Origin of the sequence: Phyllobacterium sp. 1468, from assembly GCF_031455525.1 — a bacterium.
In the GTDB taxonomy this organism is placed as follows: Bacteria; Pseudomonadota; Alphaproteobacteria; order Rhizobiales; family Rhizobiaceae; genus Phyllobacterium.
Genome location: NZ_JAVDSX010000001.1, coordinates 112,123 through 169,363 on the forward strand (window position 1 = coordinate 112,123; position 57,241 = coordinate 169,363).

At 55.8% G+C, this 57,241-nt stretch carries 56 protein-coding genes and 1 other RNA gene (2 of these 57 running past the window's edge); 22 read left to right on the forward strand and 35 right to left on the reverse strand.

The genetic code is table 11. The features are described 5' to 3' along the window. From J2X72_RS00585 to ybgC, 12 genes are all read right to left on the reverse strand, one after another. On the reverse strand, window positions 1-193 hold the start of the coding sequence (locus J2X72_RS00585; protein WP_310067329.1) for a phosphoserine transaminase. It extends 983 nt beyond the left edge of the window; 193 of the gene's 1,176 nt are visible here — the first part of the coding sequence; it begins with the start codon at window positions 191-193; the stop codon falls past the left edge of the window. A gap of 205 nt (window positions 194-398) precedes the next feature. Further along, window positions 399-1,181 carry a porin family protein gene (locus J2X72_RS00590; protein ID WP_310067332.1) on the reverse strand — a complete coding sequence of 261 codons (783 nt, stop codon included), beginning with the start codon at window positions 1,179-1,181 and terminating at the stop codon, window positions 399-401. Window positions 1,182-1,392: 211 nt separating this feature from the next. Next, window positions 1,393-2,736 carry a phosphoglucosamine mutase gene (glmM, locus tag J2X72_RS00595; RefSeq protein WP_209999331.1) on the reverse strand — a complete coding sequence of 448 codons (1,344 nt, stop codon included), beginning with the start codon at window positions 2,734-2,736 and terminating at the stop codon, window positions 1,393-1,395. 207 nt (window positions 2,737-2,943) lie between these two features. Continuing rightward, window positions 2,944-4,875, reverse strand: a complete 1,932-nt coding sequence (ftsH, locus tag J2X72_RS00600; protein WP_209999329.1) for an ATP-dependent zinc metalloprotease FtsH — start codon at window positions 4,873-4,875, stop codon at window positions 2,944-2,946. 96 nt (window positions 4,876-4,971) lie between these two features. Beyond that, a complete protein-coding gene (gene tilS / locus J2X72_RS00605) occupies window positions 4,972-6,351 on the reverse strand; it encodes a tRNA lysidine(34) synthetase TilS (protein ID WP_310067336.1) in 1,380 nt (459 codons plus the stop codon). Continuing rightward, window positions 6,326-7,333, reverse strand: a complete 1,008-nt coding sequence (gene ybgF / locus J2X72_RS00610; protein WP_310067339.1) for a tol-pal system protein YbgF — start codon at window positions 7,331-7,333, stop codon at window positions 6,326-6,328. The genes tilS and ybgF overlap by 26 nt, the downstream gene beginning before the upstream one ends. A gap of 159 nt (window positions 7,334-7,492) precedes the next feature. Then, window positions 7,493-7,996: a peptidoglycan-associated lipoprotein Pal gene (pal, locus tag J2X72_RS00615; protein ID WP_310067342.1), complete on the reverse strand. Its 504-nt coding sequence runs from the start codon at window positions 7,994-7,996 to the stop codon at window positions 7,493-7,495. Between the two features lie 229 nt (window positions 7,997-8,225). Then, complete coding sequence (gene tolB, locus J2X72_RS00620) at window positions 8,226-9,542, reverse strand: Tol-Pal system beta propeller repeat protein TolB (protein WP_209999324.1); 1,317 nt, start codon at window positions 9,540-9,542, stop codon at window positions 8,226-8,228. Window positions 9,543-9,580: 38 nt separating this feature from the next. After that, on the reverse strand, window positions 9,581-10,690 hold the full coding sequence (locus J2X72_RS00625) for a hypothetical protein (protein ID WP_310067345.1): 1,110 nt from the start codon (window positions 10,688-10,690) through the stop codon (window positions 9,581-9,583). 6 nt (window positions 10,691-10,696) lie between these two features. Next, the gene (tolR, locus tag J2X72_RS00630; RefSeq protein ID WP_112523739.1) at window positions 10,697-11,146 is read right to left on the reverse strand and encodes a protein TolR; all 450 of its coding nucleotides are present in this window, start codon (window positions 11,144-11,146) and stop codon (window positions 10,697-10,699) included. Between the two features lie 45 nt (window positions 11,147-11,191). After that, a complete protein-coding gene (gene tolQ, locus J2X72_RS00635; protein ID WP_106719136.1) occupies window positions 11,192-11,899 on the reverse strand; it encodes a protein TolQ in 708 nt (235 codons plus the stop codon). Between the two features lie 234 nt (window positions 11,900-12,133). Continuing rightward, window positions 12,134-12,607, reverse strand: a complete 474-nt coding sequence (gene ybgC / locus J2X72_RS00640) for a tol-pal system-associated acyl-CoA thioesterase (protein WP_310067350.1) — start codon at window positions 12,605-12,607, stop codon at window positions 12,134-12,136. A gap of 67 nt (window positions 12,608-12,674) precedes the next feature. Here ybgC and J2X72_RS00645 point away from each other — a divergent pair, with 67 nt between their 5' ends. Beyond that, entirely contained in the window at window positions 12,675-13,913 is a 1,239-nt protein-coding gene (locus J2X72_RS00645; RefSeq protein WP_310067353.1) for a cellulase family glycosylhydrolase, read from the forward strand. Here J2X72_RS00645 and ruvB read toward each other — a convergent pair whose 3' ends face one another. The 6 genes from ruvB to J2X72_RS00675 form a co-directional block, all read right to left on the reverse strand. Beyond that, window positions 13,914-14,954, reverse strand: coding sequence for a Holliday junction branch migration DNA helicase RuvB (gene ruvB / locus J2X72_RS00650; protein WP_209999320.1), 1,041 nt, complete (start codon window positions 14,952-14,954; stop codon window positions 13,914-13,916). A 40-nt stretch (window positions 14,955-14,994) separates the two neighbouring features. Further along, on the reverse strand, window positions 14,995-15,612 hold the full coding sequence (gene ruvA, locus J2X72_RS00655) for a Holliday junction branch migration protein RuvA (RefSeq protein WP_209999319.1): 618 nt from the start codon (window positions 15,610-15,612) through the stop codon (window positions 14,995-14,997). Next, window positions 15,609-16,136 carry a crossover junction endodeoxyribonuclease RuvC gene (gene ruvC / locus J2X72_RS00660; protein WP_310067357.1) on the reverse strand — a complete coding sequence of 176 codons (528 nt, stop codon included), beginning with the start codon at window positions 16,134-16,136 and terminating at the stop codon, window positions 15,609-15,611. Before ruvC ends, ruvA begins: the two co-directional genes overlap by 4 nt. Window positions 16,137-16,210: 74 nt before the next feature. After that, the gene (locus J2X72_RS00665; protein WP_310067359.1) at window positions 16,211-16,744 is read right to left on the reverse strand and encodes a DUF1465 family protein; all 534 of its coding nucleotides are present in this window, start codon (window positions 16,742-16,744) and stop codon (window positions 16,211-16,213) included. A gap of 350 nt (window positions 16,745-17,094) precedes the next feature. Next, complete coding sequence (locus J2X72_RS00670; protein WP_310067361.1) at window positions 17,095-18,291, reverse strand: OpgC domain-containing protein; 1,197 nt, start codon at window positions 18,289-18,291, stop codon at window positions 17,095-17,097. A gap of 130 nt (window positions 18,292-18,421) precedes the next feature. Next, window positions 18,422-19,195, reverse strand: coding sequence for a sulfite exporter TauE/SafE family protein (locus tag J2X72_RS00675; RefSeq protein ID WP_310067364.1), 774 nt, complete (start codon window positions 19,193-19,195; stop codon window positions 18,422-18,424). 219 nt (window positions 19,196-19,414) lie between these two features. On the opposite strand from J2X72_RS00675, the gene J2X72_RS00680 reads away from it, so the two are divergent. From J2X72_RS00680 to J2X72_RS00710, 7 genes are all read left to right on the forward strand, one after another. Further along, complete coding sequence (locus J2X72_RS00680; RefSeq protein WP_310067366.1) at window positions 19,415-20,071, forward strand: thiamine phosphate synthase; 657 nt, start codon at window positions 19,415-19,417, stop codon at window positions 20,069-20,071. A 4-nt stretch (window positions 20,072-20,075) separates the two neighbouring features. After that, window positions 20,076-21,134, forward strand: a complete 1,059-nt coding sequence (locus J2X72_RS00685) for a tetratricopeptide repeat protein (protein WP_310067369.1) — start codon at window positions 20,076-20,078, stop codon at window positions 21,132-21,134. Window positions 21,135-21,227: 93 nt separating this feature from the next. Continuing rightward, the gene (locus J2X72_RS00690; RefSeq protein ID WP_310067372.1) at window positions 21,228-22,391 is read left to right on the forward strand and encodes a M20 aminoacylase family protein; all 1,164 of its coding nucleotides are present in this window, start codon (window positions 21,228-21,230) and stop codon (window positions 22,389-22,391) included. A gap of 144 nt (window positions 22,392-22,535) precedes the next feature. Next, window positions 22,536-23,099, forward strand: coding sequence for an elongation factor P (efp, locus tag J2X72_RS00695; protein ID WP_106719145.1), 564 nt, complete (start codon window positions 22,536-22,538; stop codon window positions 23,097-23,099). 34 nt (window positions 23,100-23,133) lie between these two features. Next, a complete protein-coding gene (locus J2X72_RS00700; protein ID WP_209999311.1) occupies window positions 23,134-23,925 on the forward strand; it encodes an inositol monophosphatase family protein in 792 nt (263 codons plus the stop codon). Window positions 23,926-24,134: 209 nt separating this feature from the next. Next, complete coding sequence (locus J2X72_RS00705) at window positions 24,135-25,157, forward strand: MotA/TolQ/ExbB proton channel family protein (RefSeq protein WP_310067379.1); 1,023 nt, start codon at window positions 24,135-24,137, stop codon at window positions 25,155-25,157. Further along, window positions 25,157-26,188, forward strand: coding sequence for a peptidoglycan -binding protein (locus J2X72_RS00710; protein ID WP_310067382.1), 1,032 nt, complete (start codon window positions 25,157-25,159; stop codon window positions 26,186-26,188). The genes J2X72_RS00705 and J2X72_RS00710 overlap by 1 nt, the downstream gene beginning before the upstream one ends. A gap of 578 nt (window positions 26,189-26,766) precedes the next feature. On the opposite strand, the gene J2X72_RS00715 is transcribed toward J2X72_RS00710, so the two are convergent. After that, window positions 26,767-28,581, reverse strand: coding sequence for an ABC transporter transmembrane domain-containing protein (locus tag J2X72_RS00715; protein WP_310067387.1), 1,815 nt, complete (start codon window positions 28,579-28,581; stop codon window positions 26,767-26,769). A gap of 203 nt (window positions 28,582-28,784) precedes the next feature. On the opposite strand from J2X72_RS00715, the gene rpmE reads away from it, so the two are divergent. Both rpmE and J2X72_RS00725 read left to right on the forward strand, forming a co-directional pair. Then, a complete protein-coding gene (rpmE, locus tag J2X72_RS00720; RefSeq protein ID WP_112523777.1) occupies window positions 28,785-29,006 on the forward strand; it encodes a 50S ribosomal protein L31 in 222 nt (73 codons plus the stop codon). Between the two features lie 144 nt (window positions 29,007-29,150). Further along, window positions 29,151-30,575 (forward strand): APC family permease, encoded by a 1,425-nt coding sequence (locus tag J2X72_RS00725; protein WP_310067390.1) that lies wholly within the window; start codon window positions 29,151-29,153, stop codon window positions 30,573-30,575. 55 nt (window positions 30,576-30,630) lie between these two features. Here the strand turns inward: J2X72_RS00725 and J2X72_RS00730 are convergent, their stop codons facing one another. The 7 genes from J2X72_RS00730 to ssrS form a co-directional block, all read right to left on the reverse strand. Continuing rightward, complete coding sequence (locus tag J2X72_RS00730; protein ID WP_209999302.1) at window positions 30,631-31,380, reverse strand: YebC/PmpR family DNA-binding transcriptional regulator; 750 nt, start codon at window positions 31,378-31,380, stop codon at window positions 30,631-30,633. Between the two features lie 152 nt (window positions 31,381-31,532). Beyond that, window positions 31,533-31,958, reverse strand: a complete 426-nt coding sequence (locus tag J2X72_RS00735) for a DUF1284 domain-containing protein (RefSeq protein WP_310067393.1) — start codon at window positions 31,956-31,958, stop codon at window positions 31,533-31,535. Beyond that, the gene (locus J2X72_RS00740; protein ID WP_310067395.1) at window positions 31,955-32,530 is read right to left on the reverse strand and encodes a biotin transporter BioY; all 576 of its coding nucleotides are present in this window, start codon (window positions 32,528-32,530) and stop codon (window positions 31,955-31,957) included. Before J2X72_RS00740 ends, J2X72_RS00735 begins: the two co-directional genes overlap by 4 nt. A 44-nt stretch (window positions 32,531-32,574) precedes the next feature. Beyond that, the gene (locus J2X72_RS00745) at window positions 32,575-33,318 is read right to left on the reverse strand and encodes a TerC family protein (protein ID WP_209999297.1); all 744 of its coding nucleotides are present in this window, start codon (window positions 33,316-33,318) and stop codon (window positions 32,575-32,577) included. 350 nt (window positions 33,319-33,668) lie between these two features. Further along, the gene (locus J2X72_RS00750) at window positions 33,669-34,493 is read right to left on the reverse strand and encodes a TIGR00282 family metallophosphoesterase (RefSeq protein WP_209999296.1); all 825 of its coding nucleotides are present in this window, start codon (window positions 34,491-34,493) and stop codon (window positions 33,669-33,671) included. A 62-nt stretch (window positions 34,494-34,555) separates the two neighbouring features. Beyond that, on the reverse strand, window positions 34,556-35,143 hold the full coding sequence (locus tag J2X72_RS00755; RefSeq protein ID WP_310067401.1) for a 5-formyltetrahydrofolate cyclo-ligase: 588 nt from the start codon (window positions 35,141-35,143) through the stop codon (window positions 34,556-34,558). A gap of 63 nt (window positions 35,144-35,206) precedes the next feature. After that, window positions 35,207-35,363, reverse strand: a non-coding RNA gene (ssrS, locus tag J2X72_RS00760) — 6S RNA. Between the two features lie 149 nt (window positions 35,364-35,512). Here ssrS and J2X72_RS00765 point away from each other — a divergent pair. The 3 genes from J2X72_RS00765 (at window position 35,513) to ligD (ending at window position 39,562) form a co-directional block, all read left to right on the forward strand. Beyond that, window positions 35,513-35,959: a GNAT family N-acetyltransferase gene (locus J2X72_RS00765; RefSeq protein ID WP_310067402.1), complete on the forward strand. Its 447-nt coding sequence runs from the start codon at window positions 35,513-35,515 to the stop codon at window positions 35,957-35,959. Between the two features lie 192 nt (window positions 35,960-36,151). Next, a complete protein-coding gene (locus tag J2X72_RS00770; protein WP_209999293.1) occupies window positions 36,152-37,000 on the forward strand; it encodes a Ku protein in 849 nt (282 codons plus the stop codon). 3 nt (window positions 37,001-37,003) lie between these two features. Next, window positions 37,004-39,562, forward strand: coding sequence for a DNA ligase D (gene ligD / locus J2X72_RS00775; protein ID WP_310067405.1), 2,559 nt, complete (start codon window positions 37,004-37,006; stop codon window positions 39,560-39,562). Here the strand turns inward: ligD and J2X72_RS00780 are convergent. Continuing rightward, window positions 39,559-40,365 (reverse strand): Ku protein, encoded by an 807-nt coding sequence (locus J2X72_RS00780; protein ID WP_310067407.1) that lies wholly within the window; start codon window positions 40,363-40,365, stop codon window positions 39,559-39,561. The genes ligD and J2X72_RS00780 overlap by 4 nt on opposite strands. A 75-nt stretch (window positions 40,366-40,440) precedes the next feature. Then, a complete protein-coding gene (locus tag J2X72_RS00785; protein ID WP_310067410.1) occupies window positions 40,441-40,740 on the reverse strand; it encodes an antibiotic biosynthesis monooxygenase in 300 nt (99 codons plus the stop codon). A gap of 117 nt (window positions 40,741-40,857) precedes the next feature. Here J2X72_RS00785 and J2X72_RS00790 point away from each other — a divergent pair, with 117 nt between their 5' ends. Then, window positions 40,858-41,868: a DNA topoisomerase IB gene (locus J2X72_RS00790; protein WP_310067412.1), complete on the forward strand. Its 1,011-nt coding sequence runs from the start codon at window positions 40,858-40,860 to the stop codon at window positions 41,866-41,868. Window positions 41,869-42,137: 269 nt separating this feature from the next. After that, a complete protein-coding gene (locus J2X72_RS00795) occupies window positions 42,138-42,434 on the forward strand; it encodes a hypothetical protein (RefSeq protein ID WP_209999288.1) in 297 nt (98 codons plus the stop codon). Between the two features lie 65 nt (window positions 42,435-42,499). Here the strand turns inward: J2X72_RS00795 and J2X72_RS00800 are convergent, their stop codons facing one another. Together J2X72_RS00800 and J2X72_RS00805 are read right to left on the reverse strand one after the other, a co-directional pair. Beyond that, a complete protein-coding gene (locus J2X72_RS00800) occupies window positions 42,500-44,764 on the reverse strand; it encodes a molybdopterin cofactor-binding domain-containing protein (protein WP_310067415.1) in 2,265 nt (754 codons plus the stop codon). A 10-nt stretch (window positions 44,765-44,774) separates the two neighbouring features. Beyond that, window positions 44,775-45,269, reverse strand: a complete 495-nt coding sequence (locus tag J2X72_RS00805) for a (2Fe-2S)-binding protein (RefSeq protein ID WP_405044643.1) — start codon at window positions 45,267-45,269, stop codon at window positions 44,775-44,777. 256 nt (window positions 45,270-45,525) lie between these two features. Between J2X72_RS00805 and J2X72_RS00810 the strand changes: the two genes are divergently transcribed. Then, a complete protein-coding gene (locus J2X72_RS00810) occupies window positions 45,526-47,172 on the forward strand; it encodes a S10 family serine carboxypeptidase-like protein (protein ID WP_310067421.1) in 1,647 nt (548 codons plus the stop codon). Between the two features lie 40 nt (window positions 47,173-47,212). Here J2X72_RS00810 and J2X72_RS00815 read toward each other — a convergent pair whose 3' ends face one another. The 3 genes from J2X72_RS00815 to J2X72_RS00825 all read right to left on the reverse strand — a co-directional run bounded on the left by J2X72_RS00815 (window position 47,213) and on the right by J2X72_RS00825 (window position 49,221). Continuing rightward, window positions 47,213-47,641, reverse strand: coding sequence for a DUF2214 domain-containing protein (locus J2X72_RS00815; RefSeq protein ID WP_310067423.1), 429 nt, complete (start codon window positions 47,639-47,641; stop codon window positions 47,213-47,215). A gap of 53 nt (window positions 47,642-47,694) precedes the next feature. Continuing rightward, window positions 47,695-48,078, reverse strand: coding sequence for a DUF6152 family protein (locus J2X72_RS00820; RefSeq protein ID WP_310067425.1), 384 nt, complete (start codon window positions 48,076-48,078; stop codon window positions 47,695-47,697). Between the two features lie 78 nt (window positions 48,079-48,156). Beyond that, window positions 48,157-49,221: a glycosyltransferase gene (locus tag J2X72_RS00825; RefSeq protein ID WP_310069223.1), complete on the reverse strand. Its 1,065-nt coding sequence runs from the start codon at window positions 49,219-49,221 to the stop codon at window positions 48,157-48,159. Between the two features lie 429 nt (window positions 49,222-49,650). Between J2X72_RS00825 and J2X72_RS00830 the strand changes: the two genes are divergently transcribed. Then, window positions 49,651-50,574, forward strand: a complete 924-nt coding sequence (locus J2X72_RS00830) for a hypothetical protein (RefSeq protein WP_209999284.1) — start codon at window positions 49,651-49,653, stop codon at window positions 50,572-50,574. A 583-nt stretch (window positions 50,575-51,157) separates the two neighbouring features. Continuing rightward, the gene (locus J2X72_RS00835; protein ID WP_209999283.1) at window positions 51,158-52,258 is read left to right on the forward strand and encodes a porin; all 1,101 of its coding nucleotides are present in this window, start codon (window positions 51,158-51,160) and stop codon (window positions 52,256-52,258) included. Between the two features lie 134 nt (window positions 52,259-52,392). Here J2X72_RS00835 and J2X72_RS00840 read toward each other — a convergent pair whose 3' ends face one another. Beyond that, on the reverse strand, window positions 52,393-52,779 hold the full coding sequence (locus J2X72_RS00840; RefSeq protein WP_310067429.1) for a hypothetical protein: 387 nt from the start codon (window positions 52,777-52,779) through the stop codon (window positions 52,393-52,395). Between the two features lie 343 nt (window positions 52,780-53,122). Here J2X72_RS00840 and J2X72_RS00845 point away from each other — a divergent pair, with 343 nt between their 5' ends. From J2X72_RS00845 to J2X72_RS00860, 4 genes are all read left to right on the forward strand, one after another. Then, window positions 53,123-54,673, forward strand: a complete 1,551-nt coding sequence (locus J2X72_RS00845) for an EAL domain-containing protein (RefSeq protein ID WP_310067431.1) — start codon at window positions 53,123-53,125, stop codon at window positions 54,671-54,673. 94 nt (window positions 54,674-54,767) lie between these two features. After that, window positions 54,768-55,190 (forward strand): hypothetical protein, encoded by a 423-nt coding sequence (locus J2X72_RS00850; protein WP_310067433.1) that lies wholly within the window; start codon window positions 54,768-54,770, stop codon window positions 55,188-55,190. A 19-nt stretch (window positions 55,191-55,209) separates the two neighbouring features. Beyond that, on the forward strand, window positions 55,210-55,869 hold the full coding sequence (locus J2X72_RS00855; RefSeq protein ID WP_209999276.1) for a lysophospholipid acyltransferase family protein: 660 nt from the start codon (window positions 55,210-55,212) through the stop codon (window positions 55,867-55,869). Further along, window positions 55,862-56,800 carry a phosphatidate cytidylyltransferase gene (locus J2X72_RS00860; protein ID WP_209999274.1) on the forward strand — a complete coding sequence of 313 codons (939 nt, stop codon included), beginning with the start codon at window positions 55,862-55,864 and terminating at the stop codon, window positions 56,798-56,800. Before J2X72_RS00855 ends, J2X72_RS00860 begins: the two co-directional genes overlap by 8 nt. On the opposite strand, the gene J2X72_RS00865 is transcribed toward J2X72_RS00860, so the two are convergent. Next, a protein-coding gene (locus J2X72_RS00865) for a fumarylacetoacetate hydrolase family protein (protein WP_310067438.1) crosses the window boundary here: on the reverse strand, window positions 56,797-57,241 show its end. 710 nt of this gene lie beyond the right edge of the window; 445 of the gene's 1,155 nt are visible here — the last part of the coding sequence; the start codon falls outside the window, past its right edge; it ends in the stop codon at window positions 56,797-56,799. The two genes, J2X72_RS00860 and J2X72_RS00865, sit on opposite strands and share 4 nt — an antisense overlap.

The window sequence follows — 57,241 nt, forward strand, 5'->3', positions numbered from 1 at the left end:
CCGGGACCTGTAGAATTTCACGGGTAAGATCAATCGCCTGTTTCAACTTGGTCTTGCCAACCTTGGCGCGATGCGAGCGACCAAGCGGCGCGCCGGAAAGCGCGTCGAGCGACCATCCGGGACGTTTTGCACAGGGACCTGATGAAAAATTAGGGTTAGCCGGGCGTTGCGCCGGCTTTGATAGCGTCGTCATGTTTTCTCCTATCCTTACAGATAGCTCGCCTCTCGTTGGGGAGAGGTGGCCCACTCCGGGAACTAGGAGAAATGTCGCTGGCAGTCAAGAAATATGTTTGTGCGCGACATCAAAATTGTGCGGAGCCAGGATAGGAATTAGACGAAACACAAAACGGCAACGGCAGGAGAAGCCTCCTGCCGCTCGAATTTCCATTTGAAATCAATTAGAATGCGTAGCGCACACCGACCTTGAAATCATGCGACGTAATGTCCTTGAATTTGAACGGTTCCGGGTTTGGACGCGTTTGCGAGGGGATGAAGTTGGATGCATTGGCCGTCTGTCCGTCTCCAAGATCCAGGTAGCTGTAACCGAGATCGATTGTCATGCGGTCAGTTGCCTTGATGCCCACACCAGCGTGCAGCGCCCATGCAAATTCCCACTGGGAGTCCGAACCTGCAAACCCGCCGCCCCCGGTGATGGCGTTGTTATCCGTAAAATTCGATATTGTATTTCGCGATGCACCAATACCTGCACCGACGTACGGCGTGAGGCCGGCGTAAGTACCAAGATCTGTATAGGCGTTGGCCAAAAACAACCATTCTGACTTCTTCGCGTGGTATTCGTTTGTTGCCTCATCGCCATTGTCCGGAATGCCATCCGTGTCATAGAAGTCCAAGGCGCTAAATTCGGTCTTACCACGATACTGGCCCGTGACATCTGCGCGAAACCAATCGTTGAACTGATATCCAATACCTATCTGGCCGGTTATGCCGGCGTCGAAATCACCCTCATCATGCCAGCCGTGCACGGCGGGATCCGCGAAGCCCACATAATCCAGGCCGTCGAATTGCTGGTTGCTCATCCCGATATCGCCGCGCAGGTACCATCCGCCAAACTGCTGGACTTCCACTACCTGCGGATCCTGTATATCGGCCGAATATGCCGGGACAGCACCCAGGCACAGAAGTGCTGCGCTCACGGCAGCATGTTTGGTGAAAGTGCTCATATCGTTTCCCTCACGAAGCCCAATGATTGGAAGTGCAGCGAATGCTACTAAGGTGTTAGAAGCCAATATGAGGGGGAAAAGTTAAATCTCGCTTAACCGTGTTTGTTCACCATATCCATTAACGTTAACGGATTGGAAACAACGTGGGTTACTGTCTAAATAACAAATGGGCCCCAGAGGCCCATTTGCATTAACAAGTAGTCGTGTTGTTCTATGCAGCCGAAGAAATCACTGAAATGATGTCGTTGACGACGGTCTCGACAAGTTTGCGGTCGTCGCCTTCTGCCATAACGCGTATCAGGGGTTCAGTGCCAGATGGCCGGATTACGAGACGACCGGCCTGCCCCAGACGGTCTCGAGCCTCGTCGATGGCGCTCTTGACCTTCTTATTCTCCAACGGTTTTCCGCCAGTCGTTCGAACGTTTTTCAGTAACTGCGGCACAGCGTCGAACTTGCGGCACACTTCGCTAACCGGCCTGTTCTGTTCCTGGACCACTGCAAGAATCTGCAGCGCCGATACCAGGCCATCGCCAGTCGTGGAAAAATCGGACAGCACGATATGGCCCGACTGCTCACCGCCAATATTGAAACCATGGCTGCGCATATGCTCGACTACATATCGATCACCCACCTGCGTGCGTGCCAGCGTCAAACCACGATCGACCAGGAAGCGCTCAAAGCCGAGATTGGACATGATTGTCGCAACGACACCGCCGCCGACGAGGCGATTTGACTCCTGCCAGGATTGGGCAATGACGGCCATGAGCTGGTCCCCATCGATGATGGCGCCGTTCTCATCGACTATCAGCACACGGTCGGCATCACCATCAAGTGCAATGCCGATATCGGCCCTGACTTCATGCACTTTCTTGATCAAGCCTAGTGGATGAGTTGAGCCACAATCTTCGTTGATGTTCGTACCATTGGGCTCGTTGTTGATGGTAACGACGTCGGCCCCAAGCTCCCACAATGCTGCGGGCGCAACCTTGTAAGCCGCTCCGTTGGCGCAATCGACGACAATCCGCAACCCAGCCAGCGAGATGTTCTTGGGCATCGTCCGTTTGGCGAATTCGATATAGCGATAGATGTCGCCGTCAACACGCTTTGCCCGGCCAAGCGCATCGAAACTGGACAGCCGATCTGTCAAATTCTCTTCCATTAAACGTTCAATTTCGAGCTCAATCTCATCGGAGAGCTTGAAACCATCCGGGCCAAACAGCTTGATGCCATTATCATGGTAAGGATTGTGCGACGCTGAGATCATCACGCCAATGTCGGCGCGCAACGACCTGCAGAGCATGGCGACAGCCGGCGTCGGAATCGGGCCGAGAAGAAATACATCCATGCCTGTCGAGGTAAATCCGGCCACAAGCGCCGTCTCGATCATATAGCCGGAAAGCCGTGTGTCCTTTCCGATCACGACGCGGTTGCGATGTTGGCCGCGCTTGAACGCAAGGCCAACAGCCATACCAACCTTCATTGCGATATCGGGCGTCATCGGATAGGCGTTTGCCTGTCCGCGAATACCATCTGTCCCAAAATATTTGCGAACCATTTTTATTATCCAACGGTTGGGGACTTTGGCTCTATCGTATGGCCAAGAGTAGCCCTCGTTTGCTCGTGCTCGATCTCCGCTTATTGCAGAAGACCATCGATTTCGCATCTCACAATTTGTGTGGGGATTATACTTGACGCAAAGGAATGAACAATTCGTACAAACGGCCGGTTTTCACCGGCCGTTTGTATAAGTTGGATACGCCATTCAGGACTGTGGCTGAGGCTCTAAGCCCTTGTCCGGTTCATCGCCCTTGCGCGGTTTCTTGGCACCCGCCTTCGGGACAGCCGAGCCACGCGACGGCGGTGTGTCATCGCCGAGATCACGAGCAGGCTTTTTGCCAGCCATCAACGCTTTGATCTCTTCGCCAGTAAGCGTCTCGTATTCAAGCAGCCCTTCTGCAATCGCGATCCATTCCTTCTTCTTCTTGGTCAGGATCGTGCGGGCATGAGTGTAGGCATCATCGATCAGTTTGCGCACTTCTGCATCGATCAACTGTGCCGTCTCTTCCGAAACATTCTGCGTGCGTGCAACGGAGTGCCCGAGGAAGACTTCCTCCTGGTTCTCGCCATAGGCGACCTGGCCAAGCTTGTCCGAGAAGCCCCACCGCGTAACCATGGCGCGCGCAAGCTTAGTCGCCTGTTCGATGTCGGAGGAGGCACCGGACGTGATGTTTTCCTTACCGAACTTCAGCTCTTCAGCGATGCGGCCACCCATCATGATAGCCAACCGGGAAATCATCCACTTGTAGCTCATCGAGTACCTATCGCCTTCAGGCAATTGCATGACCATGCCGAGGGCACGGCCGCGCGGGATGATGGTCGCCTTGTGCAACGGATCGGCCACCTCGACATTGAGCGCGACAATGGCGTGGCCCGCTTCATGATAGGCAGTGAGTTCCTTTTCCGCCTGGGTCATTGCTGTCGAGCGACGCTCCGCACCCATCATGATCTTGTCTTTGGCGTCTTCGAACTCGAGCATGGTGACCAGGCGCTTGTTTCGGCGTGCCGCCATCAAGGCAGCCTCGTTGACAAGATTCATAAGGTCGGCACCGGAGAAGCCGGGGGTACCACGGGCCAGAACCTTCAGATCGACGTTCGGTGCCAGCGGCACATTGCGTGCATGCACCTTTAGGATTTTTTCGCGACCGGTAACATCCGGGTTCGGTACGACGACCTGACGGTCGAAGCGGCCCGGACGCAGTAACGCAGGATCAAGAACGTCAGGCCGGTTGGTAGCTGCAATGAGGATCACACCCTCGTTGGCTTCAAAACCATCCATCTCCACCAGCAACTGGTTGAGGGTTTGTTCGCGTTCGTCATTGCCGCCGCCAAGGCCGGCGCCGCGATGACGGCCAACCGCATCGATTTCATCGATGAAGATGATGCATGGCGCATTCTTCTTCGCCTGTTCGAACATGTCGCGAACACGCGACGCGCCTACGCCTACGAACATTTCGACGAAGTCCGAACCGGAGATGGTGAAGAAAGGCACATTTGCTTCGCCAGCGATAGCACGCGCGAGCAGCGTCTTGCCGGTACCGGGAGGGCCAACCAACAGCACTCCGCGTGGAATACGTCCGCCGAGCCGCTGGAATTTCTGTGCATCACGCAGGAACTCGACGATTTCCTCAAGATCTTCCTTGGCTTCATCGACGCCAGCAACGTCCTGAAACGTCACACGCCCATGCGCCTCGGTGAGAAGCTTGGCTTTGGACTTGCCGAAGCCCATTGCGCCGCGTGACCCCCCTTGCATCTGACGCATGAAGAATATCCATACACCGAGAATGAGGATCATCGGCAGCCAGGAAATCAGCATGCCAACGAGCGATGTCGACCCATCGGATTCAGGCCGCGCGGCAATCTGAACACCCTTGCTTTCGAGACGGCCGACAAGACCAGCATCGCCGGGTGAATAGGTTTGGAAGCTTGCGCCATTGTCGGAAAACGTACCCGTGATACGGTTGCCCGCGATCGTCACCGATTTTACTCGGCCGCTGTTCACGTCGCTGATGAACTGCGAATAGGGTACATCGCTCGACGCCGAGCGAGAGCTTGGACTTTGGAAAAGGTTGAACAACGCAATTAGAAGCAAGGCGATAATCGCCCACAGTGCGAAGTTCCTGTAGTTAGGATTCATATCGGGTCCCATCAAAACATAACCGCAAGGACGCGGAATTTATATGTAACATAGGTTCGAAGCATGTCCTTGCCAAGGCTGGCGTTCAAACTCACGTCAATTCTTATTAATCTGGTTTACAGGAGAACGCTTGTACCCCTCTAGTTGAAAGGCTTTTGCAACGGCTTGAGCAAGGGTTTCATCATAGCCCGAAAGAATATGGTCGAACAGGGCAAGGTGCCGCGTCACAGAAATTCCTTCAGCCAAATTCGCGTGATTGCCGAACGCCGGCGCGCCAACAATGTCGCCGTCGAGAAAGACAGCAAGGCCCGACAAAGCCGATGGCCGGTGAAAATTGGCTGGGTGGGTATCACCCAGGAACTTTAGCCCCAACATACCGGTGGCGCTGATCCTGATTAATCTGTTGGTACGATTGCCGATCCGGTAGCGACCATCCCAGATGGCAATGCCGTCTGGTTCAATAGCGATCTCCGGCATAGAGCGCATTTCACGATAGATGACAGCTTTGTTCTTGCAGAGTTGAATAACGCAACGGTTCATTGTGATGCGCCCCGATAACCGTTGCGAACAAATATGCTCGAGAGCTCGCTCGCAATTTTCAACCGGCGGTAGATAGGATTGCCCGCCCATCGTTGCCATTAGTGTGGCCACGACAAGTTGTCGGACGCCCTGCTCCTGCAAAACCAAGTCTGCGCGGCTGACCTCGGCGCGGATTCCATGGTGAATAGTCACACAATCCGATAGAAAACCAGCAACCTTATCGTTCAGCGCGCGTCTTTTGCTCGCTTTTTCAACGATCTCGCAGACCATTTCACGGGAATCCACGAGCCGCAGCGCCTTGCGAATTCTAACGCGCTCATACTTTGGATTGTCATTGGAAGGGTCGTCGCGCCAGGCAATCCCCCTGCTGCGGAGATAGTTGCGTAACGTTTCGCGCGACACATCAAGTAAAGGTCGCACGAGCCAAACCTCGCGATCGAGTAATGTCGCCGATGCCATGCCGGCCAATCCCCGTTCGCTCCCTCCTTCACTCGCTCGTGCCAGGCGCATGACAAAGGTCTCGATCTGATCGTCAAGCGTATGACCAGCAAGAATCATGTCGGTATCTGCATCGCGCGCTGCGCGACACAGGAGTTTATAGCGGACATCGCGCGCCTTGGCGGACAGTCCCGTATCCGGTTTGGGACCGTCCCAGTTCAAGATCCGGTGTTCGATTCCAGCCGTTTTGCACAGTCCTGCGACAAAATGCGCTTCATCAGCAGATTCCGGCCGAAGTCCATGGTTGACCGTAACGGCAATGATTTTTGGAAAGGTGGCTTGTGCCGCGCGATAGCTGATCAGAAGGTACAACAAGGCCAAGGAGTCGCTTCCACCTGACACGGCAACTATGACAGATACCAGCTCCTTGAAATCGATCGCATCGAAAACGCTGGCAGGATCGATATCCTGGTCAGCATTTGTTGGCGGCACGTTCATTTTTCACGCGCTCTTTGATCGCTGCAGAAATATTTGGATAACGGGAATTGACCGAGGCAAACGTTGCGCACGCGACCTCATGGTCCTGCATTTTTGCCAGAGTCATGCCGAGCTTCAGAAGATTTTCTGGGCTTTTCTTGGCGTCAGGAAATTGCTTGTGATTATCGAGGAAGACTGAGGCAGCCTCTTGGAAACGCCCTTGGCTGTATAGCGATTCACCGAGCCAATATCGCGCATCAGGATCCGCCGGATCTTTCGGGAAACGATCCACGTGGCTGCGAAACGCCGCTTCAGCGCTTTTGTAGTCTCCAGACAGGAATAGCTGATAGGCTTGGCTATAGAGTATCTTCGGATCATCGGTGTCCGGTAGCGCTGCTACCGTCGTGTTATCCGCAGACGGACCAGCCGGGGTATTATTTCTGGAACCACCAATTACGTTGCCATTGGCATCAAACTCGATCTGTCCAAGCGAACGTGGCGGCTCGCCAAGCTGTGGTGAGCCGGAAGCATCGGTTTGTGGGTCAATGGCAGCGGAATCAGTGGCCTCGGGCAACGAGTTTATTGTGGGCACCCTTGGGTTGGTGGAGGCATCGGTCGATGCCTCCCCGGTTTTTCGCGAGGGCGTTACGGAGGCAACACTGCGGTCGCCTTTGCCGCCGGCATCGGAACGCTTGCCCTTTTCCAGTTCCTGGAACCGGAACTCATTGTCTTCCTGTACCTTCCGCATTTGCTCCTGCATTTGCAGAATCTGGAAGTTCAGTTCCTCGATCTTGCCGGTAAGCTGCCTGATTTGCTCCTCCAGCTGGCTGACACGTGGGTCGCCTGCCTGAGCCATCAGCACGGGCGCATCGTTCGTCATAATGGTTGCCTTTGGCCTCAGCGAGGGGAAACCATCCTCAACGCTTGAAGCATGGCCCACGCCGGTCGCCAGAAATGGCAGCACCATCATTGCCAGCACCATTCTCTTCAGTCGCTTGTTCATTCCTTTTACCGCCCTGATGTGGGAAATAGAAACACCGCTAGGATTTGCGGCAGCTTATCTAACACGAGCAACGTGACTTCGGCCAAATTTTGTTTTGACCGGAGACCAAACAAAAAAAGCGGCCCGAAAGCCGCTTTCTCTGAAAGAGCCAACAGGTTATTAGCTACCAGCGCCGCCAAGTACTGTGATGGCGCGACGATTCTGCGACCAGCACGATTCGCTGTCGCAAACGGCGACCGGACGCTCATTACCGTAGGAAAGTGTCTTGATGCGTGCTGCGGGTACACCCTGCGACGCTAGGTAGTTGCGCGTCGCTGCTGCACGCCGTTGGCCAAGAGCCAGATTATATTCACGCGTGCCGCGCTCGTCCGCATGGCCTTCGACCGTGATCGCATAGCTTGGATAGCGCTGGAGCCACTGTGCCTGCTTGGCCAAAGTCTGCTGTGCATCGGCGCGAATGACCGAAGAGTCAACGTCAAAGAAGATGCGGTCGCCAACATTGACTGTGAAATCTTGAGTAGAACCAGGTTTTGCGCTGCCGGCAAGACCGAGATCACCGGCACTGTTGGGCATGTTTTTCTTCGAAGCACAACCCGCAATGGCGAGAGACAGGAAGAGTGCAACGAAAACTGGACTGCGGGCGATCATTTCGAAGCGGCGCATAGCCTGGACTCCTTAAGAATTGAATTGTTTCGGTGAACAAGCAGTAACCATATCGAGGTTAAGGCGCGGTTCAAAAACAGGGTTAATCCACTCTTAACACCAGGATTAACAGCGAATTTCAGAATGTGTTGTGCACCCTAAAGGCACAAATTGAGGCGGAAAGACGACATTCGCGGCAATGTCTTGAAACACGGCCGCGATTGTCAATTATTGCTGGTTTATCCACCGGTCATTCAAGCAGCGGAGACCAAGCAGGATCCGAAGCGAGGTTTGGCGTTTGAATCTGGCGCAGATTTCGACCAGTCAGATCGACCGTGGACAGCTTGGGGCTGTTGGAGCCGGGCGGCAGGCGGAAGAACATCAGCACACGGCCGTTCGGAGCCCAGGTCGGACCCTCGTCATGATAGCCGCTGGTCAGGATTCGCTCTCCCGATCCATCGGTCTTCATCACGCCGATGGAGAACTCGCCACCAGATTGTTTGGTGAAGGCGATCAGATCCCCGCGCGGAGACCATACCGGCGTCGAGTAAGAACCATCTCCAAAGGAAATACGTTGCGGGTTCGAGCCGTCGGCACCCATCTTGTAAATCTGCGGACGGCCGCCGCGATCCGACTCGAACACAACCTGGCTCCCATCGGGAGAATAGGATGCGCCTGTGTCGATAGCTGATGTGCTCGTGAGGCGCGTCGTGGTCCGGCTGCGCAAGTCCATCGTATAGACGTTCGCGCTCCCATCTTCCTGCAACAGGCTCATGACGACCTTCTGACCGTCTGGCGAAAAGCGCGGCGCAATGGTCATACCAGGGAAATTGCCGACAAGCTCGCGCTGACCGGTCTCAAGCTGTAAAAGGTAGATCTGCGGCTTGCCACCCTCGAAAGACATGTAAGTGATTTCCTGACGGCTCGGCGAAAACCGCGGTGTCAGGACAAGGTCCTTGCCATTGGTCAGATAGCGCACATTGGCACCATCCTGATCCATGATCGCGAGGCGTTTGATACGCTTTTCCTTGGTACCGGATTCGTCGACAAAGACGACGCGCGTATCGAAATAGCCTTTCTCGCCGGTGAGCTTCTCATAGATTGCATCTGCAATAATATGGGCGACACGGCGCCAGCTCTCGGGTGAAGTAAAAAACTGCTGGCCATCAAGCTGCTGTCCGGCGAATGTATCCCAAAGGCGGAATTCTGCCTTCAGACGGCCATCTCCCTGCTTGGTAACACGACCCGTTACAAGGGCCTGAGCGTTGATCACCTTCCAATCTTCAAAGCGCGGTGCTGCATCGGGATTCGAGATCTTCTCGATGAACGCGCCTTTATCGACAGGTGCAAACAACCCGGATCGCTCGAGATCCGCAGCAATCACATTAGAAATATTCGTACCCAATTGATCGCCGGAAAGAAAATCCGTGATTGCTATTGGCATAGGCTCGACAACACCCTTGGTGATATCGAGTTTCAACTGGGCTTTCGCAGGTAGCGTCGCCACGATCAAACTTGCCATGACCATCGCGAAAGCTGCACATAAAGTCCGGAATATTTTTAGCATTAGTTCAGGGCCCTCTTTTGGCTGGCCTATAATCGACATCAGGTAGCACCGGGATGGAACGTCAGTTCAACGCTCGACCAGGTGTCGTATTTATCTTGAGGCAGGTTAAACGGCGCTGATTTCATAACAGCCCGTAAGGCGCTGCTCTTTACGGCATCCAATAACCCGGAGTCGCCGCCACTGCCACTAACCTCGGGCCTGCCATCAATTTCGCCGTCTTTCGTCAGCCTGAACTTGACGACAATTGTCATTTCAGGTGTCTCCTCGGCGCCAACCGGTTTGTTCCAGTTTCCTTCGATGAGCCCTCGCAACGCATCCATTTCGCTCTGGCTCAGCTTGGATCCACCAGGAGCCTTGTTCGCCCCAAGCGATGCCTGATCACTTGATCGCTTGGCGCCTCCAGCTGAGGGCTTCTGTTTGTTCAAAAGCTCAGCCACTTGATCTGCGATGCCGTCTTTGTCCTTCGAAGGAGTGGACGCTGTCTGCGTCGGCTTCGGTTTCTCCTGAACCTCCTTGCGATCCGGCGTTTTCGCGGTCTGCGCCGGCGGTGTCGGTTTCGCTTCAGGCTTGGCAACCGTATCGGGAAGCTTGAAGGTTTCCTCCGCGGGCCGGTCTACCGGGGGTGTCGGCGTAGGCTTCGCTTCCTCTTTCGGCGCAGGTTCCGACTTGGTCTCGTTGATCGCTTCAGCCACGGGATCTGGCTTTACCTCTTCCTTCGGAACGGGCTCCGTCTTTACTTCCGTCGCAGGCACAGGGATCGGCTTCGGCTCGGGTTGGGCTACCGGCTTCGGTTCCGGCTGTGGATCGGGCTTGGCGACAGGCGTCTCCGAAGGCTTCGGCACTTCGGCAGCCTCGACCGGCTTCGGCTTGGTCTCGGGAGTAGGCTTGGTTTCCACATCCGTTTCGCTGTCACCAACATTTTGTGCGTCAGGTATCGTCTGGGGCTTCTGCGTAGGCTTGGGCGCCGGCTTCTCGGCCTTGGGTGCTTTTTTGTCGCCCTTCTGCAGCTGGCTTATATCTGAAACGATATCGATCGGCATCGACTCCGAATTTGCCATATCCATAGGCGTCGGCGAGGAGAACGACAGGAGCCCCCAGCCGATGACCACAGCGTGGATAATTGCGGAGGATGTGACGCTAGCCCGCATGGTTTATCAGTTAACCTCCGGCAGACTGACGAGACCGATATTTTTGAAACCTGAACCAGAAATCTGTGCCATGACCTTCATGATCGTGCCATAGTCGGCGGATTTATCGCCCTTCACGAAAATGCGCTCGTTATAGCCGGTCTTGGCAATTGCCTGAAGCTTGGGAACGATTTCCTCCAGCGGAATCTCGGTTTCCTGCAGGTAGATCTGCCCCTGCTGATTGATTGTGACGTAGATCGGGTCAGATTCGCTGTTCAAGGTCTGTGCCGATGTTTCCGGCATATCGATTGGAACTCCGACCGTCATCATTGGCGCAGTCACCATGAAGATGATCAGAAGCACGAGCATCACATCAACCAGAGGCGTGACATTGATCTCGCTCATCACGCCCTTGCTGGAGCGTCCGCGTCGTCGCCGGCCACCCGAAGAACCGTTGTTACCTATCGACATGCCCATGGCATTAAATCCTGCAATTAACGTATCGGTTTCTTAGATGCGTCCTCAAGCCCGCGGCAGCTTCTCATCGATTTGCCGCGAGAGTATGGCGGAGAACTCGTCGGCAAAGCCTTCCATGCGCGCGGTCAGTTTTCCCGCGTCGCTCGAAAGCTTGTTGTAGGCGATAACCGCCGGAATGGCGGCGACGAGGCCGATAGCGGTGGCCAGCAGTGCCTCGGCGATACCCGGCGCGACGACGGCGAGACTGGTTGACTTGGAACCGGCAATGCCCATGAATGAAGTCATGATACCGATGACAGTGCCGAACAGACCGATAAATGGTCCAGCCGAGCCGATCGTTGCAAGGAACGTCAGTCGCGCTGCGAGGTAGTCGCTTTCTCGGGCCAGTGCCACATCCATCGCCTTGTCGATGCGCATTTGCAGCGCGATTGGCGAACGCGCGCCCTTTTCGAACGATTTCTTCCATTCCCGCATCGCAGCAATGAAAATTGAGCCCATGCCGGTGGTGCGTTTATCACCAAGGTTGCGGTAGAGCTCTTCGAGGGATTGCCCTGACCAGAATATCTGCTCAAAACGGTCGAAGGCGCGCTTTGCCCGGCCAAACCCGAGAATCTTGTCGATGATGATCGCCCAGGTCCAGATCGATGCGCCGAGCAGACCCACCATCACAAGCTTGACGACAAATCCAGCTTGCCAGAACAGCCCCCACAAGGACATGTCCGATGTCTGAACGGCAACCGCTAAATTTTCCATATCTACAATCCTCGAATCCGAAAACCCGGCGTGTCGACCGGGGCGCAATCGTCTCAATCCAGATGAGCCACGCTTAAAACCGGAATTTTCCAGTAACCATAACGCGGCTTCTTTACGTTAATTTTGGTAAAACGAAGGCGTTAACGTGAAACCTGTCGTCTGCACGTCTTATTCATGATTTGTTATGGTTAAGGATGAGTTTATGTTTTGAGGGCAGCGGGCAATTATCAGCGCTTATTTTTTCGAAGCTGGCTGAAAAAGTTCGATCCACTCCGGTGGGAATCGTCGTGGCCGGCCGGCACCGTTTATCATCGCCGCCTCTACCGTCGCCGAAATAAGAAGATCGTCTCCCCGTTTTATGGCCTGCGCCATTCGCACCCTTGCGCCGGATATTTCCGCTGTTTGCGTCTCGATGGTCAGCACATCATCGATCCTTGCCGCAGATTTGAAGTCTATTTCCATGCGCCGGACCACCCAGACGATGCTTTCGCCGAGTTTCCCGTCAACAAGTTCTGAGTGGTGAACGCCAAGAAGGCGCAGGTAATCGGTACGGCCGCGTTCCAGAAATTCAAGGTAACGTGCGTGGTACACAACGCCGGAAAAATCCGTGTCAGCGTAGTAAACGCGCGCCAGCAAGCGGTGGCCGGTATCGGTAATTTCCCCGGCGAGTCCTGTGACTATTAATGATGAAGAATTGTTTTCGACCATGGCCCTTCCCTTTTGCAGGGTTGGTAGGCATTTTGTCCATAGCCCCCACGAAATAGGATGCGAAGAATTGATTTTCACATTGCGCGTCCTTCTCTGTCTCTTCTGTTTGGTTGCGAGTTCGCCGGCAGGGTCAGCCACCACCTTCACCATGGAACGCGGCCTCAATCTCGAGCTATGGACCACATGGCCCAAACCCGATCGCTGGGACGAACCGGCTGTCCTCGATAATTTCCCCGAATGGCGACAGGGTACCACCATCAGCGATCTGGAACATATTCGGACGGCGGGTTTTAATTTTGTCCGCATGCCAATCGATCCAGCGATTTTCCTGGAGGGCGCGTCGGAAACCCGCATTAAAAAACTGATCGCGGAAACGCTCGAGACAGTCGACATTCTGCACAAGGCAGGACTGAAGGTGATAGTCGACTTTCATTCGATTCCAAGCGACGATCGCAAGGTCGATACAAACTCGATCTTGGCCGACGAAACACTCTTCACGCGATATCTGCAGATGGTCGGCCTGCTCGGCAGAGCGCTGGCTGATACGGATGCGGCAACCACTGCGTTTGAACCATTCAACGAGCCGGTTATCGACTGCGACCCGACACTTTTCCCTAAATGGCCCGCGATGTTGATGCAATTGCATCGGGCCGCTCGTAGCGCAGCGCCAAACCACACGCTGATTTTGTCTGGCGGTTGCTGGTCGAGTGCTTACGGACTAGAAAAGATCGATCCCGCTCCCATCGGCGATGACAATGTCATCTGGACCTTTCATTCCTATGAACCTTATGTCCTGACGCATCAGGGTGCCGACTGGACAGGAGATTCCATGAGCTATGTGGAAGGTCTGCCTTATCCGCCGGATCTGATGGGCGAAAAAGCATTTGAAGACCGCCTTGCAGCGATTCGGAAAACAATAGAGACCAAAGCCCCCAAGGAGCGCCGGGAGGAACTGCTCGTCGGGTTCAATGAAATGGCGGGCGGCGTGACTACCTATAAAGAAGTTCTCGCCGCGTTGGATGAACCATTCGACAAGGCGGCAGCGTGGGGAAAGAACAACAACATCCCCCCCGAGCGCATTTTCCTGGGTGAGTTCGGCATGATACGCAGGGAGTATCAGAAAAAGTTTCGGATGCCGTCGGAATGGCGCGCTTCCTATATGAAAGATATGACCGAAGCTGCGCAGAAGCGCGGCTTCCCCTGGGCAGTGTGGTCATGGGGCGGTGCTTTCGGCATTACACTCGATGACAAGCAGCGAGTGCTCGATCCAGTGATTCTGAAAGGCCTCGGACTAAAGGCCCAGTAATCAGCTGTCTTCCTGGAAAAGGTTGATCTGCTGCTGGAGAATATCTGCCGGAGCGTTCAGGCCAAGGTGTTTCCAGGCATTGGCGGTCAAAACCCGTCCGCGTGGAGTACGCTGGATAAATCCCTGCTGGATCAGATACGGCTCGATGATGTCTTCGATCGCATCACGAGGTTCCGAAAGCCCCGCGGCAATCGTCTCGATGCCAACCGGACCGCCGCCAAAATTGTGCGCTATCATCGCAAGATAACGCCGGTCGAGCTGGTCCAGCCCAAGCGAATCGACCTCAAGGCGCAACAATGCGGAATCCGCCGTTTCCCGGTCGATCTTGTCCTTGCCGTCGACAATGGCGAAATCCCGTACCCGGCGTAGAAGACGTCCGGCGATACGGGGTGTGCCGCGTGCACGGCGAGCGACTTCCAGCGCTCCGTCATCGGTGACGCCAATACCCATGATCCGCGCCCCGCGCCGCACGATATGTTCCAATTCTTCGACCGTATAGAAATTGAGCCGGATAGGGATACCGAAGCGATCCCGCAATGGCGTGGTCAACAGCCCCAGCCTTGTTGTCGCGGCAACCAGTGTAAATTTGGCGAGGTCGATTTTTACCGAACGAGCCGCAGGTCCTTCACCGATGATCAGATCGAGCTGGTAGTCCTCCATCGCCGGATAGAGAATCTCTTCGATTGCCGGATTGAGACGGTGGATTTCATCGATAAACAGAACATCGTTCTCTTCGAGATTGGTCAAAAGCGCGGCGAGATCCCCAGCCTTTGCGATAACCGGTCCCGAGGTCGAGCGAAAGTTGACGCCTAGTTCCTTGGCCATGATTTGGGCCAAGGTGGTTTTGCCAAGTCCGGGCGGCCCGACGAACAAAACATGATCGAGTGCTTCACCACGCGACTTTGCTGCTTCAATGAAGACCTTCAAATTGGCGCGTGCCGCCGCCTGACCAACAAAATCGGCAAGGGTCTGCGGCCGCAGAGAGGTATCGAGATCCTCACCACGCTTGTCCGGCGAAATCAGGCGGCTGGCATCGCTCATTCGCGTGTCTTGGCATAAGACGCTTGTTCAAACAACCGCATCAGCGTGACAACTCCTTCAGGCCAAGTCGGATCAACTTGGTGGAATCGGCCCCCTCTCCGGCATCCTTCATCGCAGCGGCAATGGCATTGGCCGCCTGATCGCGCGAATAACCGAGATTGGTCAAAGCCGAGACTGCATCCGTCACTGGAGCCGGAGCAACGCCCTCGCCCAGTTCCTGCTTTAGCCCGATCGTTCCCATCGCCTCACCAGCAAAGGCTGGCGCCTTGTTTTTCAATTCCGTTACGATCCGTTCCGCGACACGCTTGCCAACCCCTGGTGCCCGGCTGACCATGGCGATATCGCGCAGCGCTATGGCATTGGCCAGATCAGAAGGTGTCAATGTTCCGAGAACGCTCAACGCGACCTTGGCGCCAATGCCCTGGACGCTTTGCAGCAAGCGGAACCACTCGCGCTCAAGCGCAGTGCCAAACCCGAACAGGCGTATCAAATCTTCGCGCACATAGGTTTCAATGAGCAAGACGACCGCCTCGCCTGGTCCAGGCATGTTGGAAAGTGTCCGAGCCGAGCAAAAGGCGACGTAACAGACTCCGTGCACATCGACGAGCACATGGTCCTCGCCGATTTCGTCGACAGTACCTTTGAGTTTTCCGATCATCCGAGTGCTGCCAGTTTCTGTTCGATGGCAATACGCCCGATTGCGCTTTGCCGGTGATGTGCGTGGCAAATCGCAACTGCCAGTGCATCTGCGGCATCGTCGGTGTCGAATATAGCCTTCGGCATCAGTACTTTCACCATCATATGAATCTGTTTTTTCTCCCCGTGCCCGACACCTATGACGGCTTTCTTGACGGCATTTGGGGCATACTCGGCAACGTGGAGCCCGGCCAGCGCGGGTACCAGCAATGCGATTCCGCGAGCTTGACCGAGTTTGAGCGTCGCTGTGGCATCCTTGTTGACGAAGGTATGTTCGACGGCCGATTCATGCGGCACCATCTCGTGAATAACACCGGCAAGTCCATCGTGTAGTTGACGAAGCCGCGAGGCAAGGTCGAGTTTGGCGTCTGAAAGAACGGTCCCTGCCGCGATAAACCGCAGTGAATTTCCCAGCGTCTCGATGATACCCCAGCCAGTCCGCCGAAGACCTGGGTCAATTCCTATAATACGAATCGCTTCTTTCATGCTCGAACCTTATCCACGTGTCGCCCATGTTGACAGCAGAAAGGTGAACAAAAGAGAAACAAATCTGTGCGTTGTTAGCGATGGCCAAACGCTGTCGCCAGCAAACTGATCTGATCGGATACGGGATTGATCGAGAGGACCCGCTTTTGCTCGGTACCCGCACCATCATTGTAAATTTCATTGTCCATTTGGCGAACGCGCGCCTGCAAGCGCAACGAGCGGTGCACGATATCGCAATAGGACAGCGGGATTTCATCCCAGCCGACAACCGTTTCAGGCGCCGAGTCCGTATCGAGCCGAACTTTGGCTTTTTCTGAAAGCACTTGTTCTAACGTCATCTCACCGCTACGCGATGCGCGTTGCAAAAGCAGCCACGATGCCACCTGCATCAGACGTGTCGTCAACCGCATTGATTCAGCGGCATAAAGCGTCGCCGCCGTGCGCGACAGGCGTTTCGCCTCCTCGCGACCCTCGCCATCAAGATAAAAAGCCGCTTCTTCCACAAGGCTCATGCCTTCATCGTAGAGATGATTGAAACTCCCCGAGCGGACCATGCGCTCCGCAAGTCTAATCGTGTTGTCTACGTGGAATTCCTGTTCGGTCATCATATGCCCTGTTACCTAAAATGCGCTGCCACGATCCGCCATTTTTCCAAAGCAGTGCTCCCTTACTGGAGCAGCAAGCGAGGTATCACAACGGTCAGCTAGCAGTAGTCCCCAGCAACCTGCCTGCATCCTCACAGGAGCGCAAGTTTATCCTTAATAAAGGGTTAACGGCAGGGTTAAACTTTGGATATGAACATAAAAAAAGAGCCGCAAAACGAGGCGGCTCTCAGGAGTCTAACAGGGAGGCGTCAAACAAAGTGGCCAAACCACTTGGTAAGAATCCAGAAAACTGGATGATCAATTTATAGATTGTAATGCTTAACGACTGGTTAACAGCAACACGAAAGTTGGGTTTATCGCGAGGCGACTGCTGTCGTCGCCGGCTTCATTGCCCCATCCCTCACTTTGCCGGCAACCGCAATTTGGGGCTTGACCGGCTTTTGCACCTGGCCGCCGCCCCAACCGATGCGCGGCAGCCATTCGAGATAATAGGCCAAGGCAAATTGCGCCATGATCCCGCTCGCGATCAGGAGTGTATCGTCGAGCAAACCGCCTGGATTCAGGACCTTGACGACCTGTGCCACCATAGCAAGGATCGTACCGGCAACAAAAACCGGCAGCGAATGTTTACCGAGAATAGCCAGCGGATGATCTGGGGCGCGGCGGGCCAGATTGGAGATAGCGGGCACGGAGACGATCACATAAGCGAGTGACAGGACGTGCGCCAATCGGGTCAGCGACAGGAATGTTTTGTCGAAGCCCGTCAGGACCGCCGGCAGGCCCAACGACGTATCGACACCCCATAATGGCCAACGCACCCAGACCAGTGCAATCAGGATATAAGCCATGCAAAGCCCGAACAAATATTTGTTGAACGCAATGCTACCGCCCCGGCGCACATGCATGATTCCCGCCATCCCGATAACGAACAGGAACTGCCACGACAGCGGATTGAGAAACCACACACCATCGGTTGGATAGTTTGGCGGGGCGATCTGGTACACCCCGGAAAGCAGCCATAGACCCCCCGAAAGCACAACCATGGCTGAAATGCTGATTCTTGCGATCATCAGGAATATTGGCAGCATCAGCAGCAGTACGCCGTACATTGACAGGATATTGTTGTAACCAATCTGATGGCCCATCGTCGCAATGCCGATGAGGGCCTTTGCCGGCTGATCCATCAGCGGCCCTATATTGATGAACGACATGAAGTCGGGGCGTTTCAGGTAAATGCCTGCGGCGCAGAAAATCGCCAGAGTAGCGATTGTGGTAAGAATGTGGGCGCAGTAGAGGGTTGTCGCCCGCCGCCAGGCTTTGAGCGTCGTCAGAAGACGACCGCCCGATTCGAACTTGGAACCATAGGCAAGACCGACCGCAATACCGGAGATCAACACAAAGGCCTCGGCTGAATCCGAAAACCCAAAATTTTTATGGGTCAGGTTCTCATAGACCGTTCCGGGAATATGATTGATGAAGATCGTCAGAAGAGCCAAAGCCCTGAAAACGTCAATACGGGTGTCCCGCTGTTTGAGCTGGTTCTGTGTCATAGCGTTCCACCAATTCCTGTCATGCACGGTCATTCCGCTTCCGGCCTCGATGGAAGCGACTCGCTTGGGCGGCTGTGATCAATAATGTTGACATACGGCAAAAGTTGCGATTGCGCCGATCAACTTTCGTTCAAAAATATGACAAGCTCACAACCCCGTCATAGGTGAGCTTCAGGCCCATCAGCAAAATCATTGCGTACATGAATGGATAAAATACCTCTGGGCGCATCCGTTTGACGATCCAGGCGCCGGCAAATGTCGCAAGGGGCGCAAGGGGCGCCAACACAGCGGAAGCTTTCAAATTCGTCGCGTCAAATTGTCCGAGAGCAAAGTAGGGTATGACCTTGATCGCATTGATAATGGCAAAGAAAATAACGCTGGTGCCATTATAAATCTTCGGATCCTGTCGCAGCGGAAGAGTATAGACTTGGTAGGGTGGGCCACCTGCATGGGCGACAAAACTTGTGAATCCGGCAATCGTCGACCAAAGCGTGGCCGCGGCGCCGTTATGGGATTGCGCTGTCGCACGCTTCGCCGCGCTTGCGAAGACGTAACGCGCAAAGAAAATGATCGCAACCAGACCAACGATCAGTTTCACCATGTCGTCAGTTACCGCAGAAGCGGTAAGCCAGCCAATGCCGACACCAAGCAGACCGCCGGGCAACATCAGTTTCAATGTCGTCATGTCACGATAGCCGCGCCACGACCAAAGGCTTGCAACATCCATGATGATCAGAATGGGTAGCATGATCGCCGCCGCCTGAACTGGCGGCATAACCAACGCCATGAGCGGGACACCGACCTGTCCCATAGCGCCACCAAGCCCGCCTTTGGAAAGCCCAATCAGAACCGTGGCCGGGACAGCGGCAGCATAGAACCATGGGTTCATCAGGAGATCGGGCATGGCGGGGAATCCGGCAGGAAGTGTTTCTCCCTTTAACGCTGCTCATCACGATTGAAAAATGCTTTTTTGGAAATATGCTCCGATTTGGTACATAAGATGTTGAATTTGCAACAAGCTAAATCGAAACCTGTGGGTCTGTTCAAACCGTCCGCCATCCTCTATGCCCGAATTCCATCACGATTGCCCGGTCTATGAAGAACGATTGTAAGGTAGCAACCCATGAACATCGAACCGACACCTCAACGCTGCCGTATCGTTTTGATCGCCCCTCCGGCTGCAAGCGGGGACGAACTTGCCACGGTACTTCATGCTGCACTTGCCGGCGGAGATGTTGCTTCGGTATTGTTGCCCCCTTATGATGCGGATGAGGCTCTGTTCCAGACCCTCGCTGAAATTGCCGTTCCGATCATCCAGAACGCCGGTGTAGCAGCAATTATCGTCGGCAACACCCAGATCGCTGGCCGGGTTAAGGCAGATGGTCTGCACATCGAGGGTTCGGCAGCTGACATTGCAGCCAATGTGACGCGCTTTTCACCCAAAATGATCGTTGGGACTGGCAATATCAAGAATCGTCACACCGCGCTGGAAATCGGTGAAGCGCAACCTGATTATGTTCTGTTCGGCAAAATTGGCGCTGACAACAAGCCGGAAGCGCACCCCCGCAACATGGATCTTGCCGACTGGTGGGCTTCCATGGTTGAGATTCCCTGTATTATTCAGGCGGGCAACACCCTCGACAGCATCCCCGAGGCCGTAGCAACAGGTGCGGAATTCATCGCTCTTGGTTCGGCGGTTTTTGATGGAGCGGATCCGGCAGGGGCTGTCCGGGAGGCCAACCGGCTTCTTGACGAGCATGCGCCTAGATTTGAGGAATAATTCCATGGGAGCAAGATCAGGAAAACTCGTCTGTTCTGTTATGGCCGCACTGATGGCCATGCCGGTGTTTTCAGCGAGAGGGCTTGCCCAAACCGCTCAAACACCTGCGGCGGAACCGACGACGACTCCTGCACCCGCCATGCCGGCCTCGCCGGAAACGACTCCCAAGCAAGCCAAGCCCAAATCACCCAATGATCCCGCTCTCGATACGATCAACCCGACGCGATTTGGCAAAGGTCCGGAGGATGACGCTTTCGGCGCCTACCAACGCGGCCTGTACAAAACGGCTTACAATCTGGCTTTGCCGCGGGCGGAGGCCGGCGATCCAAACGCCCAGGTCTTGCTTGCGGAAATTCTGGCTCGTGGTCTTGGTGTCCCGATTAACATGCAGGAATCCGCAGACTGGTATGGCAAAGCCGCAGATCAGGGATTGCCAGAAGCGCAATTCCGCTACGCGGTAATTCTGCTCCAGGGGAAATATGCCCCAAAGAACCCCAAAAGGGCCAAGGAGTTGATGAAGGCCGCTGCAGACGCAGGAAATGCTCCGGCGGAGTTCAATTTCGGTCAAATCCTGCTGCAAGAGCGACCGGGCGCCACAGGCGTCGAAAACGCTTATCCCTGGTTTCAGAAAGCTGCGGACAAGGGGCTGCCCGATGGGGAATATGCACTGAGCCAAATTCTCGCCAACGGCACACTGACTATTCCGCGCGATGACGCCAAGGCGCGGCAATATCTGGCGAAAGCCGCTGTGAAGGGATACGACACGGCTCAACTCGATCTGGGGAGTTGGCTCGTTACGGGCCGTGGCGGAGCAAAAAATTATAAAGCCGGGTTCGGCTGGATGTTGCGTGCGGCAACGGGCGGCAATGTCGCAGCGCAAGCGCGTCTTGCCAAACTTTACCGCGACGGTATCGGGGTCGAGGGCGATTTCATCAAGGCTGCTGCATGGTACATCGTGGCCAAACGTGCAGGGCTGAATGATCCCGAGCTTGAATCATTCATGGCCGGTCTTGATGATAGTCAGACCCAAGCCGCAATCACGGAAGCGAATAAATTGCAATGAACTCGTCTTGATCCAGAACGTTGACGCGCTGATCATCGGCGCAATAGATTTCGGAACGTACCGGTACTGCAACCATTCGATGGGAATCCAAAAATGCCGTTGATCAACCGCGCTCACGAGATGCAGCAACACGTCGCCGAATGGCGCCGGCATCTGCACCAAAATCCGGAGCTCATGTATGACGTGCATGAAACGGCGCGGTTTGCCGCCGAGAAACTGCGCGACTTCGGCTGCGACAGCGTCGAGACCGGCATTGGCAAGACCGGCCTGGTCGGTATTATTCGTGGGCGGCACGGTGATGGCCCAGTGATCGGGTTTCGCGCGGACATGGACGCATTGCCTATAGCCGAAGCTAGCGGAAAATCCTGGACCTCCAATATACCCGGAAAGATGCACGCCTGCGGCCATGATGGCCACACCGCAATGCTACTTGGTGCAGCACAGTATCTTGCCGAAACGCGTAACTTCAAAGGTACGATCGCCGTCATCTTTCAGCCCGCCGAAGAAGGCGGCGCCGGTGCGCTTGCCATGATCGACGATGGTTTGATGGAGCGCTTCGGGATCAGCGAAGTTTATGGCATGCATAACGCACCCGGCCTGCCGATTGGCCAATTCGCTACGCGCAAGGGTTCGATCATGGCGGCGACTAACGAGTTCGAGATAACGGTAACAGGGCGGGGCGGTCACGCGGCAAAGCCTCAATCGGCGATCGACCCTGTCGTTATTTCCGCCCATATCATTCTCGCCTTGCAGTCAATCATCTCTCGTGAGACTGATCCCCTGAATTCGCTTGTCATATCCGTGACACAGCTTAACGGTGGTGACGCATCCAATGTCATCCCGGATATCATCAAGCTTGGCGGTACAGTGAGGACCCTCTCGTCGGAGGTGCGGGCGTTCGCGCAACAACGGCTGACCGAAGTCGCTGAATCGACTGCTGCGGCCTTTGGTGGCAAGGCAGAAGTCAAATATCATCAAGGTTATCCGGTAGCGTTCAACCATGAGCGGGAAACCGAGTTCGCGGCCAGCGTCGCCCAGACGATTGTCGGCAACGCTGCCGTGACGACGGACATGCCGCCCGTGATGGGCGCCGAGGATTTTTCCTATATGCTGGAGAAACGGCCAGGCGCCTTTGTTTTTATCGGCAATGGCGATACCGCAAGCCTGCACAACTCGGCGTATGACTTTAATGATGATGCAATTCCTTATGGCATCAGTTACTGGGTCTCCCTGGCGGAAACGGCGTTGGCTGCCTGAGCTCGCGGATTAAAATCGGAAGAACGCCTGATGCTGTTTTTGTGCCTACTCTTGCCTATTTGACGAATTTGTGGTCTTGGAGCGCCATTCTTGACCGCTGCCGCATGACTGGCGCGGGTATCCAACACAAATCCGAGTAGACAAATGAAAATCAACGGCAATGAAATCCGCACCGGCAACGTGATCGAACATGATGGCGGCCTCTGGGTTGCTGTCAGGACCAATCATGTCAAACCCGGCAAGGGTGGTGCTTACAACCAGGTCGAACTGAAAAACCTCATCAATGGTACGAAGCTGAATGAGCGTTTCCGCTCTGCCGAGACCGTTGAGAAGGTCCGCCTTGAGCAGAAGGATTTTTCCTTCCTCTACGAGCAGGGCGAAGCGTTGATTTTCATGGACACCGACAGTTACGAACAGCTTGAACTGCAAAAGGATTTTGTCGGTGATCGTGCCGCCTTCCTTCAGGATGGCATGATGGTCACAGTGGAGCTCTACGACGAGCGCCCGATCGGCATTTCGCTTCCGGACTATGTAACGCTCGCAATCACCGAGGCCGATCCGGTCGTCAAGGGTCAGACAGCGGCGTCTTCTTATAAACCCGCAGTTCTGGAAAACGGCATTCGCGTTCTCGTGCCGCCGTTTATCTCGTCTGGCGAACGCATCGTCGTTGATACAAACGAACTGACTTATGTTCGCCGCGCCGATTAAGCTAATTTTGATTTTGACGGAGAAGTAACCCGAAATGGCGCGTTCAGCGATTCTTAACGTAATGGTGCAGGCTGCTATGAAAGCCGGCCGCTCGCTCGCTCGCGATTTTGGCGAAGTACAAAACCTGCAGGTTTCGCTGAAAGGACCTGGCGACTATGTCAGCCAGGCCGACAAGAAAGCCGAAGAAATCGTCTACACCGAACTGCGGCGGGCGCGCCCTGATTACAGCTTCCTGATGGAGGAATCGGGCGTTGTCGAGGGCAGCGACAGCCAGCACAGATGGCTGGTCGATCCGCTCGACGGCACCACCAATTTCCTGCATGGCATTCCGATTTTTGCCGTTTCGATTGCGCTTGAGCGCCAGGGCCAGATTGTAGCCGGCGTCATTTTCAATCCGGCCATGGACGAGCTCTACACAGCGGAGCGCGGCGGTGGGGCATTTCTCAACGACCGCCGGCTGCGCGTTTCAGGACGCAGCAAGCTGGTTGACTCCGTCATAGGTACTGGCGTTCCCCACCTCGGTCGCGGCGATCACGGTAATTACCTCGTGCAGATGCGCAATGTCATGGGGGAAGTATCCGGTATCCGGCGCATGGGCGCGGCGGCGCTCGATCTGGCCTATGTGGCGGCAGGCCGCCTTGACGGCTTCTGGGAAGAAGGTCTTTCACCTTGGGATATCGGCGCCGGTATCATCATGGTCCGCGAGGCCGGAGGCTTCGTCACAAATCTCGCTGGCGAGCAAGATGTGGTTGAAAGCAAAGCTATCATCGCGGGCAATGAAGCAATCCAGCGCGCCCTTCTCAAGACCCTGAAAAAGCCCGTCTAGCCGCTGCAATTGTTGCATGTCCGGAACAACCAAGGAGTTTTGCTCAGACGGGAGCAAATTCAGCCGTTCGGGCACCTTTCAATTTCACCATAATTTCGGCTAGGGTCGCAGAAATCGATTTGACGTGCGCGAAAAGCGTGCAGGCAAAATGATTTTATGTTCATTGTGCATCTGTTAGGTGCACCGGATTGCGATGCGGAGACGACACGATGGCTGATTTCAGTTCGACCCGCCAGGGTATGGACGGCGATGATTTTGATCCTTACCGGCTCTCCAGCCCACGGTTCGTGCTTTTATCGATGGCGATCTTTCTGGCAATCGTTGCCTTCCTTGCCGCCATTCTATTTCGCCAGATATCGGTCTTCTTCACCACCAATCCCGGTCTCAATGGCTTGATTGTCGGCGTTCTTATCGTGGGCATCCTCCTTGGGTTTGGCCAGGTCATCCGGTTGTTTCCTGAGGTTCGCTGGGTCAATTCCTTCCGCAAAGGCAACAATGATCCAAATGCCAAGCCAATCATGCTCGCGCCGATGCGCGCCCTCATCGGGCGACGCCAATCCATGGCGCTTTCAACCAGCGCGATGCGCTCCATGCTTGATTCCATCGCGGCACGGCTTGATGAAACCCGCGATATCTCCCGTTATCTCATCGGCCTCCTGGTATTTCTCGGTCTTTTGGGAACCTTTTGGGGACTTCTCGAAACAATCGGCTCCATCGGTCAGACCATCCAGTCGCTCGACCCTCGGGCCGGCGATGCCAATAGTGTCCTCGACTCGCTGAAGGCCGGTCTCCAGTCCCCGCTCCGCGGTATGGGCACGGCGTTTTCCTCCTCGCTCTTCGGCCTTTCCGGATCGCTCATACTTGGTTTTCTTGATTTGCAGGCTGGTCGGGCCCAAAACCGCTTCTACACCGAGTTGGAAAACTGGCTATCAAGCGTCACGGATCTTGGTTCCGACCTGCACGCATTCGATGCCGCCAGCAGTGGCGCCTCCGATGAACTGCGCGCATTGTCGGAACGTCTGCAAAACATTCAGGAGACCGGCGGATCGAGCCAGCGCACAACGGCCGCTCTGGCAAGCCTTGCCGAAGGCATCCAGGGGCTTGTGAAGAACATGCGGTCCGAGCAGCAGATGATGCGCGACTGGGTGGAAAAACAGTCTGACGAACAAAAGGCCATTCGTCAGACGCTTGCTAAATTGGGCGATGCCATCGCTCGCGACAAGGCAAACTGATGGCCCTCGGTCGTAACCGCAAAGCCATTCGCCATGTTGATTATTGGCCGGGTTTCGTCGACGCGCTGTCGACGCTGCTCCTGTCGATCATGTTTTTGCTTTCGGTTTTCGTTCTCGCACAGTTTCTCTTGAGCCAGGAAATCACCGGCAAGGATGCGGTGCTCAATCGGCTTAACTCGCAGATCAACGAGCTCACACAGCTCTTGTCTCTGGAACAGGGCAACAAGCAGGATCTCGAGGATACAATCGCCAATTTGCAAGCTTCACTGACGAGCGCGCAGAACGAGCAGTCGCGGCTTCAGTCACTGCTTTCCCAAGGTGCTGGGGCCGGGGCGGCGGCGGAGGGCAAGATCACCGAGCTGTCGACCGGGCTTGAGAACGAAAAACAAATCAGCGCTCGCGCACTTTCCCAAGTCGAAATTCTTAATCAACAGATCATGGCGTTGCGCAAACAGATCGGTGCCCTCGAGGACGCGCTCAATGCATCGGAGTCGCGTGACAAGGAATCGAACGCCAAGATTGCCGACCTCGGCAAGCGGCTTAACGTCGCTCTCGCGCAACGCGTGCAGGAGCTTAATCGCTACCGCTCGGACTTTTTCGGCCGTCTGCGCGAAATTCTTTCCGACAGGGAGAACATCCGCATAGTCGGCGACCGTTTCGTCTTCCAATCTGAAGTGTTGTTTCCGTCAGGAATGGCAATCCTCAATCCGGCCGGTTCCGAAGAGATGAAGAAGCTTGCGGCTGCCTTGATCGACCTGCAGAAGGAAATCCCGGACGATATCAATTGGGTTCTGCGCGTCGATGGCCATACAGACGACGTCGCTCTTTCCGGGACTGGTCAGTTCAAGGACAATTGGGAACTGTCATCGGCGCGCGCCATTTCCGTCGTGAAGTTCCTGATTGCCAACGGTGTTCCAGCAAACCGTCTCGTAGCCGCGGGCTTCGGCGAGTTTCAACCGCTTGAGCAGGGCGGCACACCGGAAGTACGAGCTCGTAACCGCCGTATCGAGCTGAAATTGACCGAACGCTAGAGCAAGCTTTGTCATGTCAAAGAACCGGGTGTGCTTGCCCCGTTGCCACGCCCGCTTTCGCGTCTGGCCATTGTTTGCATTGCGGGAAGACGGGCGGTCGTCGAAGCGCGTCTTTGTAGTTGGTAATGCGATCCGAAGACCGCCCGCTAACGTTGTCCCCCTGCCGGCCAGCTTCTGCTTCTTCCGCGGGGCGAGTGGATGAACCCTGGAGTCCGGGCCCATCGTCGCCGTCGGTGCAGTGTCCGCACGATTGGCGTTTGGCGTCAACAATGGAGGCAATATCTGCCTAGAATGCGCAGATTGACCTCCGAAGACGAACAGGTCGGCCAGCGCTTGGGTCCGTTTCCCGCGCGCTGACACGCCGTCCTTCCCCACTTTCGAACGGCTCCGGAAGCAGCTCCCCATGGAAAGGACCGGAACAGGATAGCTCAGGTTTTCCGGGCGTGGATAAATGGCCACGATTATTCTTGTTAGAGGCTGCCGATTTGCCGATGGCAATGCTGCCGTGCCGGTTGCGATTACAGTACCCCGTCAAAACGTCCCGCGTTTACTTTATCCACGAAACGGGCATCACGCCATTACTCCGCGGCCCCCTTGAAGGCGTCGGCGCCCGCTTCGAATTGCAGCTTGGCAAGGCTGGCATAAATGCCGTTCTTCTTGACCAGCGTCCGATGTGTGCCTTCCTCGACTATGCGTCCGTTCTCCATGACGAGAATACGGTCGGCCTTCAGCACGGTCGCGAGCCGATGCGCGATAACCAGCGTCGTGCGGCCTTGCATCAAATGGTCGAGAGCCCTCTGCACCAGCATTTCGCTTTCCGCATCGAGTGCGGACGTTGCTTCGTCGAGCAGGAGGATAGGCGCGTCGCGCAGGATGGCGCGCGCGATGGCCATGCGCTGGCGCTGGCCGCCGGACAGTGTGATGCCGCGCTCGCCAACCTGCGTATCGTAACCATCGTCGAACGCTTCGATGAAGTCGTGCGCCAAAGCTGCCTTGGCCGCAGCCTCGATTTCTGCGTTCGTGGCGCCAGGTCGGCCAAAGCCGATGTTCTCACGCGCGGTCGCGGCAAAAATTGTTGTATCCTGTGGGACGATAGCGATACGTGAACGCAAATCCGCAGGATCGACTTCGCGCAGATCGAGCCCATCGACGCGGACACGCCCCGAAACCGGATCGTAGTAGCGAAGCAAGAGTGAAAACACGGTACTCTTGCCGGCACCCGACGGGCCCACGATAGCGACCGTCTCGCCGGGCTCGATCTTGAATTCGAGACCTTTCAGGGCCGGAGCATCCGGACGCGAGGGGTAGTTGAAGTAGACATCGTCAAAGCTCACCGAACCTATGGCCGGCTGCGGCAGAGGGGCAGGATTGGCCGGCGCTTCTATTGCCGGTTTTTCTGCCAGGATTTCCATCAGTCTTTCGGCGGCACCCGATGCTTGTGACAGTTCGCCCCAAACCTCGGAAAGTGCACCCAGCGCCCCCGCGGCAAAGACTGCGTAGAGCAGAAACTGGCCAAGCGTTCCTGGCGTCATTGCGCCGGAAAGGACATCACGCGAGCCGAACCAAAGCACCGCGACGACGCTGGAAAAGATCATGAAGATTGCAAAGGCAGTCAGGATCGCCCTGGCCTTGACCGATGAACGCGCTGCTGAGAACGCGTCTTCAACGGAGGCTCCAAAGCGAGCGGTTGCCAGCTTTTCGTTCGTGAATGCCTGCAACGTGCGAACTGAGATAATGGATTCGCTGGCATAGGCCGTGGCATTGGCCAGCGTGTCCTGGGCAGCGCGTGAACGGCGGCGCACGGATCGCCCGAAAGCGACCAATGGAATGATGATCAGCGGAATTGCCGCGATAACAAGTCCCGATAGCTTGGCGCTCGTAATCACCATCATTACTATTGCGCCCAAGGCAAGGATGAGGTTGCGGAGCGCGACCGATGCTGTCGCACCGACAGCCGATTTGATCTGCGTCGTGTCTGCCGTAAGGCGCGAGACAATCTCTCCCGATTGCGTACCGTCAAAGAAAGCCGGAGAAAGCCGCGTCAGATGATCGAATACATCGCGGCGCAAATCGGAAACAATGCGCTCGCCAAGTGTTATGACGAAATAGTATCGCCCGCCAGAAGCGAGTGCCAGCAGCGCTGCAAGCACCACCAGCATACCGAAATAGTTATTGATAAAAGCACCGTTTGCGGCGGTAAAGCCGTGGTCGATCATGCGGCGCACAGCCAATGGAAGCGTCAACGTCGTTACCGCCGCCAGTACCAGGGAGACCAGAGCACCGGCTATCATGCCCCGATAGCGAGACATATAAGGGTAGATACGCCGCAACGGTTTCAAGGAGCGACGCTTTTTTTCCGTCTCCTGAAGGTGAGATGGATCCCTATCGGCCATGTCCCAGGTCTTCCTCACATCGCTTTGCGACTTTGCGGCCAGACGGCCTTGTTATTGCTTAAAGGCTGATGTATAGGCTCGCCAACAGTTTTGGAAGCCCACGCCCCTGTGACGTTTGGCTTCATCTCTACCAATCGGCTCCGACCGGATCCCCACTTAGACAGTGGCGCTGGTTTTGTGCCCTCTAGTTTAGGACGATACAGATGCAAGCCAAGATTCATCCAGATTACCACACCATCAAGGTCGTCATGACCGATGGCACAGAATACCTGACCCGCTCCACCTGGGGCAAGGAAGGCGATACGATGAACCTCGATATCGACCCCTCCACGCATCCAGCATGGACCGGTGGTTCGCAGCAGCTGACGGACCGCGGCGGTCGCGTATCGAAGTTCAAGAGCCGTTTCGCCAATCTCGGCATATAAGTTTTCCGGCATACCGGATTTTAAAACGGCTCCGATATTCGGGGCCGTTTTTGTTATTCAGATCCCTCCCGTTTGACAAGCTACTGTTTCGCCAATAGTTTTTTTGCGAACGCGTATCTGCATGTGCAACGGAGGGAATACCCGATGACCGACATGACGTCAGGTAGCAACGCCGCTTCAGGAGCGACGATCGAGCCAAGTCTTCATCGGGTCATGGGCCCTTGGCTCCTCCTCCTCTTTATCGTCGGCGATATTTTAGGCACCGGCATCTATGCGCTCACCGGACAAGTCGCCAAGCAGGTCGGTGGTGTCGTCTGGCTGCCGTTCCTCGTGGCCTTCATCGTCGCCGTCGTCACCGCCTTCAGCTATCTCGAGCTCGTGACGAAATATCCGAAAGCAGCGGGTGCCGCGCTTTATACGCACAAGGCCTTCGGCATCCACTTCATCACCTTCATCGTCGCTTTCACTGTCATGTGTTCGGGCATCACCTCCGCATCGACAGCATCGCGTGCGTTCGCCGCTAACCTTTCGGGGGCGTTTCAGCTCAATCTGGAGACCGGCATCGGTATCTCGCTCGTCGCGCTTGCCTTCATGGCTATTGTTGCGGCCGTGAATTTCCGGGGTGTTGGAGAAAGCGTCAAGGCCAATGTGGTTCTGACCATGGTGGAGCTGACAGGCCTTCTGATCATCATTTTCATCGGCTTGTGGGCCATCGCCGCCGGTCAGGGCGATGTCTCACGCATCACGCAATTTGCGACATCTCCCGATACCAGCGTCTTCTGGTCGGTTATGGCCGCAACCACCCTCGCCTTTTTCGCCATGGTCGGCTTCGAGGACTCGGTCAACATGGCCGAGGAATGCAAGAATCCGTCGGGAATATTTCCAAAAGTGCTGCTGGCGGGTCTGTTCATTACCGGCGCCATCTATGTGCTGGTCTCTATTTCCGCCATCACCCTCGTTACACCTGCCGATCTCGGCGAGGGCGAAACCCCGCTGCTCAAGGTCGTCCAGGCCGGGGCGCCGAATTTCCCGCTCTGGATTTTCGGCTTCATCACGATGTTCGCCGTTGCTAACAGCGCGCTGATCAACATGTTGATGGCAAGCCGCCTCGTCTATGGCATGAGCCGCGAACATGTGTTGCCGCCAATCTTCGGCAAGGTACACGCCACCCGCCGCACGCCATATCTTGCGATCGCCTTCACGACATTGCTGGCATTTGCCCTCATCCTGTTTGTGGGTGAGGTACCGGCTCTCGGAGGCACGACGGCGCTATTGCTTCTTTTCGTTTTCACGATCGTGAACATCGCAGTTCTGGTCTTGCGAAAAGAAAGCGTGGATCACGATCACTTCCGCACGCCGACGTTTCTGCCGATCGTCGGTGCCATCTGCTGCGCCTTCTTCGCGGGTCCCTGGACGGGCCGCGATCCAGTGCAATACAAGATCGCCGGAATCCTCATCGGCATCGGTGTGGTGCTATGGCTTGTTACCATTCTGGTCAATCGCGCCACCGGAGTGAGGCCGACTGATGCGGATATGGAAGCTCTGGGTGGTGACGGACCGGTCAACTAAGCTCAAACAAAAACCCGCCAGGACAATTCTGGCGGGTCATTATTCCTAGATAGGGTCAGGCTGCGCTGAGCTTGGCCAGAACTTCGTCGCTCACTTCAAAGTTCGCATAAACGTTCTGCACGTCGTCATCATCGTCCAGCGTTGAGATCAAACGAAGAACCGACTGCGCCTTTTCCTCATCAACCGGCGCGGTCGTCGCAGGCTTCCAGATTGCCTTGATTGATTCCGCTTCGCCAAGCGCGGCCTCCAGCGCCTTCGAAACGTCGCCGATGTCTTCGAAAGCACACAGAATTACGTGGCCCTCTTCATCGCTCGCCACATCATCGGCTCCAGCCTCGATTGCAGCTTCCATGATCTTGTCGGCGCTACCTGCGTCGGGCTTGTAAGTGATTTCGCCGACACGATTGAACATGAAGCCGACGGAGCCGGTTTCACCCAATGCGCCACCAGCCTTGGTGAAGGCCGCACGCACATTGGAGGCCGTGCGGTTTCGATTGTCCGTCAATGCCTCGACGATGACAGCAACGCCGCCCGGGCCATAACCCTCGTAACGGACTTCCTCGTAGTTGTCGGCATCGCCACCGGACGCCTTCTTGATGGCGCGCTCGATATTATCCTTCGGCATCGACTGCGCCCTGGCGTTCTGTACGGCCAGGCGCAAGCGCGGGTTCATCAACGGGTCGGGCAGACCCTGCTTGGCAGCGACCGTGATTTCGCGCCCGAGCTTGGAAAATATCTTTGACCGAACGGCATCCTGGCGCCCTTTGCGGTGCATGATGTTCTTGAATTGTGAATGGCCTGCCATGGCACCCCTGCGTGCTTTCTTGCGGTTGTTGATGTTTCACTTCAGGGCCCTGCAATGAAGTTGCGGGCTGCACCGAGCGGAAACATGCTTCTGGAATGGCGCCCTTATAGGTAAAAAGCGACGCCTCGTCCAGCACCAGTCGCTTCAGGCGTTCACTCAAACTTCAGTCTGGTGTCCTGGTAGCCGGATTTCGATATCGCTGAGCAAAGGTCAAACCACTCACAACCGATGCAAGCGCGTCGGGTTTGGCCTTTCGTGAAGGCGTCGCGGAATTTTCCGACCGTCATGGCGTCAAGATCCACAGTATCGCCAATCTGAAGCGGCCTGCCAAGCAGATTGGCAACGTCATGCATTGCCTTGATATCCCGCTCAATGACGCTGTCGCGCAAGCAATGCGGCTCGGTCGTCGCAAGAAGGGGCTGACAGATATCGTCCGGCCCCTCCTCAATCAGGATATTCTCGCCCGCCACCAATCTCGCAACGATGCCGTCGTAGTTTGCGGTAAAGGCGGGACCATAGCCTTTACCGATATAGGTTAGCACGCAGAGCAGATGGTGCGCGCGGAGCTTGACGGTCAAGAGAGGCGAATACCCGAGCGGCGAAACATCTCGATTGTTGCCGCAGCCAGCGCCGATTTGAGGACACCACCGATGATGAATGGCGCAACACCAAAAATCCATGCCTTTTCGAGGCCGATCATGTTTGCCAGCCACGCCCCGCCGAGCAGAAGGCAGAGCGCATTGCCAAGAAGCATGATGCCGAAAGCCGCGAATGGATTGCGCGTCAGGCCACGTTCCGCGAGAAGACCAACGAATGCTGCAACGACAGGAAAGGAAAACAGATATCCAGCTGTTGGACCTGCAAAGGCAATCTGGCCCGGCATGCCCTCGGCCAAAACAGGCAATCCGAGGAAAGATTGGAGAAGCCATGCAATGACGGTGATACCGCCGAGCCGCCAGCCATAGAGCGCGCCTACCATGGTGACCGCGAAGGTCTGCATGGTGATTGGCACCGGCACCATCGGAACCGAAATCCACGAACTGACCGCAAGAAACGCGGTGCCGATCACCACTGCCAGCGCCTTGAAGGCGAGCGATCGGTTAGCGAATTTAAGTGGAACGAAAGCCTCGGCAAAAGTGGTCTGGGTCATTGATACAAATCCTCTAGGACGCGTTGAACGTAGTCGAACTGTGATCAGTCCTTCTTTTTTTTGCGGCGCGCCAGCATGTTGAGCGCCTCGACAAGAGCGGAAAAGCCCATCGCCGCATAGATGTAGCCTTTGGGAACATGGTAACCAAACCCGTCGGCGATCAGCGTCATACCAATCATCAAAAGGAAGCCAAGCGCAAGCATGACTATGGTCGGATTGTTGGCGATAAATTTTGACAACGGCTCGGCTGCCAGCATCATAACAGTCACGGCAGCGAGCACGGCGATAACCATGATTGCGATTTCATCAGTCATGCCGACAGCGGTAATGATGGAATCCACCGAGAACACCAGATCGAGCACCAGTATCTGCACGATGGCGGCACCCATGGACAGCGTGACTGTCTTTCCGATGACATCTTCCTTGGCATCCTCGTGGTCGACCGTGTGATGGATTTCCTTCGTGGCCTTCCACACCAGAAACAGACCACCTGCGATAAGGATAAGGTCGCGCCAGGAGAAGCCGTGGCCGAAAGCCTCGAAGACTGGTTCTGTCAGCTGTACGATGATCGAAATTGTGAAAAGCAAAACCAGTCTCAGGACCAGTGCCGCGCTTATACCGAGCCGGCGCGCGCGCGCCTGCTGTTCCTTCGGCAGCTTGTTGGTGAGAATTGAAATGAAGATGAGATTGTCGATACCGAGCACCACCTCCATCACGACAAGTGTGACGAGGGCTATAAGGCCTGACGGCGTGTAGATGAAATCGAAATAGGAGAGTAGTGCTTCCATGGGGGTCGTTCCTGTGTTGCTGTGGCCCGGATGGTGCAAATTTGACGACACGACTTATGGTCAGGACCTGTTAATCTGATGGAAATGGTAGGAGGCTTTTTGTTTGGATACGAGGAGAGGAGCGAAGGCGATGGAAATGTTTATCCATTTTCGAGCCTTTGCGACACAGTAGCCGGGCGAAAAGGCCATATCCTCCGGACGCCGAAACGGCTGCAAGCTGCAGTGTCGAATCGTTCGGCCGGGGGAAAACCCCGCCCTTCACGCTTCTCCTCGCATCTTCTTGCCGTTCAGGCGCCATTTCAATCATATTAATAGGTCCTAACTAGGTGAGGGTGCGCCGTTCGGTCAACTCATTTCCAAAATGAGGGGATCGTTTCTTCAAGCCTTGGGCCGAGACGCAAGGGAGCGATCTTTTCGGCGAGGCCCGTGCGGTCGGAAATCTCGACCCCGACGCCGCAGATTGTCGCCTTGCCGCTGGCGGCTTCAAACCGGCCTTTCGGCACTTTGGAGAGGAATCTGTTGAGCGGTTCTTCCTTGTCCATTCCGAGCGAGGAGTCATAGTCCCCGCACATTCCGGCATCGGACATATAGGCGGTTCCGCCGTTGAGTATCTGCGCGTCTGCCGTCGGCACATGTGTATGAGTGCCCACCACGAAACTGGCCCGGCCATCGACAAAATGGCCAAAACACTGTTTCTCGCTGGTCGCCTCCGCATGAAAATCAAAGACCACCGCATCCGCCTGTTCACCGAGCGGACATGCAGCCAGGATTTCTTCGGCTATCGTGAAGGGATCATGCAAATCCGGATGCATGAAAACCCGCCCCATAATGTTGGCGACGAGCACGCGGGCGCCATTTTTGGCAAGAAATATGCCCGAACCTTTTCCGGCCGTCCCCAGCGGGAAATTCGCAGGTCGCAGGAAGCGCTGCTCCCGGGCGGCGAAGACCAGCGCCTCACGCTGATCCCAAACATGATTGCCGGTGGTGACGACGTCAGCGCCGGCATTGATCGTATCGTGGAAAATCTCTTCGGTGATGCCAAAGCCGCCGGCCGCGTTTTCACCGTTGACGATTGTAAAGTCGAGTTTCAGATCGGAGATGAGGCCCGGCAATTGTTCATAAACGGCTGTACGGCCAGAGCGGCCCACCATATCACCAAGAAAAAGTAATCTCACGCGCACATCCTGAGTGAGAGCCCGCTCTTCCGGGCTCGTAATTGTTGATTGGCTTTATCGATCTAGCCAAAGCTGCGCAACCCGCTTTCCGTCAGGACGGCCTCCAGCGGCACATCATGCGGTTCATCAGGTACGATTTCTACTTGTTGACAGTCAAAAGCCACGCCGATCAACCGTGGATTGACGCCAATCTCCTTCAGTCGCGCGATTGCCCGGTCATAATAGCCAGCACCATAGCCGATACGATGACCGCGCTCATCGAAAGCGGCAAGAGGGACCAGCATGAACGAAGGATCGAGAACCGCCGCATCCTCGGGCGGTCCGGCCGTGCCGAAACCCGTGGCAACCATTGGCGCACCGCGCACGAGTTCGCGAAAAAGAATCGTCTGCTTGTCGATAATGACCGGAAGGCATAGCCGCGCTCCTTTTTCACGCAAATGGAAAAGCAGGGGGCGCAGATCCACTTCCGACCGGATCGGCCAGAACCCCGAGACATTGGTCCCTGGATCCACGACAAGGGTCGAGATGCCGGCGTCGGCGATGCGCATCGACGCTTCGATCCGATACTCCGTGGAAAGCGTGTCGCGGCGGTCCAGGGCTTCGAGCCTCAAATTCTTCTTCAGGTCTTTGATGGAGGAATGGTGCGTCAAGCGGGTGACTTCATGAGGGGCTGGAAGCTGGAGTCCAGCTCGGATGAGCACAAAAATTCAAAGCGGCGTCCACACAACCGATGGAGAAGTCGATCCCGGGAACCTACAAAGTAGGTGGGTGCCGTGTGAAGAAGCCCACGGGCCTCCTCAGGGACAGCTCCCTAAGGGATCATTAAGGCCCCGGGGAATATGTCTCTCCTGTCGAGAAGCGCAGAACGCCAACCCAAATATAGGACGGTTGGTTGGATTGCACCAGTAGGGTTGTCGGCTAATTTCAACCTGTAGCGCTCGTTAGTTCGCGACCCTAGAGCCTTTCATGCCTGGATGATAGGCTCTAGTCTGGCGCCTCGCAGATCAGGAGACAAATAAATGAGCGTTCGAATCCGCCCTTTGCAAAAATCCGACGAATCCGAGTGGCGGCGGCTTTGGACTGCTTATTTGGCCTTTTACGAGACCACAGTGCCTGAAGAGGTTTACCAAACGACGTTCGCGAGGCTGACTTCCGGTGCTAGTCATGAGTATCGCGGTTTCATCGCCGAGTTTGAAGGCAAATCTGTCGGGCTAACGCACTATCTGTTTCATCGGCACAACTGGAGCATCGAGGACGTCTGCTACCTTCAGGATCTGTACGCCGACCCGGAGGCACGCGGCAAGGGCGTTGGTCGCGCATTGATCGAAGCCGTCCACGCCGAGGCCGCCAAGGCTGGTGCCCACTCGGTCTATTGGACAACGAACCAGGATAACAGGACGGCACGCCAACTCTATGACAGGATCGCGAAAGTAACACCCTTCATCAAGTATGTGAAAATGGTTTAAGCATCCGGCGGTTCTCAATCATACCGCCCGCCGTTGTTTGCCACCCTGCCATTTCCCGTTCAAGTTGTATTCTTCTTCCAAGATTGTTACCGTCCCGTCCAATCGTAAAGCCGTCGAACGTACGGACTTACAGGGTTTCGGAACTAATCCACCTCAAGTGCATTTCGCAATACGAGCCATGGGAGTTGAGCGTTGGCGCCAAGAGCAAATTGGAAAGGCTTTCTGAAGGTCGCAGAGCTTTCGTGCCCTGTGGCGCTATATACGGCTGCCTCGACTTCCGACCGCATCGCCTTTCATACGTTGAACCGCGCCACCGGCCATCGGGTTCAGCGGCAGTTCATTGATTCCGACAGCGGCAAGCCAGTCGAGAAGGAAGATCAGGTCAAGGGCTACGAGGTTGGCGACAACGATTATATCGTACTCGAGCCCGAAGAGGTTGCTGCCGCAGTTCCCGAGAGCGACAAGACGCTATCAGTCGAAGCATTCGTCGCGACGGACGATGTAGACGACATATATTTCGACAAGCCATATTATCTCGCACCCAGTGACAAACACGGCCAGGAAGCCTTTGCCCTTATCCGCGAGGGCATGAAAGACAAGAAGGTGGCGGCGCTTGCCCAAACGGTGCTTTTCCGCCGCGCCCGCACGCTTCTGATCCGCGCGGCAGGCGGTGGACTAATCGCCAACACGTTGCACTTCGATTACGAGATCCGCTCGGCCAAGGATGCGTTTAGCGACATCCCCGAGATAAAAATCACGGGCGAAATGCTGGACCTGGCCAAGCATATTATCGAAACGAAACGCGGCACCTTTGACCCAGCCGAGTATAAGGATCGATACGAGGCTGCTCTTGCCGAACTGGTCCGGGCTAAACTCGAAGGCAAGCCACTCCCCAAGAAGCAACCCGCCAAGTCCGAGAAGGTCGTCGACCTTATGGAGGCGCTGCGGCAGAGCGCGGGGGCGGGCAAGAAAGAAGCGAAGCCCAAAAAGACGCCAGCCCGCAAACCCAAGGCGGAACCCGCACGGAGGAAGGCGAGCTGATTCATGGTTGCGCTTGAAACATACCGGAAAAAACGCGATTTCAAGACAACGTCAGAGCCAAAGGGACGCAAGTCGCGCAAGGCCGGTAATAGTTTCGTCATCCAGAAACATGATGCGACGCGACTTCATTATGATTTACGCCTTGAAATGGATGGCGTTTTGAAGAGCTGGGCCGTTACGCGCGGCCCAAGCCTGGTACCGGGTGAGAAGCGGCTCGCGGTCCACGTGGAAGACCATCCTTTGGAGTATGGCGGCTTCGAGGGCACGATACCCAAGGGCGAGTATGGCGGTGGTACTGTCATTGTCTGGGACCGCGGCACCTGGACCCCGGTCTTTGACCAGAAGTATGGTTATGCCAAGGGCCATCTGGAGTTCGAACTTCACGGCGAAAAGCTTTCAGGGCGGTGGCATCTGGTTCGCATGCATGGCAAACCGCGCGAAAAGCGCGAGAACTGGTTGCTCATAAAAGCGGAAGATGATGCAGCGCGTACTGAAAGCGATCCTGATATCCTTGAAGAGCGCCCCGAATCCGTAAAGACCGGACGGGAAATCGCCGATGTCGCTGGCGAAGACCCCGGCTGGTCTTCAAAAACCGGCAAGATCGATAAAAAAAAGACGGCCAATGGCAAAACTGCCAGCAAAGCCGCCAGAGCACAGTCTTCTGACCTCCAGGCGGCGAATGGCCCTGATCCCTCAAAAATCGACGGAGCCAGGAAGGCACCCCTCCCCTCTTTTGTCGAGCCAACGCTGGCCACGCTTGCACCAAAGCCGCCTTCGGGCGAGCGCTGGATTCACGAGATAAAGTTTGACGGCTATCGACTGCAGGTCCGGATCGAGGCCGGCCGGGTCAAGCTATTCACTCGCAACGGCCTCGACTGGACCAAGAAGTTCGGCAAAGAAATCGTTGGCGCATTTCAAAGTTTGCCGATTGGCACGGCGCTGATCGATGGCGAGCTGGTGGTCGAAACAGCTGGAGGCGCCTCCAACTTTTCCGCCCTGCAAGCCGATCTCAGCGACAATCGCACGGATCGTTTCGTCTTCTACGTTTTCGATCTTCTCTATCTTGATGGCTTTAACCTGCAGGACGTGCCCTTGGTCGAGCGCAAGGCCATGCTTGAAAAACTGACCGCCGATGCGCCCGGATTGATCCGCTATAGTGGCCATTTTGAAGAAAACGGGCCCCTTATTCTCGATCACGCCTGCCGGCTCAGCCTCGAAGGTATCGTGTCGAAGCTTCGCGACGCGCCATACCGCTCCGGCCGCGTCAAGGATTGGATCAAGGCCAAGTGCTCACAAAGGCAGGAATTCGTCATCGGCGGCTACGTACCATCCACCACATCGCGCAGAGCGATCGGTTCGCTGGTCATGGGCGTTTACGACGGCAAGAAGCTTGAACATGTCGGTCGCGTCGGAACAGGATACAGCGCTTCAGTAGCAGAAGATCTGTTTCGCAGGCTCGAACGCATTCGCGCGCCGGAAAGCCCCTTTGCGGAACGACTGAGTGCCGATGCGGCACGCCAGGTGCGGTACGTGAAACCGCAACTTGTCGCTGAAGTGGAATTCCGCTCCTGGACGGCAGACAACAATCTGCGTCATGCAGCGTTTCGCGGTCTGCGCGAGGACAAGCCTCCAAGTGAAGTCGTGCGCGAGACACCGAAATCGAAGGCATCACCACAACCGGAGAGGCCCACAGTGAAACTTACCCATCCAGATCGGATCTATTGGCCGGAGGAAGGCGTCACCAAGCAAGGTTTGGCGGACTATTATACGGAGGTCTGGAAGTATATCGCTCCCTTCGTCGTTGCACGCCCGTTGGCCCTGCTCCGGGGTCCGGAAGGCATCAGTGGCCAAACCTTCTTTCAGAAACACGCGTGGAAGGGCCTCAATTCCAATATTGCCCTCGTCAATGATCCAAAAGACAAAGACGACGAACCATTGATCAGTATCAACGACCTGGATGGACTCATCGGCCTGGTGCAGTCGGCGGTCCTCGAAATTCACCCTTGGGGTTCGACAATCGCAGATTGGGAGCGCCCGGACATGATCATCATGGATCTCGATCCCGGTGAGAATGTTTCCTGGGAACAGGTCATAGCAGGCGCATTCGAAACCCGGGAACGGCTTGAACAGGCGGGTCTGGCCGCCTTCGTCAAGACGTCCGGGGGCAAGGGTCTCCACGTCGTGGCCCCGGTCAAACCCAAAGCTGCCTGGCCGGAAGTCAAGGCTTTCACCAAGGCACTTGCCGATTCGATGGCGTCCGACAGTCCTGACGCCTATGTCTCGACGATCACCAAGTCGAAACGTACGGGCAAGATTCTCATCGATTACCTGCGCAACCAGCGCGGTACGACAGCAGTGGCACCCTACTCTACCCGGGCGCGTCCAGGCGCCGCCGTTTCAATGCCACTCGAATGGGATGAACTTACTCCCGGCATTGGTCCGGCCTATTTCACGGTTTTGAACACGGCGACGCGTCTTGCCGCGATAAAACGCGATCCCTGGGCCGATTTCCGCGCAGCAGCCGCTCCCATTGAAAAGCCAAAAACCAAGAGGAAGAGTTAGCGTTTTTTCGATTTGCTTTCGCTGGCGATACTCTTCTTCAAGGCGTCCATGATATTGACGACATTGCTCGGAGGTTCCGAGGTGCTTTCCTTTGGCTTTGCCGGACGCTTCTTGCCCTTCTTCTTGGCCGCGATAATTTCCAGAAGGCGATCCTGAACTGGATCATCGACCATCTTGGGATCCCAAGGCTTCATCCGCTCGTCGATCAGCGTCTTCACTAAAGGCATGAGGTTGCTGTCGACCTTGTCGTTTTTGATGTCCCCGAAATACGCATCGCGATCACGCACCTCATCGCCATAGCGCAACGTCCATAAGACGATGCCCCGATCTCGCGGTTCCAGCATTACCGCGCGCTCCCGCCTGTACATAACCAGCCGCGAAATCCCGACCTGACCGGTCGCCTCCATCGCATCGCGGATGACCGAAAAAGCCTCCTCACCGACCGGATCGTCCGGCGTCAGATAGTGTGGCTTGTCATACCAGACCCAATCAATGCTATCGCGCGGCACAAACATCGAAATATCGATCGTTCGCGTGCTCTCGAGCCCCACCGCCTCGATCTCGTCATCCTCGAGCATGACATATTCGTCTTCGCTCCGCTGATAGCCTTTGACCTCGTCGTCCTCCTCCACCGCCTTGCCACTGACGGAATCCACATAGTGACTGACAACGCGGTTGCCGGTTTTCCGGTTGAGCGTGTGAAACTTGACCTTTTCATTGTCCGTCGTCGCGGGCACCATCGCGACCGGGCAAGTGACGAGCGAGAGCTTCAAATAGCCTTTCCAGAATGAACGCGGTGCCATGACTCATACTCCCCCAATATGCGCATGAAAAACGGGCTGATAGCCAATTCGTTCCATAGAATCAATCATGTAGCGTCACGGGAGTTTGGCCGCAAGGACATCGGCCTTGTTGATCTGCGGCGGACTGGCGAAAAGCTCATCTGCTCGCGCCATCAGAGCGGCAGCAACCTTTCCTGATAGATGTGCGTTGCGCCCCCCCTCGTCAGCAAAAGCGTCGAAGATTGCGAAGGAACTTTTACCGAGGCGTATCGCGAACCATGCGATGGTTCCGGATTCTTCATTTACCAGCGGTAAAGCCGACTGAAGAAACGCCGCGACGTCTTCCTCTTTTCCGGCTTTTGCTTCGAGGGGCACGTAAAGAGCAAATTTGGTCATGGTGGTTCCTTCTCGAACTGGGACGGGATTTGCGTGGCAAGCTTGCACCTTTTTTGCGTCACAGGGAACTGTCCCGTCGCGACAAACGTTCTTCGACCGCAACAACAGGGTGAAGAAATGCAGCCGGACTATGCGTATTATGCTGAAATAACTGGGCTTAAACTGGTCGATCCGGAGACATTCACCCTAAAGCGCGAGCCGTGCGGAGACAGCTTCCACTACGTCCGCACCAATGGACGTCCTGTTTCAAAAAAGCACCTCGAGCGCATCGCCGCTCTGGTTATTCCTCCTGCGTGGACAGAGGTTTGTTGCTGCGACGAATCCGAAGGACATATTCAAGCAGTCGGCCTGGATGCGCTGGGGCGCCGGCAATACATCTATCACCCGAAATGGGAGGACGTGCGCAACAATATCAAGACGCATCGCTTGCTTGCATTCGGCAAAGCACTTCCCCGAATCCGCAAGCGCATTCTGCGTGATATGCAGCGCCCCCCGACATCAAGTCGCCCGCTTGTCGCGCTCGCAGTGAAACTGATCGATCAAAAGGCTTTCCGGCCCGGGCATGAAAAATATGCCAAGGATGGTGGTCGAGGCATCGCCTCACTCAAGAACAGCGATCTCAAAATCAACGGCAATATCGCAAACTTCGTCTTTGCCGGTAAATCGAAAAAGAAGAACGAAATAGCCATCACCGATCGCGCCGCCGTCCGGCGCTTAAAGGCCCTGAAACGGCGGGGAAGGCTATTCCAATACAAGGACAAGCAGCGCTGGCGCAGCCTGCACGCGGGAGAACTGAACCAATATCTGCAGGAAATCTCCGGCTCGAAAGTCAGCGCCAAGGATTTCAGGACTTTTCATGGATCCGCCCGCGCGCTTGAATTCCTGGCGCAGAACGATGCCAACACCGATTCCGCCCGGAAGCGGGCCCTTTCTGCAGCCATGCGCAATGTCAGCGAATTCCTGCGCAACACACCCGCGGTGGCACGATCGAGTTATGTGCATCCCCTTGTGACAGAGTGCTTCAATGCCGGCCAACTGGATAAGTCACTGCTGCGTGCGCCCCACCGGAAAGGTCTCACTGGCCCGGAAACCGGGCTGATGAGGCTTCTTGAGCAAGCACTGGAATGAACCATGCAGGCGTCTGATTGAGGCATGGTAAGCAGGTGACGGATAGGGTCCGCTCCAATTCGTATTGCCGGGACGTACGCACTTGCTAGATTTGCCTATCGAGAATGTTTTTTTGCAGTGCGGTAAGTGGTGCATTCGACAAACGAATCCAATTCAATTTGCGACAGAGCAGAAAATGCGCTTAGCTTTTTGCCTATCGCCGCAACAATCGCGCGGAATGGCGGCCCGCAAATTGAGATGTGTTCTCGCTGAACAGATGGGAGCGTGTCATGACATTCACAGATAGAGACCGACGGATATTCGCCACTACCGATTGGGAAATTATGCAGCGGGCTCACAACAGAGCATCGCAATTGTTGGATCGGTGTCCCAAGACGCACGAGCGGTGTAATGATCTAGCTCGCGTCATCATGGCTATCTATGAGAGCGGCGTTCGCGATGAGGATGAGCTGGCGGCAATGGCAGCAAATCGTGAACTCAACTTTATGGCAAGTCGCGGGCATTTCCAAAAACCGTTTCCGTTCAAGAATGCGGATTCAATCTATTACTCCGCAACCGAACACTAGCGCGGGAAAGTGAGAAGCCGAACCGAATACGGCTTCTCGTGAGGTCTTGAGCAAGGCGATCAATTTCACGCCAGGCCCGCGGCCTTGAGCTTATCCGGTGTGAACGGTGCCTGACGGATTCGCACGCCGGTCGCGTCGAAGATCGCATTGGCGATAGCCGCAGCAACAGGTCGCATGGAAGGTTCGCCAGCGCCGCTGGGCGGAAGTTCCTTGTGATTGATCAGAACCACGTCGATTGTCTCCGGCGTCTCGGTAATGTCGAGGATCGGGTAGGTCTCCCAATCGATACTGGTGACGTTCTTGTCGTCGAACTGCACTTCCTCATGTACCGAACGGCTGATTGCCTGGACGATATTGCCTTCGATCGTATGCGTAAGCTGCCGTGGATTGACAATCATGCCACAGTCATGAGCCACGGTGAATTTCCGGGCCCATATCCGACCGGTCCGGCTCTCGATTTCGACATCGCAGACCACCGCTACCCTTGTACCGCTGCGTTGCGCATAAGACATCCCCTGCCCCTTGAACCTGCCATTGCCTGCGCTTTGCCGACGCGCGGCAGTGCGAGCTTGCCAGCCGGCCTTTTCCGTTGCCGCCTTGACGACGGCGATGTCACGAGGGTCGGTAATGTATTTGAGGCGGAATTCCAGCGGATCCATGCCGACGGCATAGGCCAGCTCATCGATGAATGATTCCGAAGCGAAGTGGATTTGCGGCCCGACAGGATCGCGCAGATGAGTCGTCCTGAGCGGCGATGCCCGGTCCAGCAATGGGGCGACCGTTTCCCACGCCTTTCTCTTCGCCGGGAAACCGTAAGACTCTTCCGGCACGCCAAAACCGACGCCGGGCTTTAGCGGTATATCGATGAGCTGACCAGCCAGCGTATCGCGCGTTGCGCTCTCATTGGAGTTGACGTCAACCCGGGAGAAGCCCTTGGATTCGAAATGCCAGGCAAGAACGTTGTCATCCTTGTCGAGCGCGGCACGTGCTGTATGGATAGAGGCAGGACCTTTAGGGTCCCACCCTGTGCCGTCCTTCCGCATACCCTGAACCCTGATCGGTTTGCCAGTCAGCTTGGCGATCAGCGCCGCGTCGGCGGCAGCATCGCCGGCATCGTTGCGGCCGTAGCTGCCGGGGCCGGGAACCCAGATGCCATGCACGTTCTCCGATGGCATATCCAGGATTGCGGCGACGCCCGCGGCGGCAAAATGCGGCTTCTGCGACCCAGTCCATAAGGTTGCGCTGTCACCTTTGATTTCAACCACTGCGCAGGCCGGGCCCATGCTCGCATGACTCTGAAAAGGCCACTCATACGCCGCCTCGACGACTTTAGCGGCGCCCGCGAAAGCAGCATCAACATCCCCGACATCTTCGCCAGGTTCGCGATGTACCGATTTCGCATTCCGAAGATGATCGAAAATACCGGCCTGTGTCGGGAAGTTCGGCGTTGAATCCGACCATGTCACCTTAAGCTGGTCGGCCGCCCTGATCACATCCCATTCCCGTGGCGCCACAATTGCGAGGAAGCCTTTCTCGCGCACAATCTGCACGTCCGGTATGTCTTTGACCGAATCTGCATCGACCTCGACAGGCACGGCACCCGCCACTTCGGGACGTATCACTCGAGCGTGCAACATGTTTGGCACCTTGATGTCCACGACGTAATCGCCGGTGCCCATAACCTTCCATGGCACGTCACGGCGCATAGGCGAACTGCCGATAACCTTGTGGTCGGCAACAGGTTTTATCGTGCCTTTGCCTTTGACAAAGAGGCTATTGCCAATTTTTTGATTCCACTCGAGCTGAGTGTCAAAGAACCGGCCGCCGATCAGTCCGGCATAGGTCACCGTTTTCGCCGGATCGGCGATGGAACTGATGACACCATCGTCCACTTTTAGGTCCGCGGCGGGTACACCAAGCTGCTTCGATGCCATGTCGATAAGTTGATAACGCGCTTCCGCAGCCGCGCTCTGCAGCGCTGTGCCACCCTGCTGAATGCCGGTGGAGCCCGAAGCTCCGCCCTGGTTGATGCTGGTCGCCGTATTGCCTTGCTGCACGAAGACCTTGGATACTGGGAGATCGAGCTCCTCAGCCACCATCTGGGCAACGCCAAGATCAGTGCCCTGGCCCATGTCCATCTTGCCCCAGAAGGCGACAACGGTACCGTCCGCGTTGACCTGGATATAGGAGGACAGATTTTCAGGTTTCAGCGGAGGCCGTGTCGTGGCACCCAAGACGGCCGCGCGCGCCTTGTGGCCGGGCAGTACAACGGAAACAGTAAGTGCGCCGAAGGCACCGAGAAACATGCGCCGGTTGACATTGAACGTCATGATTGCCTCCTCACGCCTGTGCAGCGCGCTTGACGGCGCGCATTATACTGTAATGCGTACCGCACCGGCACTTCAGCCCGCGCAATGCATCACGAATTTCACCGTCGCTGGGACTAGGATTTGTCTCAAGGAATGCTGCCGCCGTCATCAGCCAACCGTTGAGGCAATAGCCGCACTGCGGAACCTGCTCCTCGATAAATGCCTCCTGGATCTTGTGAGCTTTGCCATTTCCCCCACCGAGACCGGCCAAAGTAACAACCTTGCCGACGCCAACTGAGTCGACCGGAGTCACGCATGAACGGACGGCCTGTCCGTCAATATGCACCGTGCACGCACCGCACTGTGCCAGACCACAGCCAAAACGAGGGTTCCGGAGGCCAAGATCGTCACGAAGAGCATAGAGCAGCGGCATTTCTGGATCCGCTGTAATTACATGACTATTACCATCAACATTAAGCTGGATTTGTTTCGTGGCCACGTCTTCCTCCCGTGAATCGGTAAACATCATTGCCCTATTCTTTACGATAGTGAGGACGCGCAAACCGGGCAAGACTTAATGCTTGTGGAAACTGTGCGAGACACTCGTATAGCCGTGCGATCACAAAGATGTGCTTGTCGCGTGAAGTTGATCTCCGAAAATACTTTGGAGCGAGGTTCGGAATCTTTACGGCATCGCAGTGGCATTTACCGGCCAACCGTCCCCATCTGGGTGCATATCAATATGTGTTGAGTTCCTTCTCCCGGGCGAAGGGATACACTCTGTGCGGACGCCCCGCATCGAGGAGGAAGAGAGTTTGTATTTCCATCGCACCATTCTGCGTCTCGCCGTCGCTTTTGCACTGCTGACTTCGCCAGCGTTTTCGCAAGACAATGCACAGCGAGATGTTGGAACAGATGATCATGGCGGGAACGTCACGCAATCGCGGCCACCGTCGAGCGGTGGAGATAAGGCCGGTCCTTCGAAGACGGAGGGCGACACTTCAACCGGTGGCATTCTAAGCCTTTTGCCCGCGGATTCGGTTACCGATCACGTCTTGAAAACCAGAACGCAGGACCTTGCCTATACCGCCACCGCGGGCACGCTCAGCCTCTTCGGGCAAAATGGAGAGCGTACCGCCAAGATTTTCTATACCGCCTATGTCGCCCGCAATCGTCAACCGGGCCGTCCGCTCACCTTTGCTTTCAACGGCGGACCGGGAGCCGCTTCGGCCTATCTCCACCTTGGGCTGGTCGGGCCACGCATCCTCAGTTTCGGCCCGAACGGTCAGGATGGCACCAGCCCGGCGCTGATTGACAATCCGGATAGTTGGCTGGAGTTCACTGACCTTGTGCTGATCGATCCTGTTGGCACGGGTTGGAGTCGTGCGGCAAGCGACAACATTGCTTCGAATTTCTACGGGGTTGGCCAAGATGCGGAGAGCATTGCCAAGACGATCGCGCTTTACGTCAATCACAATGAGCGCATGGCTTCCCCAAAGTATCTGCTTGGGGAGAGCTATGGTGGTTTTCGCGCTGCAAAAGTCGCCTCTGCGCTCAAGGACGACCAAGGCATTCTTGTTTCGGGGATTATCATGCTGTCGCCACTCATCGAGGGGCAGCTGTTATTTGGCGAGAGGCAGTATCCGTTGGGAGCGGCCCTTCAACTTCCTTCGCTTGCGGCAGCAGAGTTGGAACGCCGAAACGCCTTCGACCCGAGCGCGATCCGCGATGCAGAACAATTTGCCATGACTGATTATCTTGTGACGCTTGCGGGACCTGAACCGTCTGGGAACAAGGCGGCAGCCTTCTACGCGCGGATTTCACAATTGACGGGCATCCCCGAAGCGGTCGTAAGCCGGACACGCGGCTTTCTCGACGACACCTATGTCAAGCACTCGAAGGGCAACGAATTCGAGGTGGTCAGTCCTTATGATGCGTCTTTTGCCGTCTCAGATCCCTATCCTGAGTCCGACGCTGATCGAAGCAGCGATCCTATCCTTGACGGGTTCACGCGCTCATATGGGGCGGCGTTTGCCAGCTACGCCCGCAATGAACTGGGTTTCAGCACTGAATTGACCTACAGACTGCTCGCGAACGACGTTAACGAGCGGTGGGAGTGGGGCCGTCGCGGCAAAGGCGGCGGTATGCGAACCCAGGCCAGCGCGACCGGAAACATTCGCGACCTTCTCTCGGTGATACCGACTTTCCGTTTGCTGGTCGCGCAAGGCTACAGCGATGCGATCACGCCCTACGGGATCAGCAAATATGTCATCGACCATCTGCCGTCCTCGCTTGCGGCGGGCCGGGTCGACCTCAAGCTTTATCGTGGTGGCCACATGTTCTACACGCGGTCGAGCTCCCGACGTGACCTGACCGCAGATGCAAGAACCTTCTTTTCCGGAGAGATGGGAAAACCTCAAGGGGAATAGTGGATCGCTTCCAGGCGGACGACTAAGACCCGCACATTGCTTAAAGAAACCCGATCCACCGACCGGCAACTACAGCGCTGACCCAAAGAGTGATCGATAGAGCTGCTGAAAGCTGCACTCTCCTTGACGGCTCTTTGTTCCTAAGAGCGAGCCGCCAATGGCTGTTTTGATTGAGCACCAAAGCATTGGCGATACCCAATCCGACTATCCCAACCTTGATGAGGAAGGCGGTATTGTGAATGTACGCGATGGGCCTCACCGATAAGAGGATCAATCCAGTGATAATGGCAAGTGCAACACCGGCAGCAGCAACACGTGAAAGCGGTGGGCCAAGCGTGCCGATGGGATACTGCTTGAACAACCCGAGTATTCTAAGGTCCAGCGTGATGATAGCGCCCAAGACAACACCGATCGAAAGAATATGCGTCGCATTGACAAGCAGATAGGCAATCTGAAAACGCCGGAGCATCACCGCTCCAGGCCATTCGGAAAGCGCCTGCAAAAACTCCATCGAAGCGCCGGTCAGTTCGTCTTTATCCGCTCGGGGTAGATATCGAATGTCTTACCGCCCACGGCGATCCGCACGGCCTTCATCCGCTTTTCGCCTGGATCAGTGGACCGATTGCCAAGTGCAGTTATCTCATCGCCGATTTTTGCCGAGCCGTGGACAAAACCGGAGCGTTCGGTCTGACGCGGATTTCCGAGTTCCACACGCCAAAGACCGTCATTCGCGGTTTCCACATCGAGCGTTGGGTGCGGCGGGCCGATATAGAGGTCACGGATCACACCCTTGAGCTCAATTTGATCGGCCTCGGCCCAAGACCAGCCGTGATGTGCAGCAGCGCCCGAGACAATTGCCGTCATAAAGACGGCGCCGCCAAGGAACCGACCGTACAAATTCATCATGATATCTGCCTCCTCTGCCAGGTCACCTCGTCCGTTACTGGAGCCATTTCGAGCACCAGCACACGGTTCGAGGCAGATTTAATCCATCGTATGCCGGATAATCTTTGACATGCGTGAAAGGAATGCCGGCCTCGACGATGCAACAAGCTTCCATGACAACACAGTCTTTGCCAACTGCCGCGGCAGCACTCCGATAGATAGAAACCACGCCGCAAGGACCGCCCGGCGGCGCAAGGATGCATTCATCTCCAGACTGGCGGTTACACCCGCTACAGCCAAAGCCAGCTTGGAATCATCGTCCACGGGGTGCTGATGTTCGTCCACGCACAAGGATGCCAAGCGCTCTTCCAGATGAACCGGATCGCGCAGATTGGCATCCGGCGGCACTGTCAAACCGATCTCCGCCGCCTGATCCGACAGGGCCTCCAGGCGACGGAAATCATGCTCTACCCGCCAGCGTGCTCGCTGGCCGAATTTCTCTGCAAAGACCGAGTGGTTGCCCCCATGGATCCGGTAAGCGCCGAGACACCTCTCTATCGACGTCACTTTCCCGTAAAGAGGAGCCAACGTCACCAGATATCCGTCAGCCCCTTGCCGGAAGTCTGGTTCAGGAATCGGCATGATCGTTTCCAGCGTCGACCGGTCAAAGGCAAGACCGCTTGTCACCGTGGTTTGGTAACGGCCCTTGCGCAAGAGTTTTGGAACAACATCACCGGAATCGAACGGCAGTTCGGGCGGAGGAAAGATATCCTTGATTTCTTCGTCTTCATCGACGATGTGGAGCCTGAACTGCATCTGGGCGATTGTCGTCCCCCAAGCGCGGACAGCCTCTGACACCGCATTTGGGTAGAGATAATCATCAGCGTCCAGAAAGAGAACGATTTCTCCCGAAGACGCCGCGAACCCTGTATTGAATGCCGCCGCATGCCCGCCATTTCGTGCTCTGAGGCACGGGCGCACCTTGCCGCCATAGGATTTGATGATCTCAACGGAGTTGTCGGTCGATTCATCGTCGACAATGATGACCTCGACATCTTCGTAATCCTGCTCCAATGCGCTATCGATGCATGGCCGTAGAAAGCGTGCATAATTGTAGTTGGAAATAATGATCGATACCGGGGTGCGGTCAGCGTCGGAATTCATCGCGTTTAGCCTCAGCATTTTGTTTCGGTTGGGGCGAATTGCAATTCGGGTTCACTGAATCAAGCTGATAAGGCGCAGACGGCCCTGACCGCGAGTCTGCATCTGGTTGTGTCCTAGTTATGACGCCCTGGCCGGACGGATCGAACATCGTCCTTGTGCGCTGGCAATCACGCTAATGTGTGCTGCGGCGATCGCGGCCGCAGCACGCATCGAGCGCCTTCTGGACCCAAATTTCCAAAACCCGTAGTACCGTCATATATAATGATCGTCATTATTACTTGTCTATTCATTATAACCACCATATAAAAAGTCAGCGCCGGAATCACTGAAGTTGTCAATTCAGGCGGACCAGTACGGGTGGGCGGCAATACATGGCCCGGCTTTTTGCATGGCCGTTGACCGCATGTTTGTTCGACAGGAATAACGCACATGGACGGCAACGTAGTTGATTTTCTTCCCTGTATTGCTGATGAGACCAGGTCGCGATGGTTGGTACAGCGGGTAGCAATTCTTCGAAACAATCCGCATTTTGTCCCTGCGGCGAAGATATTTTCGCAAGGCGTCGTCGACTTGTTCGAGGGTCATTACATGGCCAACAAAGTGATGGCGACCATGGCCAGACAGGTGATTTGCATGGCGGTTCTTGCCTTGCATTTCGATAGTAACAACGGCAGCAATGGAGCAACCATATCGGCCATCCAACGCATTACCACTGACGCGAAATTGTGCAGCCTCAGCGCCACGGCGGCGAGCATCGATCTTCTCGAGAAGATTGGCCTTGTCAAACGTGTACAGGATCAAACTGATCATAGAATTCATCTCATTCAGCCAACCGATCACTTATTGGGCTGTGCGAAGAAAATCGTGGCGGTGGCGGTGGCGGCTGCCGATAGATTGTTTCCGCTAAGGCATTACCGCGATTTGCTGGACGATGCCGGTGGTTTCATAGAGCGATACTTCGCCTCCAGTTTGCAGTCGCTGCTTGATATCAGCGCGTGGATATCCGATCAGCCTGGCTCGCGGCTGTTTGCTTCCAGCGGCAGCGGCGAAATACTTCTTTGCAAACTGATGTCGTTAAGGAATTCGCCGGGAGACAACGTCGTGAGCTTTCCGTTCGATGACATTGGAAGCCTCTACGGTGTATCTCGAACACATATTCGCCGGCTCATGAGAAGAGCGGAGGCCGAAGGGCTGGTACGCCTGCTGGAGGCGGGCGGTCGAAAGGTCAAGATCCTTCCTCCTCTTGTTGATGTCTTTGAGAATATGGTCGCAGCCCATGTGGCGAAAACACAATTCGGAATGCATCTTGCAAACAAGGATTATGATCTCCTTCCCATGGGGCGTTGTGCATAGGCAAATCTGTGTTTGTTTGCCGGATGGTAGATCAACGTTGCGCCTTCACGCTTTCTAGGCTCAGCCATAACCCCGCCCCGAGGGGCAGGGTCCTGGCCATTGACTGGAGATCAACACAGCCTCCTGTCGATGCCATTTTTTGCATCGGCAGGCTGGTGCGCGTTGACGTTGCATCCGATCTCATCGGCAGTCAAAGGACATAATCAGATGCTTTCTCTATCAGATTCCCATAAAACTTGGCTGTGAAGGCCACTCTCCGTCTGGTTCCACCAACAACCAGCCACAACGATAGTGTCCAACCGCACCAACAATCACATGCACTTCATACCACCTGACACGGCGCGAGTTGCTCGGAGCGCCGGCGCTGCCGCCGGTTGCCGCGATTCGACGACAGGTTGGAAAGCCTCTGCGAAGCTCATCTCCACACATCAAATGTAACATTCCAGCAACACCACGACGGGCCGCAAAATGCCATTGGATATGTCCTTTGACCTAGCCCGCCCTGCCGGAAGACATAGGCCCCAGGCATCCGGATCCATTCGTATGCTCTCACTCAACTCATCGTCCATAACTGGAGATAGGCATGAATATCAAAAGTCTTCTTTTCGGCTCCGTTGCTGCCCTTGTTGCGGTAACAGGAGCGCGCGCTGCGGATGCAGTCGTTGTTGCTGAACCGGAGCCCGTCGAATATGTTCGCGTTTGCGACGCATACGGCGCTGGATTTTTCTACATTCCTGGCACCGAAACCTGTCTCAGGGTCGGGGGCATGGTCCGTTACGATGCCCAGGCCGGTGACGATCCGTATGACGGTTCGAACCTCGGTCGCCTCAAGGCAGACGGCACCCGCGACGAAACCTATCATAAGCGCACACGTGCGGAAATCCGCATGGATGCCCGTTCGGAAACCGAACTTGGTACATTGCGTTCCTATATCATCGGCCGCTTCCAGTATGATGATGGCGAAGACAGTGGCGGATCCGTTCCAACAGCCTACATCGAGCTTGGCGGCTTCAAGATTGGTACGGACGATGAAATCTTTGGTGCTTGGGTCGGGTATGCCGGCGACATCATCCAGGACGATGTCATCAACTACCAGTCCGGCCAGTCGAACCAGATCAGCTACACGTTCGTCGGCGGCAACGGTTTTTCGGCTATCATCGCTGCCGAACAGGGCTCCGATGATTTTGGCGACAACGTAATCGACGATTATATGCCGCACGTTCTTGCCGGCGCGAAATGGGAGCAGGCCTGGGGCAAGATTGCCGGCACGGTTGGCTACGATTCCAAGCAGGAAGATATAGCAGCCAATCTGCGTGTGGACTTCAACATCACGGACAAGGTTTCGGTTTGGGTCTTGGGCGCGTATCAGTCCGACTTCGATGCGAATTCCTTCTACACCGGTGAAACCAACTGGTTCGCCCAGTTCCAGGGCGACTGGGCCGCCTGGGGTGGTGTTGCTGCTAAGGTTACCGATAAGGCGACCGTCAACGCACAGGCCGCATACGAAGACGAAGGCACATACGCTCTCGCTCTCAATGTGGCTTACGAGCTGGTGCCGGGCTTCACCATCACGCCGGAAATCAACTACACCAAATTTGATGGCGCGCGTAAGGATGATTCGATCGCCAATGGTGGTGACGATGATGCGTTCGGCGGCATCGTTCGCTTCCAGCGCAACTTCTGATCCAGCTGACGCAATCAGATTACTTCGATATGAAATCAAGGCGGCGGGTCCAAACTCGCCGCCTTACTGTTTCAATTCGCTGCTGAACGATCTGCTCTGCTCGAACCCTGCTTTTCGCCGGCAATCGATCGATTCTATACTTGCGCCATCTCCGAGTGGAGGAGAGCCTGCATATGTTCTGCCAGGTCGAGCTCGCCTCGCGCCGCAATCTTCAAAAGATATCGTGCCTTGATCCGGCGATCTCCGTCGCCGATCGCAGAATAGGCACATACAGCCAGAAGGGCTTTTTCCTCTACCCGGCTGGCTTCATCGGGATCGCAATTATTACCATCCATCGTCTGGATTGCTTTGCAAAACGCTTCGTATGTTATCTCATGCGCCTCGATGAGTGCCAGCAGGTGGCGGGACGATTCCCTGTCCCGGCGTAGCGGCTCTGCGGCAACAGCCGCTGCCGCAACGGGCGCAACGATGGCGGCACTGCCGCAACCGAGAAGCAAGGTGCGACGGTCAATCCTGGGCATGGCGAATTCTCCTCTCTTCTTCACTTCATCGCAGTCGGCCAGATCGAGGTCGTAACACTGGCGCGTTCCATCCTAGCACGAGGGTCTACGCATTCATGTCAGTATAGATAGCACCCCTGGCGGTGCCGCTGCCTATGTTCACTACGCCTGCGGGAACTGTCGCAATACTCGAAGTCATTGCGTTCGTTCCCACGAACGGAATTAAATCAAACTACTTAGTTTCTCTGTAGAACCCCGGAAAAATCAGAGAAATATTAACGGTCGTAGTGTCATTGATAAGCCTGCGCTTGAGTCAGCAAACTGGCGTGTCGGTCCGTGGTGGAAGGCTTGGTGGATTCTCCGAATGTCGCGCTATTTTGATCGGCTATGGTACAGGGTAATATTCATTGCTCTGCTGATTGCCGTCGGCGCCCTGTGCGGGATGTGGATCAGCCGGCTTGTCGTCATCTCAAGTGACCGCGGGCAGATGCGAATCTTCGCTGACCGGCTTCTTGATCGCGCGGTCGAGGTCTTTACCGAAGCCGACCTGATGCTGACGGTCATCAATACGTCGCCCTATCCTTTTTGTTCGGACAAGGAAATATCGTATTTACGAGACGTGCTGTTCGGCACCAGATATCTCAAGGACATGGGCAGGGTGAGCGACGGCTTTTTTCATTGCTCGGCTGTGTTCGGCAATGGAAAAAAGCCGATGCCACTGGTCGCGCATGATCTCGAAACGCCGGCGGGGAAACTGATCTATGCGAATTCGCGCCTGGCGATATCCAATTCCAGCGCCCCGATTATCGGTATTGGCAAGGCAAACGTCGTCCTGGATCCCGCTTCTTTTGAAACGCTGAAGAATTCCGCCTATGCCTACGTTGTAATGTACAATCCGCAAGGCACATCCTCGACAGTCGGGATGTTCGGGTCATTGAATATCGGCAAGCTCGACGTGAGGCCGCCCGATGGCGTTGGCCGGATCGGGGATACTGTCTATCGCAACATTTGCCGGGACATGGCATGCGTGACAGTACACGCCGAGGTCAGTCAGCTTGAAGCATCAGCCCAGCCGATCACGACGATAATTTCCATTTTTGGCGCTACGCTCGGTGCTGCTCTCGCTACGATCATCATCCTGCTTCGGCGCAACAATCTGAGCATGAAAACGAGGCTGCAACAGGCGCTTGGGCACAACAGGCTGACGATGGAGTATCAACCCATCGTCGACATAGCGACAGGTCGTACGGTGGCAGCCGAGGCGCTTGTGCGCTGGAAGGAAAATGGAGAGACGATACCCCCAGACGTATTTATCCCTTTTGCTGAAAAAGCCGGATTGATTAACCGGGTTACGATATGTGTTATCGAAAATGTCCTTAAGGATATGGCGCCGGTTCTCGATGCCAATCCTGATTTTCACGTCAGCATCAACATAACCGCTGCGGATCTTTTCAACCGTGATTTCAGCGCCCAGCTCGCGTCACGTCTCGAGGAGGCAAACGTCACCAGCAGCCAGATCGTGCTTGAGATCACTGAGCGTTCCACCGCTAACGCCGCCGAGGCCATAGAAGCGATCCAGCGTCTGCGATCCCGCGGACACCGGATATTCATCGATGATTTCGGCACCGGATATTCGAGCCTCGCCTATCTCGGTGAACTCAACGTCGACGGGATAAAGATCGACCGGTCCTTTACCCAGACGATCGGGACCGGTTCTGTCTCGGTGTCGATCGTGCCGCAGATCATTGGGATGGCCCATGTCCACCATTTGGATATCGTCGTCGAAGGCATCGAGACACCAGCCCAGCGCGACTATTTTGCGGCCCTTGTTCCCAAGGTCAACGGACAAGGGTGGCTCTTCGGCCGCCCTACGAGCGCAGCAACAATCAGGGAACTCCTGAATTCGCTCACGTGAGCATCTCGTGCGTCCCGAACTGATTTGAAATCCGTCTTCTCCTGGATCATATGTAACAACAAGCCATACGGCACAATCAAATGGGGTGATTTTCATGGAGGAAGACGCCGCAACGTTCTCGGCCCGATTGAAACATCGGGCCCATACATACGGCTTTTTTACATGCGTCCTGCTGGTCATATCCTCCATCATCGGCGATGCCGGAGGTCCGCTCTTCAGCTGGCTCTGGCCGCTCTTGATCATCGGTGGGTTGTTGACCCTTTTCCTGGCCGTCTATCTTCGTTTTGATGCCGCGCTGTTTCGCTTTATCGCATCCCATGACGACGAAACGGAGGGCTGCCGCGCGGTGGACGACATTCTCGCGCGCATGCATTTGCGAAAGCGGCCGGATAGGACCCGGCCCTTGCAGGCGCGCATGACACGAACCAACAGCCTCTTGATGAAACTGCACCTTGCTTTTGCGGCTTTTCTTGCTTTATTCGCTGCAATAACAGCCTATGGGTTGTGGACCGGTTAAAAACAACCGGAGGGGGCATATGATCGAAACCAAACCGCTATTGCGGCGGGCGGCTGCCATGGTGCTTGCCGGCGTCGCGCGAGCCATAACCGGGGTGCGCCCGATCTGGCAAGGCTGTGCGCCGTCGACGCGCCAGCGAATCTATTTCGCCAACCACGCCAGTCACGGCGATTTCATTCTGCTTTCCACCTGCCTGCTGCCGGAGGAGCGCGAACGCACCCGCGCGGTCGCGGGAGCTGATTACTGGAGGAAAAACAGGATCCGGCATGTCTTGGCCCGTGACCTGCTCAATACGGTGCTCGTAGAGCGGAACTGGGTCGAGCGTGAGCAAGATCCGATGGTCATTATGCTTGACGCACTCGAGAACGGTCACTCGCTCATCATCTTTCCCGAAGGTACGCGCAACATGACCGACGAGCCACTCCTGCGTTTCCGCTCAGGCCTGTACAACTTGGCCTTCGCCCGGCCCGATGTCGAACTCGTCCCGTGCTGGATCGAAAACATGTCGCGCGTTCTTCCCAAGGGTGCGTTTCTACCGGTGCCGTTGCTTTGCCGTGTCATCTTCGGCGAGCCTGTCGAGCTTACGCCCGCCGAAGACCGTCATGCTTTTCTCGACAGGGCACGGCAGGCCCTGCTTGAGCTGAACCCGGAGTACCAGAGGTCACTCAACCATGGCTGAAACGATATGGCTGTTCCTGGGCCTCCTCGGCATATTGACGGCCGCCAGCGCCGTCGCGACGGCATTAAGCTGGAAGCGTGTACGCAAGGGCGAAGTTCTGCCTTCGACACTCGCCAATTTGAACTCGCGCATCAAGGCGTGGTGGATCATGATCGCCACCATTTCCATCGCCTTTTTGTTCGGCAAGGGCGGCGTTATCCTGTTGTTTGCATTTGTATCTTTTGCGGCTCTGCGCGAATACGTAACACTGACGCACACGCGACGGGGTGACCACTGGATACTGCTGGGCATGTTTCTGATCATCATCCCGGTTCAATACTATCTGCTCTGGATCGAATGGTACGGGATGTTCTCGATTTTCGTGCCAGTCTACTGCTTCCTCGCCATGCCCGCCTTGACAGCTATCTCCGGCGACACGGAGCGGTTCCTCGAGCGTGTCAGTGAACAGCAGTGGGGTATCATGCTCTCGGTATATTGCCTCAGCCATGTACCGGCTCTGCTGACACTTCCGATACCCGGTTTCGAAGGCAAGGGGCTTCTGCTCATCGCGTTTCTGATCGCCACGGTGCAGGGCAGCGACGTGTTGCAGTACGTGTTCGGCAAGCTCTTCGGTAGGAATAAGGTCGCGCCCAAAATATCCCCCTCTAAAACATGGGAGGGCCTGATTGGCGGTGTCATCAGCGCATCGCTCCTCGGAGCCGCACTTTATTGGCTGACGCCTTTCACACCGGCACAAGCCGGCCTGATGGCCGCGCTTGCCTGCATCATGGGGTTCTTCGGCGGATTGGTCGCCTCGGCGATAAAGCGCGATCGCGGTGTCAAGGATTGGGGCCATATGATCGAGGGCCATGGCGGCATGCTTGACCGGGCCGACAGTCTGGTCTTTGCCGCCCCGATCTTCTTTCACATCGTGCGCTATTTCTGGACCTAGAGCAGATCTGCGTTCGCGAGATCACGCAGCAGATGGCTCGCGCCATAGGTCCATGGTGCGCATTCGGTCGAAAGCCGAACGCGGTTGGACAATGTTCCCAGCGTCGGCGTCGAGATCGAAACGACGTCGTTCATCTTGTGGGTGAAACCCTTGCCCGGCCCATCGCGATCCTTGACCGGCGCGAACATGGTGCCAAGGTAGAGCACAAGACCGTCCGGATACTGATGGTGCTTTCCGATCGTCGCTTCAACGAGCGATTCCGGTGTGCGTGATATTTTCGCCATGCTGGAATGGCCATCGAGAACAAACCCGTCCTCGCCCTCAACGCGCATGCTGAGTTCCGCCGCCCTGACGGTCTCGATTGTGAAATCGCCATCGAACAGGCGGACAAATGGACCGACCGAACCCGAGGCATTGTTGTCTTTTGCCTTGCCCAGCAAC

Bases quoted from the DNA above. Each gene is read 5' to 3' on its own strand.
- ruvA (WP_209999319.1), bottom strand. From the start codon at position 15,612: ATGATCGGAAAACTCAAAGGTACTGTCGACGAAATCGGCGAGGACCAT.
- J2X72_RS00860 (WP_209999274.1), top strand. From the start codon at position 55,862: ATGGCTGAAACGATATGGCTGTTCCTGGGCCTCCTCGGCATATTGACG.
- J2X72_RS00780 (WP_310067407.1), bottom strand. From the start codon at position 40,365: ATGGCACCGCGTTCATTCTGGAAAGGCTATTTGAAGCTCTCGCTCGTC.
- J2X72_RS00705 (WP_310067379.1), top strand. From the start codon at position 24,135: ATGGCTGATTTCAGTTCGACCCGCCAGGGTATGGACGGCGATGATTTT.
- J2X72_RS00825 (WP_310069223.1), bottom strand. From the start codon at position 49,221: ATGAATTCCGACGCTGACCGCACCCCGGTATCGATCATTATTTCCAAC.
- J2X72_RS00845 (WP_310067431.1), top strand. From the start codon at position 53,123: ATGTCGCGCTATTTTGATCGGCTATGGTACAGGGTAATATTCATTGCT.
- J2X72_RS00785 (WP_310067410.1), bottom strand. From the start codon at position 40,740: ATGACCAAATTTGCTCTTTACGTGCCCCTCGAAGCAAAAGCCGGAAAA.
- J2X72_RS00665 (WP_310067359.1), bottom strand. From the start codon at position 16,744: ATGATGACCGAACAGGAATTCCACGTAGACAACACGATTAGACTTGCG.
- pal (WP_310067342.1), bottom strand. From the start codon at position 7,996: ATGCGCCGCTTCGAAATGATCGCCCGCAGTCCAGTTTTCGTTGCACTC.
- J2X72_RS00830 (WP_209999284.1), top strand. From the start codon at position 49,651: ATGGACGGCAACGTAGTTGATTTTCTTCCCTGTATTGCTGATGAGACC.
- J2X72_RS00710 (WP_310067382.1), top strand. From the start codon at position 25,157: ATGGCCCTCGGTCGTAACCGCAAAGCCATTCGCCATGTTGATTATTGG.
- J2X72_RS00835 (WP_209999283.1), top strand. From the start codon at position 51,158: ATGAATATCAAAAGTCTTCTTTTCGGCTCCGTTGCTGCCCTTGTTGCG.
- tolQ (WP_106719136.1), bottom strand. From the start codon at position 11,899: ATGGAAAATTTAGCGGTTGCCGTTCAGACATCGGACATGTCCTTGTGG.
- J2X72_RS00855 (WP_209999276.1), top strand. From the start codon at position 55,210: ATGATCGAAACCAAACCGCTATTGCGGCGGGCGGCTGCCATGGTGCTT.
- ruvB (WP_209999320.1), bottom strand. From the start codon at position 14,954: ATGAGCGATGCCAGCCGCCTGATTTCGCCGGACAAGCGTGGTGAGGAT.
- J2X72_RS00730 (WP_209999302.1), bottom strand. From the start codon at position 31,380: ATGGCAGGCCATTCACAATTCAAGAACATCATGCACCGCAAAGGGCGC.
- ybgF (WP_310067339.1), bottom strand. From the start codon at position 7,333: ATGAACAAGCGACTGAAGAGAATGGTGCTGGCAATGATGGTGCTGCCA.
- J2X72_RS00815 (WP_310067423.1), bottom strand. From the start codon at position 47,641: ATGCTCCGGCGTTTTCAGATTGCCTATCTGCTTGTCAATGCGACGCAT.
- glmM (WP_209999331.1), bottom strand. From the start codon at position 2,736: ATGGTTCGCAAATATTTTGGGACAGATGGTATTCGCGGACAGGCAAAC.
- tolR (WP_112523739.1), bottom strand. From the start codon at position 11,146: ATGGGCATGTCGATAGGTAACAACGGTTCTTCGGGTGGCCGGCGACGA.
- J2X72_RS00700 (WP_209999311.1), top strand. From the start codon at position 23,134: ATGGCGCGTTCAGCGATTCTTAACGTAATGGTGCAGGCTGCTATGAAA.
- J2X72_RS00690 (WP_310067372.1), top strand. From the start codon at position 21,228: ATGCCGTTGATCAACCGCGCTCACGAGATGCAGCAACACGTCGCCGAA.
- ftsH (WP_209999329.1), bottom strand. From the start codon at position 4,875: ATGAATCCTAACTACAGGAACTTCGCACTGTGGGCGATTATCGCCTTG.
- J2X72_RS00745 (WP_209999297.1), bottom strand. From the start codon at position 33,318: ATGGAAGCACTACTCTCCTATTTCGATTTCATCTACACGCCGTCAGGC.
- J2X72_RS00675 (WP_310067364.1), bottom strand. From the start codon at position 19,195: ATGCCCGATCTCCTGATGAACCCATGGTTCTATGCTGCCGCTGTCCCG.
- J2X72_RS00850 (WP_310067433.1), top strand. From the start codon at position 54,768: ATGGAGGAAGACGCCGCAACGTTCTCGGCCCGATTGAAACATCGGGCC.
- J2X72_RS00680 (WP_310067366.1), top strand. From the start codon at position 19,415: ATGAACATCGAACCGACACCTCAACGCTGCCGTATCGTTTTGATCGCC.
- J2X72_RS00805 (WP_405044643.1), bottom strand. From the start codon at position 45,269: ATGTTTACCGATTCACGGGAGGAAGACGTGGCCACGAAACAAATCCAG.
- tilS (WP_310067336.1), bottom strand. From the start codon at position 6,351: ATGAACGTGCCGCCAACAAATGCTGACCAGGATATCGATCCTGCCAGC.
- rpmE (WP_112523777.1), top strand. From the start codon at position 28,785: ATGCAAGCCAAGATTCATCCAGATTACCACACCATCAAGGTCGTCATG.
- ligD (WP_310067405.1), top strand. From the start codon at position 37,004: ATGGTTGCGCTTGAAACATACCGGAAAAAACGCGATTTCAAGACAACG.
- J2X72_RS00685 (WP_310067369.1), top strand. From the start codon at position 20,076: ATGGGAGCAAGATCAGGAAAACTCGTCTGTTCTGTTATGGCCGCACTG.
- J2X72_RS00740 (WP_310067395.1), bottom strand. From the start codon at position 32,530: ATGACCCAGACCACTTTTGCCGAGGCTTTCGTTCCACTTAAATTCGCT.
- J2X72_RS00725 (WP_310067390.1), top strand. From the start codon at position 29,151: ATGACCGACATGACGTCAGGTAGCAACGCCGCTTCAGGAGCGACGATC.
- J2X72_RS00765 (WP_310067402.1), top strand. From the start codon at position 35,513: ATGAGCGTTCGAATCCGCCCTTTGCAAAAATCCGACGAATCCGAGTGG.
- J2X72_RS00800 (WP_310067415.1), bottom strand. From the start codon at position 44,764: ATGACGTTCAATGTCAACCGGCGCATGTTTCTCGGTGCCTTCGGCGCA.
- efp (WP_106719145.1), top strand. From the start codon at position 22,536: ATGAAAATCAACGGCAATGAAATCCGCACCGGCAACGTGATCGAACAT.
- J2X72_RS00840 (WP_310067429.1), bottom strand. From the start codon at position 52,779: ATGCCCAGGATTGACCGTCGCACCTTGCTTCTCGGTTGCGGCAGTGCC.
- J2X72_RS00715 (WP_310067387.1), bottom strand. From the start codon at position 28,581: ATGGCCGATAGGGATCCATCTCACCTTCAGGAGACGGAAAAAAAGCGT.
- J2X72_RS00790 (WP_310067412.1), top strand. From the start codon at position 40,858: ATGCAGCCGGACTATGCGTATTATGCTGAAATAACTGGGCTTAAACTG.
- J2X72_RS00795 (WP_209999288.1), top strand. From the start codon at position 42,138: ATGACATTCACAGATAGAGACCGACGGATATTCGCCACTACCGATTGG.
- J2X72_RS00820 (WP_310067425.1), bottom strand. From the start codon at position 48,078: ATGATGAATTTGTACGGTCGGTTCCTTGGCGGCGCCGTCTTTATGACG.
- J2X72_RS00670 (WP_310067361.1), bottom strand. From the start codon at position 18,291: ATGACACAGAACCAGCTCAAACAGCGGGACACCCGTATTGACGTTTTC.
- ybgC (WP_310067350.1), bottom strand. From the start codon at position 12,607: ATGGTCGAAAACAATTCTTCATCATTAATAGTCACAGGACTCGCCGGG.
- ruvC (WP_310067357.1), bottom strand. From the start codon at position 16,136: ATGAAAGAAGCGATTCGTATTATAGGAATTGACCCAGGTCTTCGGCGG.
- J2X72_RS00625 (WP_310067345.1), bottom strand. From the start codon at position 10,690: ATGCGGGCTAGCGTCACATCCTCCGCAATTATCCACGCTGTGGTCATC.
- J2X72_RS00590 (WP_310067332.1), bottom strand. From the start codon at position 1,181: ATGAGCACTTTCACCAAACATGCTGCCGTGAGCGCAGCACTTCTGTGC.
- tolB (WP_209999324.1), bottom strand. From the start codon at position 9,542: ATGCTAAAAATATTCCGGACTTTATGTGCAGCTTTCGCGATGGTCATG.